Source organism: Agathobaculum desmolans ATCC 43058 (assembly GCF_000701665.1).
GTDB lineage: Bacteria > Bacillota > Clostridia > Oscillospirales > Butyricicoccaceae > Agathobaculum > Agathobaculum desmolans.
Genome location: NZ_JNJN01000023.1, coordinates 1 through 44,725, shown reverse-complemented (window position 1 = coordinate 44,725; position 44,725 = coordinate 1). Strand labels below are relative to the sequence as shown.

45 protein-coding genes, 1 pseudogene and 1 other annotated feature are annotated in these 44,725 nt (G+C 55.1%); of the genes and pseudogenes, 19 read left to right on the top strand and 27 right to left on the bottom strand.

The features are described from left to right. The first annotated feature begins 408 nt into the window (after positions 1 to 408). Positions 409 to 1,323, top strand: coding sequence for a homoserine O-acetyltransferase MetA (metA, locus tag T363_RS0107475; protein ID WP_031474725.1), 915 nt, complete (start codon positions 409 to 411; stop codon positions 1,321 to 1,323). A 67-nt stretch (positions 1,324 to 1,390) separates the two neighbouring features. Here metA and T363_RS0107470 read toward each other — a convergent pair whose 3' ends face one another. Beyond that, positions 1,391 to 2,320 (bottom strand): sugar phosphate isomerase/epimerase family protein, encoded by a 930-nt coding sequence (locus T363_RS0107470; RefSeq protein ID WP_031474723.1) that lies wholly within the window; start codon positions 2,318 to 2,320, stop codon positions 1,391 to 1,393. A gap of 444 nt (positions 2,321 to 2,764) precedes the next feature. Here T363_RS0107470 and T363_RS0107465 point away from each other — a divergent pair, with 444 nt between their 5' ends. From T363_RS0107465 to T363_RS0107450, 4 genes are all read left to right on the top strand, one after another. Next, positions 2,765 to 3,781 (top strand): sugar ABC transporter substrate-binding protein, encoded by a 1,017-nt coding sequence (locus T363_RS0107465; protein ID WP_031474721.1) that lies wholly within the window; start codon positions 2,765 to 2,767, stop codon positions 3,779 to 3,781. Between the two features lie 215 nt (positions 3,782 to 3,996). Next, a complete protein-coding gene (locus T363_RS0107460) occupies positions 3,997 to 5,505 on the top strand; it encodes a sugar ABC transporter ATP-binding protein (protein WP_031474719.1) in 1,509 nt (502 codons plus the stop codon). Continuing rightward, positions 5,498 to 6,493, top strand: a complete 996-nt coding sequence (locus tag T363_RS0107455) for an ABC transporter permease (RefSeq protein ID WP_031474717.1) — start codon at positions 5,498 to 5,500, stop codon at positions 6,491 to 6,493. Before T363_RS0107460 ends, T363_RS0107455 begins: the two co-directional genes overlap by 8 nt. Positions 6,494 to 6,674: 181 nt before the next feature. Continuing rightward, positions 6,675 to 7,682: a Gfo/Idh/MocA family protein gene (locus tag T363_RS0107450; protein ID WP_031474715.1), complete on the top strand. Its 1,008-nt coding sequence runs from the start codon at positions 6,675 to 6,677 to the stop codon at positions 7,680 to 7,682. Between the two features lie 300 nt (positions 7,683 to 7,982). Here the strand turns inward: T363_RS0107450 and T363_RS0107445 are convergent, their stop codons facing one another. Continuing rightward, on the bottom strand, positions 7,983 to 9,002 hold the full coding sequence (locus T363_RS0107445; protein WP_031474713.1) for a Gfo/Idh/MocA family protein: 1,020 nt from the start codon (positions 9,000 to 9,002) through the stop codon (positions 7,983 to 7,985). Between the two features lie 304 nt (positions 9,003 to 9,306). On the opposite strand from T363_RS0107445, the gene hrcA reads away from it, so the two are divergent. From hrcA to dnaJ, 4 genes are all read left to right on the top strand, one after another. Beyond that, complete coding sequence (gene hrcA / locus T363_RS0107440) at positions 9,307 to 10,353, top strand: heat-inducible transcriptional repressor HrcA (RefSeq protein WP_031474712.1); 1,047 nt, start codon at positions 9,307 to 9,309, stop codon at positions 10,351 to 10,353. Between the two features lie 40 nt (positions 10,354 to 10,393). Further along, positions 10,394 to 10,912, top strand: a complete 519-nt coding sequence (gene grpE / locus T363_RS0107435; RefSeq protein WP_031474710.1) for a nucleotide exchange factor GrpE — start codon at positions 10,394 to 10,396, stop codon at positions 10,910 to 10,912. A 237-nt stretch (positions 10,913 to 11,149) separates the two neighbouring features. Beyond that, the gene (dnaK, locus tag T363_RS0107430) at positions 11,150 to 12,994 is read left to right on the top strand and encodes a molecular chaperone DnaK (RefSeq protein WP_031474708.1); all 1,845 of its coding nucleotides are present in this window, start codon (positions 11,150 to 11,152) and stop codon (positions 12,992 to 12,994) included. 77 nt (positions 12,995 to 13,071) lie between these two features. Next, on the top strand, positions 13,072 to 14,229 hold the full coding sequence (gene dnaJ / locus T363_RS0107425; RefSeq protein ID WP_031474706.1) for a molecular chaperone DnaJ: 1,158 nt from the start codon (positions 13,072 to 13,074) through the stop codon (positions 14,227 to 14,229). Between the two features lie 62 nt (positions 14,230 to 14,291). On the opposite strand, the gene T363_RS0107420 is transcribed toward dnaJ, so the two are convergent. The 6 genes from T363_RS0107420 to T363_RS0107395 form a co-directional block, all read right to left on the bottom strand. Then, complete coding sequence (locus T363_RS0107420; RefSeq protein ID WP_031474704.1) at positions 14,292 to 15,152, bottom strand: NAD(P)-dependent oxidoreductase; 861 nt, start codon at positions 15,150 to 15,152, stop codon at positions 14,292 to 14,294. Between the two features lie 88 nt (positions 15,153 to 15,240). After that, complete coding sequence (locus T363_RS0107415; RefSeq protein ID WP_031474702.1) at positions 15,241 to 16,605, bottom strand: citrate/2-methylcitrate synthase; 1,365 nt, start codon at positions 16,603 to 16,605, stop codon at positions 15,241 to 15,243. A gap of 134 nt (positions 16,606 to 16,739) precedes the next feature. Then, positions 16,740 to 17,261, bottom strand: a complete 522-nt coding sequence (locus tag T363_RS0107410) for a DUF6773 family protein (protein WP_031474700.1) — start codon at positions 17,259 to 17,261, stop codon at positions 16,740 to 16,742. A 1-nt stretch (position 17,262) separates the two neighbouring features. Next, positions 17,263 to 17,460: a helix-turn-helix transcriptional regulator gene (locus T363_RS0107405; RefSeq protein ID WP_031474698.1), complete on the bottom strand. Its 198-nt coding sequence runs from the start codon at positions 17,458 to 17,460 to the stop codon at positions 17,263 to 17,265. A gap of 141 nt (positions 17,461 to 17,601) precedes the next feature. After that, positions 17,602 to 18,228: a flavodoxin family protein gene (locus T363_RS0107400; RefSeq protein ID WP_031474696.1), complete on the bottom strand. Its 627-nt coding sequence runs from the start codon at positions 18,226 to 18,228 to the stop codon at positions 17,602 to 17,604. Between the two features lie 72 nt (positions 18,229 to 18,300). Then, the gene (locus tag T363_RS0107395; protein WP_031474694.1) at positions 18,301 to 19,152 is read right to left on the bottom strand and encodes a YihY/virulence factor BrkB family protein; all 852 of its coding nucleotides are present in this window, start codon (positions 19,150 to 19,152) and stop codon (positions 18,301 to 18,303) included. Between the two features lie 124 nt (positions 19,153 to 19,276). Here T363_RS0107395 and T363_RS0107390 point away from each other — a divergent pair, with 124 nt between their 5' ends. Next, positions 19,277 to 19,792 carry an SLOG family protein gene (locus tag T363_RS0107390; RefSeq protein WP_051643164.1) on the top strand — a complete coding sequence of 172 codons (516 nt, stop codon included), beginning with the start codon at positions 19,277 to 19,279 and terminating at the stop codon, positions 19,790 to 19,792. A gap of 76 nt (positions 19,793 to 19,868) precedes the next feature. Here T363_RS0107390 and T363_RS0107385 read toward each other — a convergent pair whose 3' ends face one another. Further along, complete coding sequence (locus T363_RS0107385; protein WP_154658767.1) at positions 19,869 to 21,041, bottom strand: polysaccharide deacetylase family protein; 1,173 nt, start codon at positions 21,039 to 21,041, stop codon at positions 19,869 to 19,871. Between the two features lie 160 nt (positions 21,042 to 21,201). Between T363_RS0107385 and T363_RS0107375 the strand changes: the two genes are divergently transcribed. Further along, entirely contained in the window at positions 21,202 to 22,269 is a 1,068-nt protein-coding gene (locus T363_RS0107375; RefSeq protein ID WP_031474688.1) for a branched-chain amino acid aminotransferase, read from the top strand. 72 nt (positions 22,270 to 22,341) lie between these two features. Here T363_RS0107375 and T363_RS0107370 read toward each other — a convergent pair. From T363_RS0107370 to T363_RS0107360, 3 genes and pseudogenes are all read right to left on the bottom strand, one after another. Continuing rightward, a pseudogene (locus tag T363_RS0107370) lies at positions 22,342 to 22,842 on the bottom strand (sigma-70 family RNA polymerase sigma factor); the annotation flags it as partial. Positions 22,843 to 22,856: 14 nt separating this feature from the next. Further along, entirely contained in the window at positions 22,857 to 24,233 is a 1,377-nt protein-coding gene (locus T363_RS0107365) for a recombinase family protein (RefSeq protein WP_051643162.1), read from the bottom strand. Further along, on the bottom strand, positions 24,230 to 24,418 hold the full coding sequence (locus tag T363_RS0107360) for a hypothetical protein (RefSeq protein ID WP_031474682.1): 189 nt from the start codon (positions 24,416 to 24,418) through the stop codon (positions 24,230 to 24,232). Before T363_RS0107360 ends, T363_RS0107365 begins: the two co-directional genes overlap by 4 nt. 208 nt (positions 24,419 to 24,626) lie before the next feature. On the opposite strand from T363_RS0107360, the gene pta reads away from it, so the two are divergent. Then, a complete protein-coding gene (pta, locus tag T363_RS0107355) occupies positions 24,627 to 25,601 on the top strand; it encodes a phosphate acetyltransferase (RefSeq protein ID WP_031474681.1) in 975 nt (324 codons plus the stop codon). A 108-nt stretch (positions 25,602 to 25,709) separates the two neighbouring features. Further along, positions 25,710 to 26,135 carry a hypothetical protein gene (locus tag T363_RS0107350; RefSeq protein WP_031474680.1) on the top strand — a complete coding sequence of 142 codons (426 nt, stop codon included), beginning with the start codon at positions 25,710 to 25,712 and terminating at the stop codon, positions 26,133 to 26,135. 24 nt (positions 26,136 to 26,159) lie between these two features. Here T363_RS0107350 and T363_RS0107345 read toward each other — a convergent pair whose 3' ends face one another. From T363_RS0107345 to T363_RS0107330, 4 genes are read right to left on the bottom strand one after another with little or no spacing between them, the layout of a single operon-like run. After that, positions 26,160 to 27,515 carry an AI-2E family transporter gene (locus T363_RS0107345; protein WP_051643161.1) on the bottom strand — a complete coding sequence of 452 codons (1,356 nt, stop codon included), beginning with the start codon at positions 27,513 to 27,515 and terminating at the stop codon, positions 26,160 to 26,162. A 39-nt stretch (positions 27,516 to 27,554) separates the two neighbouring features. After that, positions 27,555 to 27,860 (bottom strand): hypothetical protein, encoded by a 306-nt coding sequence (locus T363_RS0107340; protein WP_031474676.1) that lies wholly within the window; start codon positions 27,858 to 27,860, stop codon positions 27,555 to 27,557. Then, positions 27,857 to 28,516, bottom strand: coding sequence for a 3'-5' exonuclease (locus tag T363_RS0107335; protein ID WP_051643160.1), 660 nt, complete (start codon positions 28,514 to 28,516; stop codon positions 27,857 to 27,859). The genes T363_RS0107340 and T363_RS0107335 overlap by 4 nt, the downstream gene beginning before the upstream one ends. After that, positions 28,513 to 29,214 (bottom strand): DUF2461 domain-containing protein, encoded by a 702-nt coding sequence (locus tag T363_RS0107330; RefSeq protein WP_051643159.1) that lies wholly within the window; start codon positions 29,212 to 29,214, stop codon positions 28,513 to 28,515. Before T363_RS0107330 ends, T363_RS0107335 begins: the two co-directional genes overlap by 4 nt. 244 nt (positions 29,215 to 29,458) lie before the next feature. Here T363_RS0107330 and T363_RS0107325 point away from each other — a divergent pair, with 244 nt between their 5' ends. Together T363_RS0107325 and T363_RS0107320 are read left to right on the top strand one after the other, a co-directional pair. Further along, complete coding sequence (locus tag T363_RS0107325; protein ID WP_034971954.1) at positions 29,459 to 29,950, top strand: Lrp/AsnC family transcriptional regulator; 492 nt, start codon at positions 29,459 to 29,461, stop codon at positions 29,948 to 29,950. Beyond that, entirely contained in the window at positions 29,944 to 31,113 is a 1,170-nt protein-coding gene (locus T363_RS0107320; protein ID WP_031474668.1) for a pyridoxal phosphate-dependent aminotransferase, read from the top strand. Before T363_RS0107325 ends, T363_RS0107320 begins: the two co-directional genes overlap by 7 nt. A gap of 113 nt (positions 31,114 to 31,226) precedes the next feature. Here T363_RS0107320 and pyrE read toward each other — a convergent pair whose 3' ends face one another. The 11 genes from pyrE to ilvB form a co-directional block, all read right to left on the bottom strand. Next, the gene (pyrE, locus tag T363_RS0107315) at positions 31,227 to 31,889 is read right to left on the bottom strand and encodes an orotate phosphoribosyltransferase (protein ID WP_031474666.1); all 663 of its coding nucleotides are present in this window, start codon (positions 31,887 to 31,889) and stop codon (positions 31,227 to 31,229) included. An 81-nt stretch (positions 31,890 to 31,970) separates the two neighbouring features. Then, complete coding sequence (locus T363_RS16255; RefSeq protein ID WP_161645952.1) at positions 31,971 to 32,201, bottom strand: hypothetical protein; 231 nt, start codon at positions 32,199 to 32,201, stop codon at positions 31,971 to 31,973. A gap of 11 nt (positions 32,202 to 32,212) precedes the next feature. Further along, complete coding sequence (locus tag T363_RS15110) at positions 32,213 to 33,943, bottom strand: ATP-binding protein (protein ID WP_154658766.1); 1,731 nt, start codon at positions 33,941 to 33,943, stop codon at positions 32,213 to 32,215. Between the two features lie 215 nt (positions 33,944 to 34,158). Next, positions 34,159 to 34,893, bottom strand: a complete 735-nt coding sequence (locus T363_RS16715) for a PAS domain-containing protein (RefSeq protein WP_078096955.1) — start codon at positions 34,891 to 34,893, stop codon at positions 34,159 to 34,161. Continuing rightward, a complete protein-coding gene (locus tag T363_RS16025) occupies positions 34,790 to 35,311 on the bottom strand; it encodes a hypothetical protein (RefSeq protein ID WP_051643156.1) in 522 nt (173 codons plus the stop codon). Before T363_RS16025 ends, T363_RS16715 begins: the two co-directional genes overlap by 104 nt. Positions 35,312 to 35,442: 131 nt before the next feature. Then, the gene (locus tag T363_RS0107305; protein WP_031474664.1) at positions 35,443 to 35,898 is read right to left on the bottom strand and encodes a response regulator; all 456 of its coding nucleotides are present in this window, start codon (positions 35,896 to 35,898) and stop codon (positions 35,443 to 35,445) included. 14 nt (positions 35,899 to 35,912) lie between these two features. Continuing rightward, positions 35,913 to 36,281, bottom strand: coding sequence for an Hpt domain-containing protein (locus T363_RS0107300; protein WP_051643155.1), 369 nt, complete (start codon positions 36,279 to 36,281; stop codon positions 35,913 to 35,915). Positions 36,282 to 36,960: 679 nt separating this feature from the next. Further along, positions 36,961 to 38,622 carry a dihydroxy-acid dehydratase gene (gene ilvD / locus T363_RS0107290; protein ID WP_031474660.1) on the bottom strand — a complete coding sequence of 554 codons (1,662 nt, stop codon included), beginning with the start codon at positions 38,620 to 38,622 and terminating at the stop codon, positions 36,961 to 36,963. 278 nt (positions 38,623 to 38,900) lie between these two features. Then, complete coding sequence (gene ilvC, locus T363_RS0107285) at positions 38,901 to 39,896, bottom strand: ketol-acid reductoisomerase (protein ID WP_031474658.1); 996 nt, start codon at positions 39,894 to 39,896, stop codon at positions 38,901 to 38,903. A gap of 59 nt (positions 39,897 to 39,955) precedes the next feature. After that, on the bottom strand, positions 39,956 to 40,432 hold the full coding sequence (gene ilvN / locus T363_RS0107280) for an acetolactate synthase small subunit (RefSeq protein WP_031474656.1): 477 nt from the start codon (positions 40,430 to 40,432) through the stop codon (positions 39,956 to 39,958). A gap of 14 nt (positions 40,433 to 40,446) precedes the next feature. Continuing rightward, complete coding sequence (gene ilvB / locus T363_RS0107275; protein WP_031474655.1) at positions 40,447 to 42,111, bottom strand: biosynthetic-type acetolactate synthase large subunit; 1,665 nt, start codon at positions 42,109 to 42,111, stop codon at positions 40,447 to 40,449. Positions 42,112 to 42,196: 85 nt separating this feature from the next. After that, positions 42,197 to 42,442, bottom strand: a binding site (T-box leader). 151 nt (positions 42,443 to 42,593) lie between these two features. Here ilvB and T363_RS0107270 point away from each other — a divergent pair. The 4 genes from T363_RS0107270 to T363_RS0107255 form a co-directional block, all read left to right on the top strand. Further along, positions 42,594 to 43,271, top strand: coding sequence for a DUF421 domain-containing protein (locus T363_RS0107270; protein WP_031474653.1), 678 nt, complete (start codon positions 42,594 to 42,596; stop codon positions 43,269 to 43,271). After that, positions 43,268 to 43,606 (top strand): DUF4363 family protein, encoded by a 339-nt coding sequence (locus T363_RS0107265; protein ID WP_031474651.1) that lies wholly within the window; start codon positions 43,268 to 43,270, stop codon positions 43,604 to 43,606. Before T363_RS0107270 ends, T363_RS0107265 begins: the two co-directional genes overlap by 4 nt. A 117-nt stretch (positions 43,607 to 43,723) precedes the next feature. Continuing rightward, positions 43,724 to 44,356, top strand: a complete 633-nt coding sequence (locus T363_RS0107260) for a flavin reductase (RefSeq protein WP_031474649.1) — start codon at positions 43,724 to 43,726, stop codon at positions 44,354 to 44,356. Between the two features lie 103 nt (positions 44,357 to 44,459). Beyond that, positions 44,460 to 44,725, top strand: a 266-nt coding sequence (locus tag T363_RS0107255) for a helix-turn-helix domain-containing protein (RefSeq protein ID WP_031474647.1), incomplete at its 3' end; no start/stop codon positions are given.

The following is a 44,725-nucleotide window of genomic DNA, read 5'->3' as shown; positions in this document are numbered from 1 at the left end:
AAGCTTTTTCGTTGTTTAATTTACAAGGTACAATCCGCTGCGTTGGCAGCTTTCTTAGTTTATCATACTCAGTTCGTTTTGTCAAGAACTTTTTTCAATCTTTTTTCAAGATTTCCGAAGCTTTCCTGCCGTTTTTCGAACTTTTCTGACCGCCGCCTCTTTTTGAAGCAGCCTATTCAGTATATCAGCCCGTTCCGGATTTGTCAACAACTTTTTTCGTTTTTTCCAAATCTTTTTTCCGGGCCGCCGCCCCTTCCGGGACAGCTCATTTAGTATACTCCTCCTCCCCCGCATTGTCAACTGTTTTTTTGACTTTTTTCGAGGGTTTTCTTCTTCTTGTTACAGCGTGTGTTATCTGTTATAATAGTATAGTAATAAAGTATCTATCAATAAAGGAGGTGTCGGCTTTTGCCAATCAAGATAGCCGACAGTCTGCCCGCACGTGCGGTGCTGGAGAGTGAAAACATTTTCGTTATGACCGAGCACCGCGCGGCTACACAGGATATCCGTCCGCTGCGCATTGCTCTGCTCAATCTGATGCCGCTTAAGATCACCACCGAAACGCAGATTCTGCGCTGCTTATCCAACACCCCTATCCAAATCGAGGTAGACCTGATCCAAACCAAGACCTATCACTCCAAAAACACACCGGAAGATCATCTGCTTACCTTTTATAAAACATTCGATGATATCCGGGATCGCAAATACGATGGGTTCATCATCACCGGTGCGCCGGTTGAAAATCTTCCATTTGAACAGGTGGAATACTGGGACGAACTGGTTGAGATTATGGAATGGACCAAGACCCATGTCCACTCCACTCTGCATATCTGCTGGGGCGCACAAGCCGGTCTGTATTACCATTACGGCATCCCCAAATATCCCCTGCCGCAAAAAATGTCAGGAATTTTCCGCCATCACGTGCTGTATCCCAAGGAGCCGCTGCTGCGCGGTTTTGACGATGTATTTTCCGCTCCGCACTCCCGCCATACCGAAGTGCGCGCCGAGGATATCCGTCGGGACAGCCGCCTATTGCTGTTGGCGGAATCCAGCGAAGCCGGTGTATATATTGCAGAAGCGATGAACGGCCGTCAGGTTTTTGTGCTCGGTCACAGCGAGTATGATTCCGACACGCTGAAAAAGGAATACGAGCGCGACATGGGAAAGGGTCTGAATCCCGCCGTACCGGCACACTATTTCCGCAACGATGACCCGGATGATGAAATCCTTGTCACATGGAAAGCGCACGCACACCTGTTTTATACCAACTGGATCAACTATTATGTTTACCAGACAACCCCCTATTATTTAAACAAAATCTGAACAACGCATCCCCGGCAGACTGCTCTGCCGGGGATGCGTTTTATCTTTTATTCATAATAAGGAACTGTTATTCGATATTCAGCGTTTCCCGCAGAACACGCAGGCTTGCCAGATGCCCATCCAGCATGGACAATGTCAGATCTTCCATTTCCAGCGATACCGCACCATCATATCCCGACATCCGCACAACCGAAAAAAACTCCTTCCACCACTTCGCATCATGCCCTGCACCGACTGCAACATAATTCCATGCACGCTGTGCAAATGCATCGATCGGCTTGGTATCCAGCATCCCATTGGGCTGCCAATACCGGCGCTCCGGACGGGAATCCTTGCCGTGGATGTGATAGATCGCGCCATGCTCACCCAGCACCCGCGCCGCCTCGATCGGGTCGCCGCCCATCCAGAACAGGTGCGACGGATCAAGGTTCATGCCGACCATCGGCCCTACCGCGTCGCGCAGGCGCAGGCAGGTTTCCGGATTATAAACCAGCTGCATCCCATGGTTTTCCAGCGCAATCTGCTTGATACCGCAGTCCTCCGCCATGCGGACGATCTGCTTCCACGCCGGGATCGCCACCTCATTCCACTGGTAATCCAGAATATCCTGTGTTTCCGGCGGCCACGATGTTGTGATCCACACCGGCGTTTTATCCCCGGCGCAGCCAGCCGGCAGACCGCTCATCATCACGATTTTTTTGACCCCAAGCTGCTGTGCCAGTTCGAAAGTCTGCCGGGTCACATCCATTTCCTTTTCATAAGCCAGCGGATTGCCTGAGCAGTTCAATGCGCACAGCTCCAGCCCTCGGCAGCGCATGGCGTCATACCAGCGCTCCCGCGCGATCCGGTCGCGCACCAGCAGATCCAAGTCGCAGTGCGGCGCCCCCGACCAGTTGCCCGTTCCGATCTCCAGCGCGGCAACCTTCTGCGCAGCGCAAAAGTCCAGCATCTCTTCATATGGCATATCTAATGTACAGGTCTTAACGGCCAGTTTCATTCCGCTTCCTCTTTTCTGCATGAATGTGTGATAATTTTACCACACTGTAACCTTTAGCCGCAAGCGATTTCTCCATAATATCACCAAACAAGCGGATATTTAACGGTCATTTTGTTATCTAAAATCTCCTACTCCCCGTCGTTTTGCACAATGCACAGCATAGGAATTCTATTTGCTTCTGCTTTCTTTGTGAACCTGCACAAAACCACCGAACCGGAAACCACTATTAGCAACAAAAATACCAATCCACTCTTGTCAAACATCCCCAAATGCATTAAAATGGTTACAGAACGTTGGAGCGTTCCCCGGCTCTGCAATGCGGCAGAGTCACATCAAAGCGGAATATGTCACACAGCAAAGAGAAGGCGTGCGCCTTCTCTTCTTCGGGGATATCCCCGAAACGCGATGCCCATGTTCTGCACAGAAAAAGGAGAGAGGTTTATCATGAAGAAGAGACTACTTGCAATGTTACTCGCGGGCGCAATGTGCGCAAGCCTGGCAGCGTGCGGCAACAACGGCGATCAGCAGCCGGCCGACGGCGGTGATACAGGCGCTCAGGCAGGCGGCGACTCCTACAAGATCGACGTGATCCTGAAGACCACCGCTTCCGAGTACTGGCAGTACGTAGTTGCCGGCGCGAAGGCGTACGACAAGGAGCACGACAATGTTGAGGTCGAGGTTAAGGGCGCAACTTCCGAGACCGCTTACGACGAGCAGCTCAACATGATCCAGACCGACCTGTCCAGCGACTACGACGGCTACGTTATCGCTCCGCTGCAGGCTGACATGGTTGCCAACCTGATCAAGGGCCAGACCAAGCCGATCGTTGCGGTTGACACCAAGATCGACGCCCCCGAAGTTCTGTCCTTCGTAGGCACCGGTAACGAGGCTGCTGGTAAGAAGGGCGGCGAGGCTGCTGTCAAGCTCGCTAAGGAACTCGGCTGGGAAGAGATCAAGTGCATCGAGATCGCAGGCGTTGAAGGCGACACCACCAACACCGACCGTATGAACGGTTACAAGGCCGGCGTTGAAGCTGCCGGCGGCGACTTCCTCGAAAAGGAAGTACAGTACGCTGACGCAGTAGCTGACAAGGCTGTTGCTGCGATGGAAGGCATCATCTCCAAGTATCCGGAAGGCATCGCGATCATCTGCGCGAACAACGACGATATGGCGATGGCTGCGGCTAAGGTTGCTGCTAACAACGAGAACTACAAGAACACTGTATTCCTCGGCTTTGACGGCATCCAGTCCGCCTGCACCGCGATCCTCGAGGACCGTCTGACCATGTCCGTTGCGCAGCAGGGCTACGAGATGGGCTACAAGGCTGTTGAGGCTGTTGTAACCAAGCTCGACGGCGGCGAAATCAAAGCGTTCATCGACTCCGGTGCGGACGTTGTTACCAAGGACAACGCGCAGGAGCGCAAGGACACCCTGCAGGGCTACCTCGACGCTGTCAAGTAAGATCACCAACTGGGTGTGAGTAAATCATAATACCGACGCCCCTGTAAACGATTTGAGTAAAAATCTTGCAGGGGCGTTCGTATTTCCAAACGGCAAGAAAGACGGCAAACCTTTCGCAAGCCGGTTCCTCATCTGCACGGGCTGGCCGCACCGAGAGCGGCACCAGTCAAAGTTTGCGTCAACCCCCCTCTCGGAGAAGAAAAGGTGATTATGCAATGAGTGAATATGTAGTAGAACTGAAAAACGCGACCAAGCGCTTTCCGGGCGTCGTAGCGCTGAAGAACATGAGCCTGGCGGTTAAGCCGGGCGAAATTCTCGGTCTGATCGGCGAGAACGGTGCGGGTAAGTCGACGCTGATCAAGGTGCTGACAGGCGTGCATCAGGCAGACGAAGGCCAGATCTTCGTCAACGGTCAGGAAATGCATTTTAAGGACCCGAACGACTCCGCCGCTGCCGGTATCGCTTGTGTATATCAGGAGCTGAACATCGAAAAGCTGCTGAGCGTTACCGACAATATCTTCATCAACAAGTGGATCAAGGGGCCGGGCGGTCTGCTCGATTACCCCACGATGCACAAAAAGGCCAAGGAAGTCATGGCCTCGCTGGGTCAGGATATCGATCCGACCAAGGCTGCGGGCACGTTCGGCATGGGCGTGCAGCAGATGATCGAAATCGCCAAGGCGGTTCTGATCGACGCAAAAATGATCATTATGGACGAGCCGACCTCCTCTTTGGGCGAAAAGGAAGTTGAGCAGCTGATGACCACCTGCCGCGACCTGCGCGACCGCGGCATCGGCATCGTCTTTGTATCGCATAAGTTGGAAGAGCTGTTCGAGCTGTGCGACCGCGTTACCGTTATGCGTGACGGCGAGCACATCTGGACCAAGAAGGTAACCGAAACCGATAACGACGACCTGATCGCCGGCATGGTAGGCCGTACCCTCGAGAACCAGTTCCCGAAGGAATTCGGCCAGAAGAGCGCCGAGCCGATGCTCAAGGTAGAGCATCTGGAAGAGGGCGGCGTGCTGTACGACGTAAACTTTGAAGCATACGGCGGACAGATCCTCGGCTTTGCCGGTCTGGTCGGCGCAGGCCGTACCGAGACCATGCGCGCGATTTTCGGCGCAGACCCGATCGACGGCGGCAAGGTATACATCCACGGCAAGGAAGCCAAGATCAAGACCCCGCGCGACGCGATTCAGGCAGGCATCGCCTTCCTGACCGAGGACCGTAAGGGTCAGGGTCTGGTATTGGCGCAGACCATCCGCACCAACCTGATCCTTGCCAACCTGAAGGGCTTCAGCGACGGCCCCTTCCTGAACGAGAAGCGTATTCTCGAAACCGGCGAGCAGCACATTGCCTCGCTGCGCATCAAGACCCCGTCGATCGATGAGATCGTCGGCCAGCTTTCCGGCGGCAACCAGCAGAAGGTTGTTATCGGCAAGTGGGTCAACACGGATGCGGATATCTTCATCTTCGACGAGCCGACCCGCGGTATCGACGTCGGCGCGAAGGTTGAGGTTTACAATGTCATGAACAGCCTTGTAAAGCAGGGCAAGTGCGTCATCATGATCTCCTCCGAAATGCCCGAGATCCTCGGTATGTCGGACCGTGTCATCGTCATGCGCGGCGGCAAGGTCATGGCGCAGGTCGAACGCGACAGCAAGCATTTTAATCAGGAATCTATCATGAAGGCTGCATGGGGAGGTACTTTAGATGACTAAGACAAAGAATAAGGGTAAATTTAATCAGCTTGGCGTACTGATCGCCTGGGTGCTGCTCTGTATCGTGATCACGGTAATGAGCGGCGGCAAGTTCATTCAGCCGAACAACCTGATGAACGTATTGAGCCAGACCTCGTTCAACGCGGTTCTGTCGATCGGCATGCTGCTGTGCCTGATCACCGCCGGCATCGACCTGTCGGTTGGCGCGAACGCAACGTTCGCAGCCTGTGTAGCCGGTATGCTGGTACAGCGCGGTTCGGAGAACTCGTTCCTGATGATCGTCCTCGTAATCGCAGCCGGCACGCTCGTTGGCTGGATCAACGGCATGCTCCTCACCCGTCTGCACCTGCCCCACCCCTTCGTATCTACGCTGGGTATGAAGAACTTCCTCTGGGGCATGGCGCTGCTGGTAACCGGTTCGCAGATGGTTTCCGGCTTCCCGGAAGGCGTTATGTGGCTGGGCTCTAAGCGTGTATTCACCGCGCTGGGCGGCGGCATCCCGGTATGCTTCCTGCTCGTTATCATTCTGTACATCATCATGCACATCTTCCTGACCCGCACCGCGCTGGGTCGCTCGATCTACTGTGTAGGCGGCAACCCGGAAGCTGCCCGTCTGTCCGGTATCCACTCGGATAACGTACTGACCTTCTGCTACACGGTTTCCGGTTTCTGCGCAGCGCTGGCCGGCCTGATCTCGATCGGCCGTTCCTCCATCACCAACGGTGCAAACGCGATCCAGCCGCTCGATACCGACGCGATCGCGGCGTGCATCATCGGCGGCGCTTCCTTCATGGGCGGCAAGGGCACCATGCTCGGCACCATCCTCGGCGCGCTGATCATCGGCACCCTGCGTAACGGCTTCACCCTGATGGCTGCTTCCTCTGCGATCCAGAACATCGTACTCGGCCTGGTTATCATCCTCGCCGTATTCATCGACGTTACCCGTGAGCGCATGGAAGCCAAGGCTCGCCGTCTGGCTGCCAAGTAAGCAAACTGCTTTCCAAAAAGACTGCTGCATCCGCAGCAGTCTTTTTTCAGAATGAAAAAGGATGAAACCCTTATCGCACAGATATGTATTACGGCTGCATCCACTGCCGCCCGCCATACAGTTGATCCGCACCGTGCGAAACGGGAAATAAACAACTTACCAAACAAAGGAGAGCGCATTTATGTTGAATATCGGTGTTATCGGCTGCGGCGCCATCGGCCGCGACCACATCCGCCGCCTGCACGATCTGGTATCGGGCTGTCAGGTTGTCGCCTGTGCGGATTATTTCGAGGAAGCGGCACGGAAAACCGCCGCCCAGTACGAAGGGCTGAAGGCTTACGCAACCGGCGAAGAGCTGATCGCCGCCCCCGAGGTGCAGGCCGTTGTCATCACCTCGTCCGACCCCAGCCACGCAGGGTATGTGCTGGAAGCGCTGCGCCACAGTAAATTCGTCTTTTGCGAAAAGCCGCTGGCACAGAGCGCCGCGGACTGCGAAAAGATCATCCGTGCCGAAACCGCGCTGGGGAAACGGTTGGTGCAGGTAGGCTTCATGCGCCGCTACGACCGCGGCTATGCCGAAATGAAGCGCATCATCGATTCGGGCGAGCTGGGTGCGCCGCTGATGATTCACGCCTGCCACCGCAATGTTTCCCAGCCGGATGGCTTCCAGACCGAGATGGGTGTGTCCAACGTAGCCATTCACGAGCTGGACATCTGCCGCTGGCTGCTTTCCGATGAATACGAAAGCGGGCAGGTGCTCAAGGTGCGCCAGTCCGCCTGCTCGACCAAGGGCTATGACAACCCGCAGATCGTGTTGCTGGAGACCAAATCCGGCGCCCGTATTGATGTTGAGGTGCAGGTGGCCGATGCCTACGGTTATGATATCCAGTGTCAGGTTGTCTGCGAAAAGGGTACGGTCAACCTGCCTGACCCTTACGCCGTCGTCAAGCGTGCCGATGCGACCCGCTCCTTCCCTATCCTGACCGACTGGAAGGACCGTTTCATCGAAGCCTATGATATCGAGCTGACCCATTGGGTCAAAACGCTGGCCGAAACCGGCGCACCGGACGGCCCCTCCTCTTGGGACGGCTATGCCGCCTGTGTCGCAGCGGATGCACTCAACCGTTCGCGCGGCACCGGTACCTTCCTGCCGATCGAAATGATGGAAAAACCTGCGCTGTACAAATAAAGCAACCCCTTGCGGCAATACAAAAGCCCGGCTCATGCCGGGCTGAGACTGTCGAAAAACTTCGTTTTTCCGACAATCTATGTTTGGACTTCGCCAAACATGGACGAAAAAAGTTCCTATGCAGGAACTTTTCCTCTCTTAAAGTATAAAAAGTCAGGCACATGTCCTGACTTTTTATGCATTTGCGCTGCAAATGCTGTTATATGCGCGCTGCCGCGCGTATTGCTAACACCCATCGACAACATACTTTTTTGACAGGCTGAGCCCGGCTTATGCCGGGCTTGAGACTGTCGATCAAAATCAGTATTCTACCTGAACCGCCTTGCCGCTGTGGAACGAATCCGTAATGGCATAGGTGACAACGGTCGCCTTGGTACCGTCGTATACGGTCAGCTCAGGCTTGCGGTCCTTCTGGATGCAGTCGATGAAATCGACCATCTCAAGCAGGTACGCTTCCGCAAAACGCTGCGGGAAATTTTCGATGATCTCCTGACGGGCACCGTACTGATCGTATACCATCACACGATCCTTCCACGGCACACCAGCCACGCGGATATGCCCGTCCGTCGCAACGATCTCGGTTTCCGTGTGGTAACCGTGCGGCGCAGTACGGCCCACATGCAGGAACGCTACCGTACCGTTATCGAACTTGAGCATCGCCATACCGGTTTCCGTATCGCCGTTCTCGGTAAATTCGGGATGCTTGAAGGTTGTGCCGGCGGCATATACCTCGGTCACCTCGCCGCCGAGGAACCAACGCATCAGGTCAATATCGTGCGAAGCCGCATCGATAAAGATACCGCCCGAGGTCTTGGAGAACTTAATGCAGCTCTCGACCAGCGCCTCAGGATCCAGACCGGTTGCCTTGACAAGGTACGGCTTGCCGATCTTGCCTGCGTCGATCTGCGCCTTTGCATCCGCATAGGACGGATCGTAGCGGCGCATAAAACCGAGGAAGAAAATCTTTTCGGGATGGCGCTCTACCGCAGCCTCCGCGCGCTTGCACTCCTCCAGCGAGCAGCCAAGCGGCTTATCCGTAAATACATGCTTGCCGGCATCCAGCGCATACTCGATCATCCAGCAGTGCTCGGGCGAGGACGAAACGATGACAACCGCTTCGATATCCGCTTCATCCACCATTTTCCGGTAATCAGTCGTAACAAAGTCTACCTTCAGGTAGTCCTTTGCCCAATCCAGCTCCTTCTGCTCCAGCGAGCATGCCGCTACCAGCTTGCAGCCGGGGATTTTGAACGCCAGATTTTCCGCATGCACTGCGCCGAGACGGCCCAGACCTACGATACCGACTTTCACTTCTTTCATGTGATAATTCTCCTTCTTCTCACAGAAAATATTTCTCTCTCATACGGCCTGCATGCCGCTTTTCTCTTCTATAACAGAATACCATTTTCCACAGGCGGATGCAAGTCCGATCGGGCGGAATCGCCCGCTTTTTCCGCTTCCAACCGCAATGCGTTAGCAATCTGCCCCGCAGGGTGACAGAATTACGCTTTCTTTTAACAGAATATTCATAAACGGCACTTGACTTTGCCGCTCTTGGGTGGTAAATTAAGTTTAGCACTCAGAGATACGGAGTGCTAAACCCTCTCTGAAAGGAGCTTTGACCGTGGAGCTTTCCGAGCGAAAAAAGCAAATCCTCAAAGCCATCATCGGCGATTATATCCGCACTGCCGAGCCGGTCGGCTCCAAAGCGCTGACGCAGGGCCATGCCCTCCCCTTTTCCTCCGCTACCATCCGCAACGAAATGAGCGAGCTGGAAGAAATGGGCTATCTGGAAAAGCCCCATACCTCTGCCGGGCGCATCCCCTCGCCGCGTGGCTATCGCCTGTATGTCGATGAGCTGATGGAGCGCCCTGCTGATACCGGAGATGAGGCTCCCTCGCTGCGCAGTATGATGCAAACCCGCGTGCGCGAGCTTGACCGGCTGATCCAGGAGGCCGGCAAGCTGATTTCCGGCCTGACCAATTACGCTTCGGTGGCGATTACCCCGTCACTGACGCAGATCACTCTTCGCCAGTTTGAAATTATTCCGGTGGATCAGCTGAATTTCGTCATCGTCGTGGTCACGGATTCCGGTACGGTCAAAAACAAGATGGTACGCACGCTTGCGCCCGTCTCCAAGGATGAAGCCGAGCTGCTGACCTATGTGCTCAACCAAACGCTGACCGGCCTGCCGCTCAGCCACATCACTGCGGAACGCTTTGATATTGTCCGTCGTGCCGCAGGACTGAGCGCCCTGCTTGCACCGGTTGCAGAATATCTGGCCGAACTGGTGCAGGAACTGAGCAACCAAAAGGTTTATCTGGAAGGCACCAGCAAGCTGCTGCGCTTTCCCGAATATCAGGATACCCGCAAAGCGCAGACATTGCTCGACTATATGGAGGATGAACGCAAGCATTTGCTCCCTGCAACCCGCAAAATCGACGGCATCGAGTTTTTCATCGGGCCGGAAAACGGCGAGAACCCGCTCAGTGAAACCTCGGCCATTTATGCCAAATACGATATCGGCAAGATCGGACAGGGTGCAATCGGCATTGTCGGACCGACCCGCATGGATTACGCCAAGTTATCCGCTCAGCTCAGCCGCTTTGCCAAAGGGCTGAACCGGCTGATTGCCGAAACCTTTTTAGACGAGAATGACGGAAACCACTGAATACCCGGTTTCCTTAACACAAATGGAGGCATGACACGATATGAGTAAGAAAAAACAGTCCGAGGCAGCAGAAACCGAACATATGACCGCCGAGGAAACCGCGGCCGCCGAAACAGCAGCCCCTGCGGAGGACTGGCAGGCCAAGTATGACGAACTGAACGACCGGTATCTCCGCATGGCGGCAGAGTATGATAACTTCCGCAAGCGCAGCCAGCGTGAGCGCGAACAGTCCTACACGGATGCGGTCAGCCACGCCGTTAAGGCGCTGCTGCCTACCTATGATAATCTCGAGCGCGCCATCAAAGCGGAAACCGCAGATGCCGAATACAAAAAAGGCGTGGAACTGACGATGACCCAGTTGGTGGAAAGCCTAAAGGGGCTGAATGTCACGATCATCGAATCCGCGCCCGGCACCACCTTCGATCCCAACTTCCACAATGCCGTGATGCATGTGGAGGACGATCAGCTTGGTGAAAGCGTGGTTGCAGAAGTATTCCAGCAGGGCTTCCAGACGGGTGATAAGGTCATCCGTCATGCGATGGTAAAGGTCGCCAACTGACAACTTATAGGGGACTTTCATCAGTCCCCTATATACGAAAGCAGGTTCCCTTGAAACTTGCTTTCGATACCCGAATGTCGCCGCCCAAGGCGGCTGAGTCGAGGGATAAAAACCGAGAGACGCTCCCGGTTTTTATGGAAATTTCAATCTACTGAAATTTCCGGATAAATGCGCGCCGGAGGGCGCGGCAATCACTGTAATAAAGTATCTGAATCATATAAAGGAGTGCAATCAATCATGGGAAAAATCATCGGTATTGACCTTGGTACCACAAACTCTTGTGTATCGGTTATGGAAGGCGGCGAAGCCGTCGTCATCCCCAACGCGGAAGGCGCACGCACGACCCCGTCTGTCGTTGCCTTCTCCAAGGACGGCGAGCGCATGGTCGGTCAGGTCGCAAAGCGTCAGGCGGTTACCAACGCGGACCGCACCATCATTTCCATCAAGCGGCACATGGGCTCGGATTACCGTGTAGACATCGACGGCAAGCCCTACTCCCCGCAGGAAATTTCCGCGATGATCCTGCAGAAGCTCAAGGCGGATGCCGAAGCTTATCTGGGACAGACCGTTTCGCAGGCTGTTATCACGGTTCCCGCTTATTTCTCCGACTCGCAGCGTCAGGCTACCAAGGATGCCGGCAAGATCGCGGGTCTGGAAGTTCTCCGCATCATCAACGAGCCGACCGCTGCCGCACTGGCTTACGGTGTTGATAAGGAAACCGAGCAGAAGGTCATGGTATACGACCTTGGCGGCGGCACGTTCGACGTTTCCATCCTCGATATCGGCGAGGGTGTACTGGAAGTGCTGGCTACGGCGGGCGATACCCACCTCGGCGGCGATGACTTCGACCAGCGCATCATCGACTGGATGGTGGCTGAATTCAAGAAATCCAATGACATCGACCTGTCTGCCGACAAGATGGCCATGCAGCGCCTGAAAGAAGCGGCGGAAAAGGCCAAGATCGAGTTGTCCGGTATGGCACAGACCTCGATCAACCAGCCGTATATCACCGCGGACGCCACCGGTCCGAAGCATCTGGAGCTGACGCTGACCCGCGCCAAGTTCAATGAGCTGACCGCTGATCTGGTCGAGCGCACCATGGTGCCCGTCCGTCAGGCCATGTCGGACGCCGGTCTGACCGCTTCCGATCTGGCAAAGGTTCTGCTGGTCGGCGGTTCCACCCGTATCCCGGCCGTGCAGGAAGCCGTAAAGAACCTGACCGGTAAGGAAGGCTTCAAGGGCATCAACCCGGATGAATGTGTTGCCATCGGCGCGTCCATTCAGGGCGGCGTACTCGGCGGTGAGGTCAAGGACGTATTGCTGCTTGACGTTACTCCGCTGTCCCTTGGCATTGAGACCCTTGGCGGCGTATGCACCAAGCTGATCGAGCGCAACACCACCATCCCGACCAAGAAGAGCCAGATCTTTTCCACCGCAGCGGACAATCAGCCTTCGGTTGAGATCCATGTGCTGCAGGGCGAGCGTGAAATGGCTGCCGGCAACAAAACCCTCGGCCGCTTCACCCTCGACGGCATTGCCCCGGCGCCGCGCGGCGTACCGCAGATCGAAGTTACGTTCGATATCGACGCCAACGGCATTGTAAACGTATCCGCCAAGGATCTGGGCACCGGCAAGGAGCAGAAGATCACCATCACCGCCTCGACCAACCTCTCGCAGGATGAGATCGACAAGGCGATGCATGAGGCAGAGCAGTTCGCCGAGCAGGACAAGAAAAACAAGGAAGCCGTTGAGGTGCGCAACAGCGCCGAGCAGCTCGTATTCCAGTCCGAAAAGGCGCTGACCGATCTGGGTGATAAGCTGTCTGCCGACGAAAAGTCCGGCGTACAGGCAGAGATCGACAAGGTCAAGGAAGCGCTCAAGGGTACGGATACCGAAATGATCAAGATGGCGACCGACGGCCTTTCCAAGAAGTTCAGCGATCTGGCAGGCAAGATCTACCAGCAGCAGGCGCCGCAGGGCGATCCGAACATGGGCGGTCAAGCCGGCGCACAGGGCGGCCCGCAGGGCGACTTCGTCGACGCTGACTTCACCGAAGTGAAGGACGACGACCAGAACAAGTAAACTTCCATGCCGCATGGGGCGGAACGGCTGCCGTTCCGCCCTGTGGCATGTCCATTCTCATTATATGAGGGATCTATATGGCAGACAAAAGAGATTATTATGAGGTGCTCGGCGTGCAAAAAAACGCCAGCGAGGAGGAACTGAAAAAAGCTTACCGCCGCCTCGCGCGCAAGTATCACCCGGATCTGAACAAGGATAACCCGGAGGCCGCCGACAAGTTTAAGGAGGCCAACGAGGCCTATGAAATCCTGTCCGATGCGGATAAGCGCGCTAAATATGACCAGTTCGGCTTTGCCGGTGTCGATCCAAGCTACGGCGGCGGCGCAGGCGGCGCGGGCTTCGGCGGCTTTGACATGGGCGATCTGGGCGATATTTTCGGCTCTTTCTTTGGCGGCGGCTTCGGCGGCGGCTTCGGCGGCGGCCGGTCACAGCGGCGCAACGCACCGCAGCGCGGCGAATCCATTCGGCAAACCGTGATCCTTTCGTTTGAGGAAGCCGCTTTCGGCTGTGAAAAGGAGATCTCGGTCAACCGGATCGAAACCTGTGATGAATGCGGCGGCACAGGTGCCGCTAAGGGAACCAGTGCGGAAACCTGTCCCAACTGCCGCGGCACCGGCACAGTAACACAAACCCAGCGGACACCGCTCGGCATGTTCCAAACGCAGGGAGCCTGTCCCAACTGCCGCGGTACCGGTAAGATCATCAAAAATCCATGTTCCAAATGCGGCGGACAGGGTCGCGTGCGCAAGACGCGCAAGTTCAAGGTCAATATTCCCGCCGGCATCGATGAGGGTCAGTCCATCCAGCAGCGTGGACAGGGCAACGCAGGTGCAAACGGCGGTCCTGCCGGCGATCTATTCGTCACCGTTTCCATCCGCCCGCATCCCATTTTCACTCGTGAAGGGCAGGATGTGTATGTGGATATCCCGATTTCGTTTGCGCAGGCTGCGCTCGGCGACACTCTGCAGGTGCCGACCATTGACGGCCGCGTAGAATACAAGATGCCGGAGGGTACGCAAACCGGCACGGTATTCCGCATGAAGGGCAAGGGCATCCAAAATGTGAACGGCCGCGGACGCGGTGACCAGTATGTGCGCGTCAACATCGAGGTGCCGAAGAATCTTTCCGATAAGCAGAAAAAGCTGCTGCGCGAATTCGAGGAAACCTCGACCGATGCCAATCAGGCAAAGCGCAAAGGCTTCTGGGATAAAGTAAAGGACGCCTTTAAGGAATAACCACGCAGGAAAAATCGCGCCTCCGGCTTTGCCGGAGGCGCGGTTTTCTGTTTCTGTTCACATTATCCTTCGCGGTAATGGCAAATGAGCGCCTGCGTGCCCAGATCTCCCATGCCTTCCGCCTCCAGATCGCCGTACATTGCGCACACTCGCTCCAGAATCGGTAAAGCTTTATCGCTCTGCGCCTGCGCGATCTTCATATCTTTAATGAAGTGCTTAAGGAAAAAACCGGGCGCATAATCCTCCCTCACCATTTTGGGCATCAGGTTTTCCATCTGCCACGAGCCTGCCGCTCCCTTAGAAATACTGGCAATCAGCTTTTCCGGATCCAACCCCGCCCGTTCCGCATAGGTCAGCGCCTCGCTCACGCCGGCGATCGTTCCGGCGATTGCGATCTGATTTGCCATCTTGGTATGCTGTCCCGCGCCGGCAGGACCTTCATATACGATCTGCTTGCCCATCGCTTCAAACAGCGGCAGACATGCGTCAAAGTCCGCCGGTTCGCCGCCCACCATGATAGACAGCGTACCGTTCTTTGCCCCCGTATCGCCGCCGGAAACCGGTGCATCCAGCGTGTGCAGGCCATGTGCACCGCCTTCCTCCTGAATCCGAACAGACAGGCGCGGATCGGTGGTGGTCATATCGATCAGGTAGGCTCCCGGCCGTGCTGCCGCAAGGATACCATTTTCACCAAAGTATACCTGCTCTACATCCTGCGGATAGCCGACCATAGTGATCACCGCATCCTTATCCGCTGCACATTCCGCCGCGGAATCGCACCACTGTACCTTGTTTTCAGCCAGAAAATCCGCCAGCTTGCTTTTGGTGCGGGAATACACGGATACTTCATACCCCGCTTTGAGAAGATTTTTCACCATCGAACGTCCCATAACGCCCACGCCGATAAAGCCGATCGTTTTCACTTCTACATTCCTCCTTTTTATACACACCTATCGAATACGGCAAAGCGCAGATCTATTGATCTGCGCTTTATTGCAAACATGTTACGCTTTACCGATCCTTCAGCGATACATATGCCTCGGCCGGCTGCACGCAGCGGTATGCCGGACGGATGATTTTATCTGTGTTGACCAGCTCCTCCAACCGGTGCGCACACCATCCCACAATACGCGCAATGGCGAACACCGGCGTATACAGCTCCGGCGGCAGTCCCAGCATGGAGTACACAAAACCGGAATAAAAATCTACATTGGCTGATACGCCCTTGTAGATCTGCCTTTCCTGTGCGATCACCTCGGGCGCGATCCGCGCAACCAGCGAATACAGGGCAAAATCCGCATCCCGACCCTTTTCGTGCGCCAGCTGCCCAACAAAGGATTTGAATACCTGCGCACGCGGATCGGACACCGAGTACACCGCATGGCCCACGCCATAGATCAAGCCCTTGCCGTCAAATGCTTCGCGGCGCAGCAGCCGGCACAGGTAATCCGCTACCGCCTCTTCATCAGTCGTATCGGATACATGACGTTTCAGATCATCGAACATCTGCACAACCTTGTAATTCGCACCGCCATGCTTCGGTCCCTTGAGCGAGCCAAGCGCCGCCGCGATCGCGGAATATGTATCCGTTCCCGAAGAGGTGACCACATGCGTGGTAAAGGATGAATTATTGCCTCCGCCGTGTTCCATATGCAGCACCAGCGCCAGATCAAGCACACTGGCCTCGAGCGGCGTATACTGCATGTCCGGCCGGAGCATACGCAGGAAATTAGAGGCTGTCGACAAGCTGTCCGACGGATAGTGAATATACATACTGTTGCCGCATTCATAATGGTTATACGCATGGTAAGAATATACCGCCAGCATCGGGAATACCGAAATCAGCATCAGGCACTGGCGCAGCACATTGGGCAGGCTGATATCATCCGCCCGGCTGTCATACGAGGCCAGCGTCAGCACGCTGCGCGACAGGCTGTTCATCATATCATGCGTCGGCGCCTTCATGATTACGTCGCGTGTGAAATTGGTCGGCAGGGTGCGCCCCTGCGCCAGCAAGTTTTTGAAATCACTCAGTCGTTTGGCATCCGGCAGCTCACCGAACAGCAGCAAATAGGTGACCTCTTCATATCCTTTGCGGCCGTCCTTAATGAATCCCTCAACCAAATCGTTGATTTTAATGCCGCGATAATACAGCTCGCCGTCACATGGAACCAACTGCCCGTCCACCTCGCGTTTGGAGATAATGTCCGAAATGTTGGTCAGACCAGCCAGCACGCCTTCACCGTTCAGGTCGCGCAAGCCGCGCTTTACGTCAAATTCTTTGTACAGTTTGCTTTCAATACGGTCATGCTGCGCACAGAGATTCGCAAGCGCCTCTACCTGCGGTGAGACCTGCAAAATATTGCGTTCACCCATCATCATGTTGTTATTCCCCTTCCACCACTCACAATATGGTTCTATATTATCTGGAAAAGGAAGCCACTTCAACGACAAATCGGTAACATTCTGTTAAAATTTTATGAATTTTCTCTTCCGATTTTCTCACCGTGTCAAATATCCTCCTCTGCATCCACCGATTCTGCCTGCATGCGGCGGCGCTTGGCATAGCGGAACAGCAAATAGGTAAGCAGCAGCACCAGCCCCACGGTCAACGGCAGCAGGAACATCAGCTGCACGGCAAAGATCAACAGGATCGTTCCGATCCCCATGGAAGCCCATACTGCGCCGCTTCCTGCCTGCATTGCACAAACCACCACAGCGGCGGCTGCACCTGCCAGCAGCCCCTGTGCCAGATAATGCTTCCACGGATAGTGCTCACATTCGGCAAACGCATTATCGTCCATCATGCCCCGGCGCGCCAGCAGCAGAAGGCAGATAAGCTGTGCACCGATCACGACCACAAATTCCAGTTGATTGACCCTGCCGTTTTGCCCGCCGCGGAAATCCACGCCCCATGCCTGCAGCACAATATCCACCAGAATCCCTGCGGTGAGCAGGAAAAAACCAATTTTGTAAACCCGATTGACCTCTGCAATCACCCGTTCATCCTTTGCTTTATGAAACAGCTTCATATCATGTTTCCTCCCAAAACAGTTCATCCAGTGTTTTATCCAGCGCTTTGCAGATTGCAATGCACAGATTCAAGGTGGGATTATATCCACCCGCCTCAATCAGTCCAATGGTTTGCCGCGTGACACCCACACGTTCCGCCAATTCCGCCTGCGAAAAGTCTTTTTCCACCCGTGCAAGCCGGAGCTTTTTATTTTTCACGCTCTCACCTCTTTGCACCATCAGTATATGATATATCTTTCACTATGTCAAGTATATATTGCATAATATCTTATATATTTTCCTTTCCACAATAAAAAACCGCACCGAACCAAATCGTCCGATGCGGCCTGCGGTATGCTCTTATCGAATATAGTTGAACATGGTGCGCGCATGGGTCTCCGGCGGCTCGATGCCCGCCCGATCAATAACCTTCAGCGTCCATGCGATATTGCGGCCCAGCTTTTCGATGACCTCCACGCCCTCGATATCCTGCGCTGCTTCGCCCTTTTCCGCGCCGTGCACTGCATTCCAGTAATCCGAAGTAACGAGCAGCATCTCCATGCAATTCATGGTTGCTAGCAGCTGCTGATACGTCTCCAAACCGCCGGTACGGCGCAGGGTGCACAACGCTGCACCGACCTTGTGGTGCAGCTGGTTATCACCGCATCCGGCTGCCAGCATCAAACGGTCGAGCACACACTTCATGTTGCCCGACATACCGCCATGATACACCGGCGATGCCAGCACAATACCATCCGCTGCAATGCACTTTTCAATGATCTCGTTCACGCCGTCATCATCCTGAATGCAGCGCAGCGTGCCATGATCCAAACAATGATAGCACGCCAAACAGGGATGCACCTTCGCGCCGGGCTGGCATACCTCAAATGCAATGCCCTCCGCTTCCAGCACCTTACCAAGCACTGCCAACATCTTGGTGCAGTTGCCGTCCTTACGCGGCGAACCGTTGATTGCTACAACTTTCATTTCTTTTTCCTCCTTCATTTATCTCGTCCTGTACGGACAAAACATACGTTTCCGGTTTCCCCGCAGCCCTGTTCAATCTGCATGCCGTCCGGTCTCCAACCGGTACAAACGCATCACGACCAGCGTGTGATTGAGCTGCGGTCCCATCAACAGAATCATACTTACAATATACAACCAAAGCATCAGCACAATGATCACCGCGAGCGAACCGTACAGCACGGAATACCGCGCCATATTATCCACATAAAACGAAAAAATCCACGATACCAGCAGCCATGCCACCAGAGAAAACAGCGCCCCCGGCCAAACCTCCCGGAATTTCAGATGCAGGTTGGGTACCACCCGGTTAAACAGCATCAAAAAGACAAAAATAAATGCAATCATGACCCAAAAACTGGCGTCATGCGTCATATCAAGCACCGCCTGCGGAATCGGAAGCAGCCGCGGCAGCAGGCGCAGCAGCATCCGCCCCGCTACGATGAGGACAAAGCTGCACACCAGCGACACCAGAAAGCCCGCCGTGATGGCAAACGACAGCAGCACTTCACGCATCATGCCGCGGGGAACCTCCACGTGATAAATACCGTTTACCGTTCGCATCATCGACCGCACCGCGCGGGACAAAAAGTACAGCGTCAGTCCGATCCCGATCATCATCGGGCTGAATGAGGGCGTGCTGGAAAGCTGTATCAGGTATCCCGTGATCAGCTGCTGCAGACTTTTCGGCAGCAGCTCCAGCACGGGTGCGATGCTGTCAATTGAAATATCCAGCCGCGCCAGCACCGAGTTGAGAAACATCAGCAGCGGAAACATAGAGAACAACAGAAAATACGACAGCTCTGCCGCCGCCTGCGGGATCCCATCCGAAAAAAAGCGATATACCATCCGTTTGATCAGATAAAACAGACGGTTTTGTCCGTTCACAGCGTCCCTCCTCCCTATGCTATTGTATTGTATCAGTTTTTTTCCGGATTTACAACTTGCGTTTTCCAGCACAGCGGTGTATACTGAGCTTAACAGAACATTTGTTCTTATCGGAGGGATCACCATGCACGATCTGCGCAGCAAAACCTGTTGTTTTTCCGGTTACCGGATCGAAAAAATGCCTTTTTCGGCAAACGATACTGCAGCAGCCGATGCGCTCTGTGCCACGCTCGACCGCGCGGTTGAGCGCGCCGCCTTGCAGGGCTATACCCGGTTTCTGTCAGGCATGTCCACCGGCTTCGACCTGTGGGCCGCACAGGCTGTGCTGCGTGCACGCGCGCATTTCCCCGTTGAACTGCTGTGCGCCGTCCCGTTCGACCGGCAGGCTGACCAATATCCGGCTATATGGAAACGCAGCTTCAACCAATGCCTGCTCGCCGCCGACCGGGTATATGCCCTATCCCGGCAATATTATCCCGGCTGCTACGCGGCACGCAACCGTTTTATGGTGGATGCCTCCTCCCTCCTGATCTGCTACTTCAGCGGTCAGCCCGGCGGCACCGCACAAACCGTGCGTATGGCAGAGCAGGCCGGCCTGCGAATCGTCAACCTTGCCGAGCGGCAGATGACACTGTTCTGACATCCATACCTCCATACCGGAAAAAAACCGCAGCGCATAGAAAATTCCATGCACTGCGGGGTTTTTATCTGCGTTTTTATCGGGTATCGGCTGCACGGTTGACCGGCACAGCCGACAGCGTGATCCGTGCAGAAGGGATCCCCTGCCGGCTCATGTAGGATGACAGCAGCGTAGCCGTCTGCGCAGAGGCACTGCCGTGATGCAGCGCAGCTACTACCACCGCACTGGTTTCAGCAAACTGCTGCGCTGTGGTAGCGTATGCCCGCTCGGCGGACTGCTCCGCATCCCCGCTGTCCATCGTGCTGTCCCACAGGCGGTATCCGGCTTCGGTCAATCTATCCCGCTGCACCGCCGTCAGCCGGTCACATCCGTCCTGACAGGAAATAATCCGCGTACAGGCACCGGTCAGCAAACGAAGCCGCTCGTTCGCCGCTGTCAGACTGGCAATAAGCGCCGTGGGATCGCTTTTTGCATCGGCATCCAGCAGCAGCGCCGCTGTATGACCTTCCGCCACCATGCGCCGCACCGTATCATCCGGCCAGCCTGCCGGCTCCTCCACCGGCAGGAAAAAGGTAGCGGACCGTCCTGTCTGCTTCAGTGCATCCAGAATCCCCCCTGTATATCCGGTCGGCATGCCGTAAAACGCCAGATACACATAGGACGGCTTTTGTGTCGGCTGCTCCTCTACTTCAGGGATTGGCGGCTCCTCCGGCTTTTCCGGAACGGGCGGCTGTTCCGGCGGGCGCTGCGGCGAAATCCCCTTATAAGTATTGATCACGTTTTCGATCTCGCCGCCCTTCGACGATACAAACCCCGCATCACTCTGCGCGGAACCGTCGGTCACGCGCAGCACAGTCTCCCCCGCGACATTCAGCGTGGAATATCCCAGTCCAAACACCCCGCAGCACAGCTTGACCGGTACATATACCGTACCGTTCCGGTTGTATGCCGGGGTAGAATAACTGTTTAGATTTTGGTCGTACACATACCCCTCTGCCGGGGAAAAGCTGAGGGTCTGCCCGTTGGAGGACAGGCTGAGAACCCCCTCCTCACTGGAAGATGACACGCCGAGAGAAGAAAATACACCGTACGGCACATACATCTCGCCCCCCAAGCGGGCAGGCATGGTCCCCTCATTCAAAGGCAGCAGCGTATCGTTTACCGCCGTCAGGGTGACCGCACGGGCCTGCGCCGGCAGCAGCGGTAGCAGCAGTGCCGCGCACAGCAGCATACCGACCCATCTCTTCACTTGTTTGATGCGCCCTCACCCCTTTCAGCAAATCATACGAACATATTATAGCAAAGTGCAGCCGGTTTGTCACCCTTTGCAGATAAAAACGCCTTGCTTTATCTTGGCAAAGTGCTATAATAAAGGGGTAAAAAATCAAACAGAAAAGAGTGGATCCACCATGCTGCAGATCACCAAACAGCTCACTGCCAATAAAAAGCCCAAGCCAGATGAAAATAACCTCGGCTTCGGCATCTACTATACCGATCATATGCTCGTCATCGACCATGACGAAGAACAGGGCTGGCACGACGCACGCATCGTGCCTTATGCGCCGCTCAGCATTGACCCGGCCTCCATGGTGCTGCACTATGCCATGGAATCCTTTGAGGGCATGAAGGCTTACCGCACGCCGGACGGCTCGATCCAGTTGTTCCGCCCGGATAAAAACGCCGAGCGCATGATCAATACCAACCACCGCATGTGCCTGCCCGCGCTTCCGACGGAGGATTTTGTGCAGGCGGTCAAGGCGCTTGTCTCGGTCGAACGCGACTGGGTGCCGCATGCACCGGGCACCAGCCTGTATATCCGTCCGTTCGTCATCGCAACCGAACCCCATCTGGGTGTCCGCCCCTCCAAAACGCACCAGTTCATCATTATCTGCTCACCGGTCGGCGCATACTACTCCACCGGCATCAATCCGGTCAAAATCTTTGTTGAGGATGAGTACACCCGCGCCTGCCCGGGCGGCACCGGCTTTACCAAGTGCGGCGGCAATTATGCGGCTTCTCTGATCAGCCAAGTCAAGGCGCACGATCTGGGCTATGAGCAAACGCTCTGGCTGGACGGTGTAGAACACAAGTATGTGGAAGAGGTCGGCTCGATGAACTGCTTCTTCAAAATCGACGGCACCGTCTACACCGCCCCGTGCGCGGGCACCGTGCTGCCGGGCGTGACCCGCATGAGCTGCATCGATCTGCTCCGCCACTGGGATATCCCGGTTTCCGAGGAGCGTCTGCCCATTGCCGATGTGATGCAGGCTTCCCGAGAAGGAAAGCTGGAAGAAGTATTCGGCACCGGCACAGCCGCAGTCATCTCCCCGGTGGGCGAGCTGCGGTATGAAAACGATGTCGCCTATATCAACAACGGCGAGATCGGAGACATTACCCACAAGCTGTATGACACACTGACCGGCATCCAGTGGGGCACCCTGCCCGATGAGCTGGGCTGGACGGTCAAGGTAGACTGATTTCATTTTTATACACCGTAAAAGCAGAAGCCGTCAGGACACAAATCCTGACGGCTTCTGCTTTTGTCATATTCAAATCTGCTTGCGGATGTGATCCAGCGCCCCCTTTTCCAGCCGCGAAACCTGCGCCTGCGAAATACGGATCTCCTCCGCCACCTCCATCTGGGTACGGCCTTCAAAAAACCGCATCCGGATGATTTTTTTCTCCCGGTCGTTCAGGCTGTCAATCGCTTCCCGCAGCGCCAAACTGGCCAGCCAGTGGTCATCCGTATTCTTGTGATCCCCCACCTGATCCATCACACAAACCGTATCCGTGCCATCGTGGAACACCGGTTCAAACAGCGATACCGGATCCAGAATGGCATCCAGCGCAAATACGACCTCCTGCTTGGGCACTCCCATCGCCTTGGACAGCTCCATAATATCCGGCTCACGCTGATGCTCCCGGATAAAGGCTTCCTTCGTCTGCAATGCCTTATATGCAGTATCCCGCAGGCTGCGCGATACCCGCAGCGCGCTGTTATCGCGCAGATAGCGCCGGATTTCCCCAATAATCATCGGCATGAACATGGTAAGTCGAAATACAATTATCCTGCGTCTGCCGCACCGGATGCGGCGCCTTCTATGGCGTAATAAACCTCTATTTTCCCGTTTTGCAGCACGATCTTGTCCACACAGGCACGCACCAAGCGCTGCCGTTCCTCAGCAGTCAGCCGATCCCATTCGGTGCCGACTGTGCACAAGGCATCCTGCAAATCGGCATCTGCCCGCCGGTCTGCCAGCAGACGCGCCTGTTCCAGCGCCTGCTCCGCCCGCTCCTTATCCTGCCGCGCGCGGGCGATCGCTTCCCGCAGCGTATCGTCCTCTCCCTCGGCATATAATTCATACAGGCGGCGCAGGCGGCGCGCCGCCCGCTCGCAGGCACGTCGGCAGGCGTCCTGTTCGCCGTCCCGATCGGGTTCCTTCACAGGTGCGGCAGCCAGCCGTGCCAGATCGCGCCGTACCACCGCTTCGACCTCCCGCGCCATCATCCCCCGATTGGGACAGCCCGCATCGTGCACCAGATGCGGCTTGGACTTATCCCGCGAATAGCAGACCAGCTTATCCCCCGCGCCGCCCCATTTCTGATACCGCATTTTAGCGCCGCAGTGTCCGCAAACCAGCAGGCCGGTCAGCAGCTTGCCGCCCGATGCCGCCCGCGGTTGCCCAGCGCGGGACAGGCGGCGCTGCGCCCGCGCAAAGGTCTCCCGGTCGATCAGCGGCTCGTGCCGTCCCGGATACCGCTCTCCCTTATAAACGATCACCCCGGTATTGCTCTCCCGGGATAAGATCTGACGCACCAGCTGCTCATAGCGCAGCCCCAGTTCGCGCGCAATACGGCCGGTCGACTGTCCTGCCAGATACCGCGCATAAATCTCACGCACGGTATCCGCATCCCGGTTGGGCACCAGAATCCCCTGTGCCGCATCATAATCATAACCAAAGGGGATCTTGCCGCCGCCCGGCCAATAGCCCTGCTTCACCCGTTCCCGCATCCCCATGCGGGTGCGCAGAAAAATATTTTCACGCTCGAGCTGCGCAAAGGCCGACAGAATACCAATCATCGCACGACCGTATGGGCTGCCTGTATCGATATTTTCGTTAATCGAAACAAAATCCACCGCGTGCGGCAAAAATACATCCTCAATCAGATACAGCGTATCCTTCTGGCTGCGGCTCAGCCGGTCCAGCTTGTACACCACCACCCGCTCGACCATGCCGCCGCGGATCGCCTCGATCAGCTCGGCCATTGCCGGACGGCTCAGGTTAGAGCCGGAAAAGCCGCCGTCCACATAGCGGCGGAACCGCTCAATCCCTTTCATACGGCAGTAAGCCTCCAGTTTCTCACCCTGTGCCGCCAGCGAATAGCCTTCGTCTGCCTGTGCCTCTGTGGATACACGCAGATACAACGCGGTATGCTTCATATCAAATCCTTTCCGGAACCGCGTCCCTCCGCCTCCAGTATAGCAGAGGGCTGCCCCTCGGGCAATGGAAGCTGCTGCCGGTATCGCGCCGCTTCCAGCAGTGCACCAATGCCCTCGTGGTCGAGCAGCAGCGGCGGCATCACGCCGTGCAGCCGTTTTCCGTTCAAATATCGAATCACCTGCATGATAAACACTCCCTTCTGCCCTATTGTGCCCTGTGTCCTATCCGGTCAACCCGCATTTGCCGAAAAGATGACGGCAGTCATCCAAAATATACCCAAATTACTCTTGAGAAACCGCGCGCTGCGGGTGTATAATAGTGATACCAACGTCCGCACGCAGTTTGGGAGACACCGCGCGGACGCACGAGAGCATATAGAGGAGAGTGCAACCATGTTTGAAAATCTGATCGCTACACTGAAAGCGGACAAGCGCAAAATTGTATTCACCGAGGGTCCCGATCCCCGTATTCTGGAGGCGGCAGCCCGCCTGAAGAAGGACGGTCTGCTGGACTCCATTCTGGTCGGCAAGGTCGACGAAGTCAAGGCGGCGGCGCAGGTCGGCGGCTTTGATATCGACGGCATGGAGATCATCGACCCTGCTACCTACGAAGGCATGGATGAAATGGTCGCCAAGATGGTCGAGCTGCGCAAGGGCAAAATGACCGAGGAGCAGTGCCGCGCGGCGCTTTCCAAGGGCAACTACTTCGGCACCATGCTGGTCAAGATGGGCAAGGCGGACGCCCTGCTCGGCGGCGCCACCTACTCGACGGCAGACACCGTTCGTCCCGCCCTGCAGATCATCAAGACCAAGCCGGGCAACAAGATCGTAAGCTCCTGCTTTATCCTGCGCCGCGATGCCAAGGACGGCGGTGACGAAATGTACGCAATGGGCGACTGCGCCATCAACATCAATCCGGGCGAGGATGATCTGGTCGAGATCGCAATCGAAACCGCCAAGACCGCACAGGCATTCGGCATCGATCCCAAGGTCGCTATGCTGTCCTACTCCACCAAGGGCTCGGGCAAGGGCGATACCGTCGATATGATGAAGAACGCTACCGAAAAGGCGCAGGCTGCCGCCCCCGAGCTGGCAATCGACGGTGAGCTGCAGTTTGACGCTGCATTCTCTCCGGTTGTTGCGGCGACCAAGTGCAAGGGTTCTCCGGTTGCAGGTCAGGCCAACACCTTCATCTTCCCGGATATCAACGCCGGCAACATCGGCTACAAAATCGCCCAGCGTCTGGGCGGCTTCGAAGCCTACGGCCCGATCCTGCAGGGTCTGAACGCACCGATCAACGACCTGTCCCGTGGCTGCAACGCGGACGAAGTTTACCAGATGGCGATCATCACCGCGGGTCTGAAGTAATTTCGCTCCTGCCTATTTTCAACACATCAAACCTACAAGGGCCGAAACCAACCGTTTCGGTCCTTGTTTAATATGGATCCCCCTTCCACGGGAAAGGAGTGTACCGATATGAACAAACGGAAGCTGCTCACGATCCTGCTGTGCGCTGCCCTCCTGTGCAGCGGCGCGGCAGCGTATTTTTACACGCCCTATCCGGTCGCTCCGCAGCCGGAGCTGCTGCATATCTCCATGATCCGGCGTACGGAACAGGATGCTGAAAACACCCTGACATACGAAAATATCACTGACAGAATCGACCCCGATACGCTGATCCGGCAGCTTACATCCTGCAAAGCCACCCGCCTGCCGGTTTATCAGAGCAGCTACACGTTAGGCGATATGCTATACGAGATTGATGTGCTCTATGATGAGCAGCCGCTGCATTTTGTGCTCGGAAAGGACTATCTGGTATGCGAGTACCATCGCCTGCAAAACGCGCAGGACTTGATCAATGTGCTCGATGCCATGACAGCCGCCCCGACCGCGAACCCATAGACATAAAAAGGACTGACCCGCGGGTCAGTCCTTTTTCTTTTCCTCCTGCTGCGCGGCACGCGCCTTTTCCGCCGCGCGCCGACGCTCTTTGGCTGAAACCGGAGGCGCTTCCTCACGCACCTCAACAAAGTGATGCGTTTCCGGATCGATCCGGCTCTTGCCGCGGTAGTCGTTCGTATCCTGCGACAAACCGCGTTTTTCCAGCAGATAATTGATCCCCTCTGTCACCATGCTGTACAGTACCGCAAACAACGGCACACCCACCGCCATGCCGGCAAAACCAAACACACCGCCGAACAGCAAAATCGCAAACATGACCCAAAAGCTGGACAAGCCGGTCGAATTGCCCAAAATCTTAGGGCCGAGGATATTGCCGTCAAACTGCTGCAGCGCCAGAATGAAGATCACAAAATACAATGCCTGCACCGGGCTGATCACCATGATCAGGATCGTGCTCGGTATCGCACCGATAAACGGCCCGAAAAACGGTATGATATTGGTCACACCGATGATAACAGAGATCAGCAGCGCAAAGGACTGATCCATCGTCATCAAACCAAAGCCGATCATCATCCGCAGCCCTACAAAGCAGATCACGCCGATGATGAGCGAATCGATCAGCTTACCGGTGATAAAGCCGCCGAATACCCGATGAATATAATTGACCCGGCTCATAATGCGGTTGGCGCGCCGAACCGAAAACAGGCTGTAAGTCAGCTTTTTCGCCTGCGCGCAAAACGTATCCTTGCTGTTCAGGATATACAGCGCAATAATTACACCAATCAGCAGATCCATCAGCACGGAAACCGTGGTCACCACGCCGGTCATCAGGGCGACCAACTGCGGCAGCGCAATATTCTGCACCCAGTCGATAACCTGCCGCGAAAACTGGTCATAAATCTGCATAAAGTTGCGCTCAATGACCGGATTATCCTTGAGCAGGGCAGCTACCCAACCCGATATTTCATCCAGATAGCTGTCCATGGATTCAAGCAGAGAGAATATGCTGACAACCAGCTGCGGCAGCACCATCCACAACAAAATGCCAACCACTGCAATACCGATCAGCAGGGTCAGGATGCTGCTCAAGCCCTTAGCAATACGGGTACCGTTTTTCATCCGCTGCGACAGCCGCGGCTGCAGCCGCCGGTACAAGCCGTTGAAAACAGGCATCAGCAAATACGCCATCACAAAGCCGTAAATAAAGGGGCTGAGTATGCGCAGAAGCTTTTTGAAAACCTTCCATATTCCGGGCAGCCATTGCAGCAAAAACACCACAATAACGCTCAGTACGATCACACAAAACGCGGTCAGACCCCATTGAAAATAATGGGGCCGATCGCGGAATTTTATTTTATTCTGCTGGTCCGGATCCTGCACAAAGACACTCCTCTCGCTGGTTAACTGTCTGCCGGGGGCTTATTCCTCATCGTCATCAAAGAATACGCGCCAGAACAGATACAGCCAGCTTGCCGTGAAAGCTACAAACAGTATGCCGCGGAATTTTTTGAAAAACCGCGAAAAGCATGCGCCCAGCCATACGCCCAGCGACAGCAGACACACCTTCAAAACGGCAAAATCAAACAGGGAAAAGGTCTGCGCCTTGGTTACCGAATAATCGGCCCAGCGGCTCGCCTGACTGCGTGCACCATCTGCATAGCGCAGCATCTGTTCTGCACGGGCGCGCAGTGCCTCACGGTCGATGTTTTCCAGATAATTTTTCATGATATGCTCTCTCCTTTTTGATTGATCAGAAGGGATGAACGGGCGGACTTCCCGCCCCGGTTTTCCTTTGCAATACTGCACGGCACCATGCCCATGCACGACATGCGGCCAAGCTGCATCCCGATCCGCACTGCAAGCGCATCCGCATCGCGGCATCCGGTTTCACGCAGCGCCGCCTGCAGGATCAGTCCCGCCGCGCGGGCATCCGATCCGGCCTCGTGGTGATCGAGCGGGATCCCCAGTGCTGCGGATACGGTGTCCAGTTTATGATTCTCCAGTTTCGGCCAAACCCGCCGCGCCACCTTAACCGTGCAGACAAAGCGGCAGGACGGCACCGGCAGATGATAGTGCGCCAGACAGGCGTTCAGTACGCCGGTATCAAACATCGCGTTATGACAGACCAGCACACTGCCCTCAGCCTGATCCGCCACCGTGCGCCAAACGGCATCAAACGCCGGTGCATCCGCCACCATGCTTTCCTTAATATGATTGACCCGGACATTTCCCCAATGGAACTTGCCCGCTCCTGCCGGCGGCTTGATCAGCGAAACCTGCTCGTGCACCAGTACATCATCCTCGAAAACACTGATGCCAAGCGCACATGCGCTGAGTGGCGAAGCATTCCCGGTCTCAAAATCCAATGCAAGATATCTCATGACAATGCCTCCCGCGCAGCGGCTGCCGCGCGCTCCTTTGCCGCCAGCAGCAGCCGGTAAAACGGCGCAAGCTGCTGCATCGTGCGCACCATTTCCGGAACGAATGAACCATCCAGCAGCGGGGCAAAATCCTCGGTTTCCCGAAAATCCGCGCCGATCTCCTTGCGGTTAAGCCAGCTTTGATACGCCGGATTCGCATCCGGATATTTGGGACGCTTATACAGCTCGCCGTCGATCTGCACTTGCGGGCAGGCATTGACCGCACGGTAGGCTTCGAGGAACAGGCGATCCTCCCGCAGGATCATTTCACGGAGCGCCTGCATTTCGCCCGTGCCCCACGCGCCCCAGCAGCCGTAACGCCAAAAGGCGGGATGCACTTCAAAATAATAGCACGGAACCGACTCGCGCTCCCGCCGCGGCCGGCGGAAAAACAGCCACAGATTGGCGCGGTACAGGGTTTTGTCCTTGGTATAGCGGGTATCCCGCCGCACACGCGATACCATGCGCGCGGGGGTAACGACAAACTGCGGATCGATCTCCAACATTGCCGGCGTGATCTCCTCGATCAGATCATAAAACGGCTGAATCGCCAGACGCTTGATTTCATCCTTATGGGCATCATAAAATTCCTTGCTGTTTTGCAGGCGGTTGAGCTGCAGCAGGTCGATCCCCGCCGCAGAAAAGCCTGTGAATGCCATGAAAACGGGCACCACCTTTCTGCTTATCATTGTACCGCGTTTTGCTGTTTCGCGCAACAGGATTTTGCCGTTTCCCGCAGTACCTACGCAAAATGTTGGGGTGCCGGTCCGTCCATCTCTGCACACAGCCGACCGCGCTGCCGCATGGGAAGGCACCGATTCCCCTACATTCGGCTGTGGACAAACCGCCCGCCTAAGGTGTATAATAAACCTGATTTCATTTATCAAACAGGAGGCCGTTATGATGGAACATCCCGAGAAATTGCTCGACCTGCTCAGCCAGGACGCTCGCCTGACCCACGCACAGCTTGCCGCCATGACCGGCGCCAGCGAACAGGAAGTGTCCGAGGCCATCCGCGCCTTTGAACGCAACTCCACGATTCTCGGCTATAAAACCGTAATCGACTGGGATAAAACTGCCAAGGAAAGCGTTACCGCGCTGATCGAAGTCAAGATCACCCCTCAGAAAGGCATGGGCTTTGATGAGATCGCCCGCCAGATCTACTCCCACCATCAGGTGGAAAGCGTTTATCTAATGAGCGGCGGCTTTGACCTGACCGTTATCATTAAAGATCGCTCGATGCGCGAAGTCGCCCGTTTTGTATCCGAACAGCTTGCCCCGATGGAGAACGTACTCTCCACCGGCACGCATTTTATCTTGAAAAAATACAAGGATTACGGCGTGGAATTCGACCCCTCAGATAACGATAAAAGAGAGGTCACGATCGCATGGTAGATTACGAACACCTTCTTTCCGACCGTGTGCAAAGCGTCAAACCTTCGGGGATCCGAAAGTTTTTTGACGTGGTTGCCACGATGCCGGAGGCAATCTCGCTCGGCGTCGGCGAGCCGGATTTTGATACCCCATGGCAGATCCGCCGCGCGGGCATCCGCTCACTGGAAAAGGGACAAACCTTTTATACTTCCAACTGGGGTCTTGCCGAACTGCGCAGCCAGATCGCTGCGCTGACCCGCCGCAAGTACCAACTGTGCTACGATGCGGACAAAGAGATCCTCGTCACTGTCGGCGGCTCCGAAGCGATCGACAACGCCATCCGTGCGCTGGTCAATCCCGGTGACGAAGTTCTGATCCCCGAGCCGAGCTTTGTCTGCTACACCCCGCTGACGCAGATGGCAGGCGGCATACCGGTTCCGCTGCCCACCCGGGTAGAGGATGAATTCAAGCTCACGCCCGACTGCCTGCGCGCCGCTATTACGCCGCGCACCAAGCTGCTGATCCTGCCCTACCCCAACAACCCCACCGGCGCGATCATGACGCGCGAGGAGCTGGAAGCCATCGCCGCCGTGATCCGTGAGACCAACATCGCCATTCTGTCCGATGAGATCTACTGCAGCCTGACCTACGGCAGTGCGCCGCATGTCTGCTTCGCAGAACTGCCCGGCATGAAGGAGCGTACCATTGTGGTGGATGGCTTTTCCAAATCCTATGCGATGACCGGTTGGCGTTTGGGCTGGGCCATGGGTCCCCGCGAGCTGATGCGCCACGTGTGCAAGATCCACCAATTCGGCATCATGTCAGCTCCGACCACCGCACAGTTCGCCGGCATCGAAGCCATCCGCACCGGCGAAGATGACATCGAGCGCATGCGCTCTCAGTACGACATCCGCCGCCGCTACCTGCTTGGCGAGCTGCGCGATATGGGGCTGGACTGTTTTGAGCCAAAGGGCGCCTTTTACATGTTCCCCTCCATTACTTCAACCGGGCTGTCCTCCGAAGAATTCTGCGAACGGCTGCTGCGCGAGCAGCAGGTCGCAGTGGTTCCCGGCAACGCATTCGGTCAAAGCGGCGAGGGACACGTGCGGATCTCTTATTCCTATTCCATGAACCATCTGCGGGAGGCCTGCTTCCGCATGCGCAAGTTTCTGCAAACGCTGTAACAAAAAACGCTCTGCTTACCGCAGAGCGTTTTTATCATACTTCTTTACGCCATCGTGCATGCCGCAGCTTTGCGCCGTCATCTTGATCGAATCGATGCATTCCGACCCGGTTCTTAAAATACGCAATACTGCGCCATATAAGCATCCATCAGCGGCAGCAGATGCGCATATTCTTCCTTATCCGCCAGATATTCGCGGATATCCTGCACGGTAACCAGCGCATGCACCTTGATACCGAACGCTTCACCGACCTCCATCACCGCAGTCTTGCCCGGGGTCTGTCCAACCTCACAACGGTTAACCGAAATGAACATATCAGTCACCTTTACATTCGCGCAGGACTGCAGCACCGGCATGGTTTCGCGGATTGCCGTGCCTGCGGTGATCACATCCTCAATGATGATCACACGGTCACCGTCTACCGGCTTGTAGCCGACAATGCTGCCGCCCTCGCCGTGATCCTTCGCTTCCTTACGGTTGAAGAAAAATGGCTTGTCGATGCCGTAATTACGGGCAAGTGCGCCGGACACCGAGGTTGCCAGCGGGATGCCTTTATAGGCCGGGCCGAACATCGCATCAAACGCATCCCCGATGGTCTCTTTAACAAGCGCCGCATAAAACTCGCCCAGACGGGAATTCTGCAATCCGGTCTTGTAATTGCCGGTGTTGACAAAATACGGGGTCTTGCGTCCGGATTTAGTCGTAAAATCACCAAAACGCAATACATCTGCGCTCATCATAAATTCGATAAATTCCTTTTTCGCAGCTGAAAGCATGATCGTTCCACCTTTTTTTCATTTATTATCAGTATAGCAGACTTTATCCCAAGGCACAAGCACGAAAAGCAGCCCTCCCGCTTAAAAAATATTCTGTAACAAATCCTTTTCGTTTGAAGCTGTCATCCAGCCTGCTGGCGAAAGGTTCCGGAGGGGCATAGCATGCAAGAAAACCATCAGGCTTTTTTCTGCAGACTGCACAAAAGGAGATGGACATCCATCTCCTTTTGCTGTTCTTATTCTGATGGTAATACAGCGCTGCAATTTACGATTTGCTGCTCCACAGCAGTTATACAAACGCAACAAACGCATGATTTTCGCTCTTAATCCTGAGGCGGATCGGTTTTCTTCTTCAAATATTTCGACACTGTACTATACAGCAGATCCATCTCCACTGGCTTCGAGATGTGAGCATTCATTCCAGCCTCCAAAGCGTTACGCACATCCTGCGCAAATGCATTTGCCGTCATTGCAAAAATGGGGATAGATGCAGCGTCCGGATGCGCAAGCTTTCGGATTTCTCTTGTTGCTTCATAACCATTCATCACCGGCATCTGTATATCCATGAAAATTGCATCATATGTTTCCGGCTCAGACTGATTGAACTCGTTAACCGCCTGAAGTCCGTTACACACAAGCGTAAATGTGGCGCCCCACATCTGCAGCAGCTCTCCCAGTATTTCAGAATTGATCTCATTATCCTCTACCAGCAGAAAATGATAGCCGGACAAATCACCAGATTCCACCTCAACATGTACATTCCGGGGCTGCTGCTCCTGTTCAAGGAGCGCGTCAAATTCAAGCTCGACCTCAAACTTGGTTCCCTGTTCCTGTTTGCTTTCTACTTGGATCGTACCGCCCATCAAATCAACCAGTCCCTTGGTGATACTCAATCCCAAGCCGGTTCCCTCTACCTTGGATACCTTTTCACTCCGGTTGAATGGCTCAAACAGCCGGCTGAGTAATTTATCACTAATACCGATCCCTGTATCCTGAACGGTAAACCGGTAGCGTACACGTTCACCGTTCTCTGCGCCAAGTTCCTCAATACGGAAGGTGACCGTTCCGCCCTCCAGTGTGAATTTGAATGCGTTGCTCAGAAGATTGATTAAGATTTGCTTAATTCTCAGCGCATCACCGGTAAACCTGCTATGTCGGAACACGCCTGTCTCAATGTTGAAGCAAAGCCCCATACTTTCTGCCTGCGTGGTCATAATAGAAGATATGTTTCCGAGCAGTTCCTCAATGCGGATAGCCTGAAGGTTCAGATGTATTTTAGATTGCTCGATCTGGCTCATATCCAGAATGTCATTGATCAGGCTGAGCAAATGCTGGGAGGACACAGATATCTTGTACAAATAATCCTCCAGTTTGTCCGTGTTATCCAGATTCGCAAGCGCCAAGGTCGTCATACCGACGATCGCATTCATGGGGGTACGGATGTCGTGGCTCATGGAGGAGAGAAAATCGCTTTTCACTTTACTCGCGTTTTCAGCTTCGCGCAGTGCTCGTTCAAGTTCTTCCTTCGCCTTTCGCTCTGCGTTCAAAACATCTGTCACATCCGCCCGGATGATGCAGACCCGCCCGAGCCGCAGATCAATGGCTGAAATCGTCATTTTCTTGGTCCGGATCTCACCAGCGGCATTATGAAGAGAATAGATGAATGAATAACTGCCCTGCACCTTTAACCGTTCCAGCATCATGGTGGGATCAAGCATATTTTCTACATATCCGTCTTCTCCCCATCCCTTGACAAGTGTTTCTTTCACTACCTTCCGGATACGCTCAGAATAACACCCTGACATCTCTGGAATGTTGTCATCTCCGCCGCTTACGATCTCATACCGGCCGGCCAGAAGATCCACATCAGCCACCAAGTCGTACTTCGTAGAGGACAGCATTAAAAATATCTTATCTCGGATCGCCTTCTTTGTGATGTCTGTCACAGTCAGGATACCGGTGATATCCCCTGTATCCGGTGTTTCCACTAAGCGCACATTAAATTGGACATATTTCCCGGCGCGCTGCTTCGGGAGAGCAATGAAGCAGGGCATGACGACCTCCCTGTCACCGGCGGCATAAGCTCTCCGAGAGGGCTCATTGAGATATTTGGAATAAAATAACTCCCGCTCCGCAGGATCGGTGATCAGTGTTCCCAGTCCGGTGAAAAAGTTTTCACGTTCCGAGCCAAATATGGAAAGAAGATCGGAGTCTGTGTGGTCCACGATCTCAAGAATCTGATTTTTCGTGATGTTGCAGTGTCCAAGGATCAAGGCGTCCGGCCCAGCCAGCTGGTAGTGCTGATAGATCTGCTCCTGATACTGCTGGCGCAGCTGCTCCTTGACCTTTTTTCTGCGGTCACATCGTGATAATTGGCATAGACTCTTACACAGTCGCCGTCACCCTGAATGACGGATACCTTAGTCTTGACCCAGATATACTTCCCATCGCCCTTTTGCAGCCGATACTCAAGCTCATATTTCTCGCGCTTTTCGCTGATACAGCGCTCCAGATTCTCCTGAACGAACGCCTGATCGTCCGGATGCACGCCGGCAAGGGCGCTCCCCTGATACATAGCCCAAGCGTCCTCGGGAGACATATCCAGCATTTCTGAAAAGCCTTCTGAGAGATACTCCGGTTTGATGCTTCCATCTGCATCATGGCGTATCACAGCCATGCCGCCGGGAAGATATTTTACTGCGGTCTGAAAATACTGTTCAAGCCGCGTCTTCGCCTTTCGCGCTTCAAGCTCCTCCGTTATATCGCGTACGTATTTTATATACGCAGGGGTTCCATTCCAGTCTGTCTCCCGGGTTCTCGTCGCATAGGTTCGCCCGTGCAGCTCGTATATCGTTGTATCTTCCGGCTGAGCGGAGTCGCTGGAATGTAAAGAGCAAAACTCACATGGCGATGTTTTGCCGTGCAATACCGCATAGCATTTCCCGGATGGGAATGTTTTTTCCGTCTCCCCTTTGCGCTTTAGGCCGTTGGCATAAAAGATCATAGCTTTTCGAAGCAATCACGTAGATATCATCCGCCGTTTCGCCGGCAATATTTTGGAACAGCTGAATCTCCGGAGACAGCCCGAAGAACAGCACCAGAAAATCCTCTCCAGACGGCCACCCCGCCAGTTGACACCAGATCAGGTAACCGCTTCTTCCTTTCAGCCAAAAATATGCGCTCAGCTCTGTATGCTTTTCCCGTGCCGTGCGCAAGGCTTGTTCCACCTGCTCCCGGTCACACTCACAAACGATCTGCAAGGCGTCCCCATGGGTAAACGCTTCAAATTCCGACCGATCGCCGCAGGTCAGCTTTACAAGCGTATCAGAGCAATACCGAAACACAAATCTATCCGTAGACCTGTCATAGACGGCAAGGCCTCCGTGGAGTGCATCGATCCCTCTGTCTTGATTCTGATTCATAAACAATCCTTCCTGCCTCACTGTTTTCCCATCGGATGTGAAGCTTTTCAACGCGCATATCTCTGGATACAGAGTCAGGCGCATCGTCTTTTTATCGACCTGCTTACCGGGCAGTGAGCATCAAAGAATGCTCACGACAGAACCTCGTTGAATATCTGGTCGATCCGGCTGTGCAGCGTCTGCAAGGTTTTTTGCAGGTGCTGGTTCTCCGCCTTCAGATCCTGAATAAACAGCTGGCGCTTGATCTTCAGCCGCAGCAGCTCTGCATTCACGGGTTTCTGAAGAAAGTCTGACGCTCCGTTGGTAAAGCCCTCCAGTTCGATATCCACTCCCTCTAAGCTGGTCAGGAAGATCACAGATATATTGGACCAGTTTTGAGATTTTTTCAACACCTTGAGCAGATCCATGCCGCTGACGCCCGGCATCACCATATCCAACAGGATCAGATTCAGATCCGGCGAACGCTGAAGCTCGCCCAAGGCCTCCACCCCAGTATTGGCGCTGACCACCTCAAATTCCGGCTCCAGCAGAGCCTTAACGATGGCCACACTGGTCACATCGTCGTCTACGATCATGATTTTTTTCATCTGTGCTCCTTCTTTCAACCGGTTTGTTCCGCTAAGAACTGGGTGATACTCTGAGTGACCCTGCGGTACTCCTGAGTGAGTTGGCGTTGATAAGTTGTCAGCTCACCGGGGGGCACAGCGTTTCTGATCTGCTCCAGATATTCGGCAGACAGCTGGCGCAACGGCTCGATGCCCAGATTGGCAGTCAGCCCCTTCAGCGTGTGAACATGGCGTTCCAGCGCCTTCATGTCGCGAATGTCATAGGCCTGAGCCAAAGCACTGAAGGTCGGATCCTGTGGAAATTTTAAGATAAAGCGTCTCAAAATCGACTCCATTCCTCCCAATCTGGCCACAGTCGCCGGTGCATCTACCCCGATCTGCTCCAGCAGTTCATGAAATTCCATACAGTTCCCCTCGCTTTCTAACAATCAATCGAGCTGCGCGCTCTCCGCAGAGCATTTGCACCCAATTCCTGTTTACAGTTTATCTTTATTTAATTGTAACAGTATTTTTACAATCTGTATAGATAGAAAATCTCAAATTCCATAAAAATTACAGTATGTCCACAAGAAGAGAGACGGGTCTGTTCCGCCTAAAAAACAATCCGATCCTGTGCGGAAGGGCGCTCCGCAGGTTGGACTTAAAGTAGGGCATTGATATATTGGACAAAATATACCGGCCAAAAGAATATGGACATTTTTGTAAAATATAGAACTTCCTTGGCGTTTCAAAACAGGCTATGGCTAACGGCGAAATTAGTGTCTCCATCCTTTTCGGTAAATGAGGGGCAAACTGGTACATGGATTTGAAGAAGCCTGAAGTACGCAAGCTTGACAGAGATTTAACAAGCAAATAATACTTTATCGCATTTAGTATACCATACTTTTCAAATTCTATCAATGCATATTGTAGCCGATGGCGTTCATACCTGTCAGCCCCAAAAGCAAAGCAGCAAAAACGCCCTCATTCAGAGAACAGCGCATCCATTTTCTCCGCAACAAAAAGACCCCGAAACGCTGTTTCGGGGTCTTTTCATACGCTGTATTGCAAACACAGTTCGATTTACGCTGGCGCGCATACTTTTTACCGGAGCACCGCGCCCTGATCGGCCGAAGTGACCTGACGTGCGTAGCGTGCCAGCCAGCCGGTCTTGATGTTCGGCTCACGCGGCACAAAGGCGGCACGGCGCGCCTCCATCTCCTCATCGGAAATTTTAACGTTCACACTGCTTGCCGGAATGTCGATTGCGATGATATCACCCTCCTGCACCAACGCGATCTCACCGCCGGACGCTGCTTCGGGCGACACATGACCGATGGACGCACCACGGGACGCACCGGAAAAGCGGCCGTCCGTAATGAGGGCGCAGTCCTTATCCAGCTTCATACCGGCCAGCGCCGAGGTCGGATTGAGCATTTCACGCATACCCGGTCCGCCCTTCGGGCCTTCATAACGGATCACGACCACATCGCCCTTGTGGATCTCGCCGGCGTAGATAGCCTTAATCGCATCGTCCTCGGAATCGAACACACGCGCCGGGCCTTCGTGCACCATCATCTCAGGCGCCACCGCCGAACGCTTGACAACGCAGCCATTCTTTGCAATGTTGCCCCACAACACGGCGATGCCGCCGGTTTCGGAATACGGGCTTTCGAGCGGCCGCACGACCTCGGTATTCCGGTTGACCACGCCCGCAAGGTTTTCACCCACCGTTTTGCCCGTTGCCGTAATAAGCGACAGGTCAAGCAGGTCGCGTTTGGTCAATTCCTTCATGATGGCCGGAACGCCGCCTGCCATATACAGCTCCTCAATATGATGCGAACCGGCAGGCGCCAGATGGCAGATATTCGGCACCTTGGCGGAAAGCTCGTTGAGCGTCGCCAGATCCAGCGGCACGCCCGCCTCATTTGCCAGCGCCAGCAGATGCAGCACCGAGTTGGTGGAACAGCCGATCGCCATTTCACAGGTCAGCGCATTGCGGAACGCCGCCGGCGTCAGGATATCGCGCGGCTTGATGTCACGACGCAGCAGCTCCATGATCTGCATACCGGCGTGCTTGGCCAGATGGATGCGCGCCGCATGCACCGCCGGGATCGTGCCGTTGCCGGGCAGCGCCATGCCGATGGCCTCGGAGAGACAGTTCATCGAGTTGGCGGTGTACATACCCGAGCACGAGCCGCACCCCGGACAGGAACCGCATTCACACTCCATCAGCTTTTCATCATCGATCAGACCGGCCTTATATGCACCGACCGTTTCAAACGTCTTGGAGAGCGAGATCTCCTCCCCATCGTAGTGACCGGCCAGCATCGGGCCGCCGGATACCACGATGGACGGAATGTTAAGGCGTGCCGCTGCCATCAGCATGCCGGGCACGATCTTATCGCAGTTGGGAATAAGCACCAGCGCGTCAAACTGATGCGCCTGCGCCAGCGTTTCCACACTGTCCGCAATCAGCTCACGGCTGGGCAGCGAGTACTTCATGCCGATGTGTCCCATGGCGATGCCGTCGCACACGCCGATGGCCGGTACCAATACCGGCGTACCGCCCGCAACACGCACGCCCGCCTTGGCGGCATCCGCGATCTTATCCAGATTGATGTGCCCCGGAATGATCTCGCTGTAAGCGGAAACAACGCCGATGATCGGCTTTTTCATTTCCTCTTCCGTCAGACCGCAGGCACGCAGCAGCGAACGGTTGGGCATGCGCTCCGCACCGGCGGTGATATTATCACTTCTTTTCACGGGAAATTTCCTCCTTTTTGCGGAACAGGCGGGCGGAACCCCCGCCCGCCTGTGCGTTTGTTCATCGTCTGCACCTGCCGTCAAGCTGCGCCGCAGGCGCATTTTAATAGAAAAATCCAGCATACTGGATTTTTCATCAAAAGTGCGAGCTTTGCCCGTGCTTTTGATACAAGAGCGGAGAAAAGTTTCGCTTGTCGGAACTTTTCGCAGCCCCGGACGTGTCCGCGCCATGCGCGACACGTCCCCTCGTTTGAAACTGTACGTTTCAAACGAAGTTTTTATTTTTTCAGCCAGCTCATCATGCTGCGCAGCTTCTTACCGGTCTCCTCCAGCTGGGTATCTGCCTCGAGTGCGCGGGTGGCAAGGAACTTCGCACGGCCGCCCGCACGGTTCTCCTGAATCCACTCGGAAGCAAAGGTGCCGTCCTGGATTTCGCGCAGGATCTTCTTCATCTCCTTGCGGGTCTCCTCGGTAATGATGCGCTTGCCGGTGCGGTAATCGCCGTACTCTGCGGTATCCGAGATCGAATAGCGCATCTTGGCAAAGCCGCCCTCGTTGATCAGGTCAACGATCAGCTTCATCTCGTGTACGCACTCAAAGTATGCGTTCTCCGGCGCATAGCCTGCCTCGACCAGCGTCTCAAAACCGGCCTTCATCAGTTCGCAAACACCGCCGCACAGAACAGCCTGCTCGCCGAACAGGTCGGTCTCGGTCTCGGTTTTGAAGGTGGACTCAAGGATACCCGCACGGCCGCCGCCGATACCGCAGGCATATGCCAGCGCAATGTCCATTGCCTTACCGGAAGCGTCCTGCTCCACGCAAACCAGATCGGGAACGCCTGCGCCCTCTACGAACTGGGAGCGAACCGTGTGACCCGGGCCCTTCGGCGCGATCATGATAACGTCCACATCCGCAGGAGGAACGATCTGCTTGAAATGGATATTGAAGCCGTGTGCAAACGCCAATACATTGCCGGGCTTGAGGTTGGGCGCTACAACTTCCTTGTAGATATCCGCCTGCTTTTCATCCGGTACCAGCATCATTACGATATCACCGGCTGCAGCAGCCTCCGCCGGGGTCATAACCTCAAGACCGTAAGCCTTGGCCTTGGCCTCGTGCTTGGAGCCGGGGCGCAGACCAACCACAACATGCACACCCGAATCCTTCAGGTTCATCGCGTGCGCGTGACCCTGCGACCCGAAGCCGAGGATCGCAACGGTTTTGCCGTCCAGCAGGGACAGATTGCAGTCCGAATCATAATACATCTTTACCATTTTCATTACCTCCTGAAAGTATATAAAGTGGAATAGGTAAACATATCAATCGCCGAAAATCACTTCTCGATCGCGGTCACGCCCGAGCGGCTCATTTCCAGCACTTCAAAGTTGGAGATCACATCGAGAAACGCATCAATGCGGCTGGGTACAGCGGAAAGCTCTGCAATCAGAGAATTTTCTGCCGATTCCACGATACGCGCATCGTACAGGCTGCAAAGCTGCCGGATATCATCGCGCATGCCGCCGTCTTCCGCACGCAGCTTAACAAATACCAGCTCGCTGCAGCAGGATTCCTCCTCCAGCAGATGATCCACCCGCATAACCTCTTCCAGCTTCAGCAGCTGCTTGATGATCTGCTCGAGGATCGCCTGATCGCCCTGCACAATGATCGACATCCGGGAGACCCGGGGATCGGTAGTAGCCGAAACCGTCAACGAGTCAATGTTATAGCCGCGTCGGCCGAACAGGCTGGATACACGAGCCAAAACGCCCGCATTATTCTGCACGGTAACAGAAAGGATATATTTTTCCATCTTGCATCCTCCTTTCAGTCCGCCACGATGTCATCGACCGTGCCGCCCGCCGGGATCATAGGCAGTACGCGCTCATCCTTGTCGATCACGCAGTCGATCACCACCGGGCCGGTGCGCTGCAGCGCATCTGCCAGCGCAGCGCGCAGCTCCGCGATGTTGGTCACGCGGAAGCCGCGTCCGCCGAATGCCTCTGCCAGCTTAACATAGTCGGTCTTGCGGCCGGGATCGGTCGAGGAGTAACGCTTTTCATAAAACATGGTCTGCCACTGGCGCACCATACCGAGCACCCGGTTATTCATCACCAGCGTGATGACCGGCAGCCCGTAGGACACCGTTGTGACCAGTTCATTCAGGTTCATATGGAACGAGCCGTCTCCCGTGATATGGATCACGGTTTTATCCGGGCAGGCCACCTGTGCGCCGATTGCCGCGCCATAGCCAAAGCCCATTGTACCCAGACCGCCCGAAGTGATAAACTGATGGATTCTGCGGCGGCCGCCGTACTGCGCCGCCCACAGCTGATGCTGTCCCACATCGGTTGCAAAAATCGCATCGCTGCCCGCCATCTCGGAGGCCACCTCAATCACCTGATGCGGCTTCAGGACGGAATCGTCATCCTTGGGCACATAGTCCAGCTTGCGCCGCCATTCTGCGATCTGCTCACGCCATGCAGTATGCTGGGCGGGCTGCACGTAAGGCAGCAGCGCCTGCAAAAACTGATCGGCATCACTGACAACCGCATACTCTACGCCGATGTTCTTATTGATCTCGGCATCATCAATATCGATATGGACGATCTTGGCCTTGGGGGCGAACCGCCGCGGATTGGTCGCCACACGGTCGGAAAAGCGTGCGCCGATGCAAATCAGCAGATCGCTCCGCTCCACCGCCCATGCCGCGGATACCGTGCCGTGCATACCGACCAGCCCCAGACTGAGCGGCTCGGTATCCGGAATGCAGCCAATGGCCATCATGGTATGCGCTGACGGAATATCCGCTTTTTTCATCAGCTCCAGCAGCGCCGCACCGGCATCTGCGGTTTCCACACCGCCGCCGTAGTAGATCATCGGGCGCTCGGCCTGCTCGATCATACCGGCTACCGTTCGAAGCTGCTCCTCGGTCGCCATGCACACCTTGCACAGCTCGACCTTATGCCCGGGTACAAATTCACACTCGGCACTGGTGATATCCTTGGGAATATCGATCAGCACCGGCCCCGGCCGGCCGGAGGACGCGATGCGGAACGCTTCGCGGACGATATCCGCCAGCTCCTCCACATGGCGCACGACAAAATTGTGCTTGGTGATCGGCATGGTGATACCGGCGATGTAAACCTCCTGAAAGGAATCGCGCCCGATCAGGCTGGTACCGACGTTGCCGGTGATGGCAACCATCGGGATAGAATCCATGTACGCAGTCGCAATGCCCGTCACCAGATTGGTCGCACCCGGCCCGCTTGTAGCCAGGCATACGCCAACCCGCCCTGTCGCGCGGGCATAGCCATCCGCCGCGTGGGCGGCGCCCTGCTCATGTGCTGTTAAAATATGATGAATGCGGTCGCTGTTTTTGTAAAGGGCATCATAGATATTGAGGACTGCGCCGCCCGGATAGCCGAAAATCGTATCGACACCCTGCTCTACCAGTGTTTCCACCAAAATCTCAGAACCGTTCTTTACCATGCGAATCCGCCTCCTTTCCCTGTTTGCTGTATTGTAAAACCGCAGTCCGTCCGCCCCCGGCGAATAAAAAAAGCCCTTGCCTCTTCAAAGAGACAAAGACTATCACTCTGCGGTACCACTCTTTTTGCCGTGCGTCACAAGCCGTTCACGACCACTCACCTGATCCTGTAACGCAGATCACGCGAAACGCCTTACACAGGACCCTATTTCATCCCTTTTCAGACGTTCGGCTCGCGGGAGACTTTCGCCGCTTCCTTCCTCCACCGTCTCACACCGCCCGACGGCTCTCTCTTCGGATTCCAGACGCTACTTTTCCGGTCATCACCTGTTGTTGTATTTCAAAATGTAATCATATTATAAAACCACGGATAGCGAATGTCAACACATTTTTTCGCATATTAGTTTGTTAAATTCCTGTCCAAGCATAAAGCGGCGTTTTCCCGCCATACTATACGCAGAATGATAGGAAAGAAGGCGAAAATATGGCTGTTCCCCTATTGCGCACGTTGATTTTATATTTTGCCGTTACAATTGCCGTGCGCCTGATGGGAAAGCGGCAGCTCGGCGAACTCGACCCCTCCGAGCTGGTTGTGACCATTCTTGTATCCGATCTGGCCTCGGTTCCCATGCAGGAGCTGGGCATCCCCATGGCGGCCGGGCTGGTGCCGATTGCGGCGCTTATCGTGCTGGAGATCCTGCTGAGCTGGATCGCACTTAAAAGCCGCCGGTTCCGCCGCCTTCTCAACGGCCAGCCGGCCATCATCATCCGCAGCGGGCAGCTTGATATCCCCAAGCTCCGCCAGATGCGTCTAACCACAGACGAGATCATCGAAACGCTGCGCAAGCAGAATATTGCTTCGGTGGCCGATGTGAAATACGGCGTCATCGAGCCGGATGGTACGCTGAGCGTAATCCTGAAACCGCAGCAGCAGCCGGTTACCGCCGAAATGCTCTCCCTGCAGCCCAAAGATACAGGTCTGCCGCTCGTTGTCGTGTCAGACGGACGGCTTGTTCCCCGCTCGCTGGAGCTGCTGCATCTGGCTCCCCGGGAGATCGAAAACCGGCTGCGCAACCGCAGCATTCCTTTGTCTGATGTGTTCCTGATGACACTGGATGACTGCGGCAACTGTTTTATACAGCGAAAGGAGGACGGTAAATGAAGCGCCTGATCATCGCCCTGCTGCTGTGCGGCGCACTGACCGGCGGCAGCGTATGGAGCTGCCGCGCTGTCGATACCGCGGTTGCACAAATCACCACGCAAATCGAAGCCGGTGATCTGCACGCTGCGCAGGCGGAATGGCAGCGGGCGCAGCCGCTCCTCGGCGGGCTGCTGCAGCACACCGCACTTGAGCCGATCGACCGCCTGTTTGCCCGCATCACCGCCGCGCAGCGGCACGGCGCGGACGAAGCCCGCATCACCGACCGTGCAGAGCTGCTCGCCCAGCTGCGCAGTCTGCCGGATATGCTGCGCCCCACGTTAAAGAACCTGCTTTGATCCACAAAACTGCCTGTCTTTTTTGTGAAATCTGCCGTAGCGTACTCCCCTTTCATGTGGTATAGTGATAGTGTATACCAAGTCATTCTACGATCCACCCACTGGAAAGGATACCCTATGAATAATGCTGCTTATAAAAAACTCGATTACAGCATGGCGCTTGTCTCCACTTCGGATGGCGGCAAAAACTTCGGCTGCATCATCAACTCCCTGCATCAGGTCACGTCCTCGCGGCCGCCCAAATTTACGTTATCCCTTAATAACGATTCCGCCACCTGTGCAGCATTCAAAAAAACCAGGGTAGCTGCGGTTACGCTGCTGGCTTCGGATGCCGAGGAACGGATCGTCAATGAATTCGGCTATAAATCCGGGCGCACCATTGATAAATTCGCTGCATTCCCCTTTGAAACCGATACCAACACCTGTCCCTTCCTGCGGAAAGGCATGCTGTCCCGCCTGAGTCTGCGCATCACAGAAACCGTCGCCATCGGCTCCTACACGCTGTTTATCTGCGATCTGCTGGACGCTGAACTGTTTCAGGACGGCGACTGCCTGACTGTAAAAGCCTTCGAAGACCGCGGCAAGGCCGTGCCGCCTGCCGCACCGGTTTACCGCGAGCTCTCCGCCGATGCCGGCTGGAAGTGCACAGTATGCGGCTATGTCCGTCTGGATGAGGACATCCCGGACGACTATATCTGCCCGATCTGCCGCGCGCCGCGCAGCAAATTCGTAAAGCGCAGTGAGGCATAAAACCAATCGAATACGCTTTCAACAAATCGAAGCAGGAGTATTGATATGATCCTCCTAAAGTAGACCATGGAAAAAACCAAAATCTACTTTAGGAGGATTTTTTATGGGCAAAATAAAATTCACTCCAGAGAAGAAAATAGAAATCATAGAAGCGTATAAGTCGGGTAAGGTTGCCTATTCTCAATTACAAGATGTTTATGGAATGAATCGTGACGAGATATATAGATGGATATCCAAGTACGAAGCGAACGGTATTGAAGCCTTTGTAAGTGGAAACAGAAGGTATTCCAAGGAATTTAAGATTCATTGCATTGAAGAGTATCTTAGCGGAATTGGCAGTGTGGATGATATCGTAGCCAAATACAATAT

Coding starts and splice junctions, on each gene's coding strand:
- T363_RS0107470 (WP_031474723.1), bottom strand. CDS start 2,320: ATGAAACTGGCCGTTAAGACCTGTACATTAGATATGCCATATGAAGAG.
- T363_RS0107465 (WP_031474721.1), top strand. CDS start 2,765: ATGAAGAAGAGACTACTTGCAATGTTACTCGCGGGCGCAATGTGCGCA.
- T363_RS0107460 (WP_031474719.1), top strand. CDS start 3,997: ATGAGTGAATATGTAGTAGAACTGAAAAACGCGACCAAGCGCTTTCCG.
- T363_RS0107455 (WP_031474717.1), top strand. CDS start 5,498: ATGACTAAGACAAAGAATAAGGGTAAATTTAATCAGCTTGGCGTACTG.
- T363_RS0107450 (WP_031474715.1), top strand. CDS start 6,675: ATGTTGAATATCGGTGTTATCGGCTGCGGCGCCATCGGCCGCGACCAC.
- T363_RS0107445 (WP_031474713.1), bottom strand. CDS start 9,002: ATGAAAGAAGTGAAAGTCGGTATCGTAGGTCTGGGCCGTCTCGGCGCA.
- grpE (WP_031474710.1), top strand. CDS start 10,394: ATGAGTAAGAAAAAACAGTCCGAGGCAGCAGAAACCGAACATATGACC.
- dnaK (WP_031474708.1), top strand. CDS start 11,150: ATGGGAAAAATCATCGGTATTGACCTTGGTACCACAAACTCTTGTGTA.
- dnaJ (WP_031474706.1), top strand. CDS start 13,072: ATGGCAGACAAAAGAGATTATTATGAGGTGCTCGGCGTGCAAAAAAAC.
- T363_RS0107415 (WP_031474702.1), bottom strand. CDS start 16,605: ATGGGTGAACGCAATATTTTGCAGGTCTCACCGCAGGTAGAGGCGCTT.
- T363_RS0107410 (WP_031474700.1), bottom strand. CDS start 17,261: ATGAAGCTGTTTCATAAAGCAAAGGATGAACGGGTGATTGCAGAGGTC.
- T363_RS0107400 (WP_031474696.1), bottom strand. CDS start 18,228: ATGAAAGTTGTAGCAATCAACGGTTCGCCGCGTAAGGACGGCAACTGC.
- T363_RS0107390 (WP_051643164.1), top strand. CDS start 19,277: ATGCACGATCTGCGCAGCAAAACCTGTTGTTTTTCCGGTTACCGGATC.
- T363_RS0107375 (WP_031474688.1), top strand. CDS start 21,202: ATGCTGCAGATCACCAAACAGCTCACTGCCAATAAAAAGCCCAAGCCA.
- T363_RS0107365 (WP_051643162.1), bottom strand. CDS start 24,233: ATGAAGCATACCGCGTTGTATCTGCGTGTATCCACAGAGGCACAGGCA.
- T363_RS0107360 (WP_031474682.1), bottom strand. CDS start 24,418: ATGCAGGTGATTCGATATTTGAACGGAAAACGGCTGCACGGCGTGATG.
- pta (WP_031474681.1), top strand. CDS start 24,627: ATGTTTGAAAATCTGATCGCTACACTGAAAGCGGACAAGCGCAAAATT.
- T363_RS0107350 (WP_031474680.1), top strand. CDS start 25,710: ATGAACAAACGGAAGCTGCTCACGATCCTGCTGTGCGCTGCCCTCCTG.
- T363_RS0107340 (WP_031474676.1), bottom strand. CDS start 27,860: ATGAAAAATTATCTGGAAAACATCGACCGTGAGGCACTGCGCGCCCGT.
- T363_RS0107335 (WP_051643160.1), bottom strand. CDS start 28,516: ATGAGATATCTTGCATTGGATTTTGAGACCGGGAATGCTTCGCCACTC.
- T363_RS0107330 (WP_051643159.1), bottom strand. CDS start 29,214: ATGGCATTCACAGGCTTTTCTGCGGCGGGGATCGACCTGCTGCAGCTC.
- T363_RS0107325 (WP_034971954.1), top strand. CDS start 29,459: ATGGAACATCCCGAGAAATTGCTCGACCTGCTCAGCCAGGACGCTCGC.
- T363_RS0107320 (WP_031474668.1), top strand. CDS start 29,944: ATGGTAGATTACGAACACCTTCTTTCCGACCGTGTGCAAAGCGTCAAA.
- pyrE (WP_031474666.1), bottom strand. CDS start 31,889: ATGCTTTCAGCTGCGAAAAAGGAATTTATCGAATTTATGATGAGCGCA.
- T363_RS16255 (WP_161645952.1), bottom strand. CDS start 32,201: ATGCGTTTGTTGCGTTTGTATAACTGCTGTGGAGCAGCAAATCGTAAA.
- T363_RS15110 (WP_154658766.1), bottom strand. CDS start 33,943: ATGCCCTGCTTCATTGCTCTCCCGAAGCAGCGCGCCGGGAAATATGTC.
- T363_RS16715 (WP_078096955.1), bottom strand. CDS start 34,893: ATGATCTTTTATGCCAACGGCCTAAAGCGCAAAGGGGAGACGGAAAAA.
- T363_RS16025 (WP_051643156.1), bottom strand. CDS start 35,311: ATGAATCAGAATCAAGACAGAGGGATCGATGCACTCCACGGAGGCCTT.
- T363_RS0107305 (WP_031474664.1), bottom strand. CDS start 35,898: ATGAAAAAAATCATGATCGTAGACGACGATGTGACCAGTGTGGCCATC.
- T363_RS0107300 (WP_051643155.1), bottom strand. CDS start 36,281: ATGGAATTTCATGAACTGCTGGAGCAGATCGGGGTAGATGCACCGGCG.
- ilvC (WP_031474658.1), bottom strand. CDS start 39,896: ATGGTAAAGATGTATTATGATTCGGACTGCAATCTGTCCCTGCTGGAC.
- ilvN (WP_031474656.1), bottom strand. CDS start 40,432: ATGGAAAAATATATCCTTTCTGTTACCGTGCAGAATAATGCGGGCGTT.
- ilvB (WP_031474655.1), bottom strand. CDS start 42,111: ATGGTAAAGAACGGTTCTGAGATTTTGGTGGAAACACTGGTAGAGCAG.
- T363_RS0107270 (WP_031474653.1), top strand. CDS start 42,594: ATGGCTGTTCCCCTATTGCGCACGTTGATTTTATATTTTGCCGTTACA.
- T363_RS0107265 (WP_031474651.1), top strand. CDS start 43,268: ATGAAGCGCCTGATCATCGCCCTGCTGCTGTGCGGCGCACTGACCGGC.
- T363_RS0107260 (WP_031474649.1), top strand. CDS start 43,724: ATGAATAATGCTGCTTATAAAAAACTCGATTACAGCATGGCGCTTGTC.